Origin of the sequence: Candidatus Galacturonatibacter soehngenii (assembly GCF_008830185.1) — a bacterium.
Taxonomy (GTDB): Bacteria; Bacillota; Clostridia; order Lachnospirales; family Lachnospiraceae; genus Lachnotalea; species Lachnotalea soehngenii.
In genome coordinates this window covers 692056-749726 of record NZ_WAGX01000004.1, presented here as the reverse complement: position 1 = coordinate 749726, position 57671 = coordinate 692056, and the positions used below count along the sequence as shown (strand labels likewise).

Here is a 57671-nt window from a genome sequence, read left to right as displayed (position 1 = left end):
TTAGCAATGGAAAATGCAGGTCAACTGATTGAAGATGAGGAGTTAAGAGCCCAAATCAAAGGAAGTGGTATTGGAACAAGTGCAACGCGTGCAGAGATACTAAAGAAATTGGTTAATAATAAATACATGGCACTAAATAAAAAAACACAGATATTAACACCTACCCAGCTTGGTGAGATGATTTATGATGTTGTGAATTCATCCATACGTTCTTTGTTGAATCCAGAGTTAACAGCAAGTTGGGAAAAAGGATTAACTTATGTTGCAAATGGAGAAATTTCTTCGGAAGAATATATGGAGAAATTAGAGAAATTTATTGTAAGTAGAACAGCTGGGGTATTAGGTCTTAATAACCAATATCAGTTAAGAGCATGTTTTGATTACATAGCAAAAAATTATAAATAAGATAGGAACGGAGAGATTAGAATGGAAGGTTTAAAAATAAGACATTTGTATGATTTAAACGAAACAATTGCAAAAGATTTATTTGAAGGAATTACATATCCATGGGAAGCGCTTCCTAAAATTGGCGCATTTATCATGCAATTAGGAGAATCCTTAGATCCTAATGAGTATGAAAAAATAGATGATAGTGTATGGGTTGCAAAAACAGCAAAGATTGCAAAAAGTGCATGCATCAATGGACCGGCGATTATTGGGAAGGATGCAGAGGTAAGGCACTGTGCATTTATTAGAGGAAACGCGATTGTAGGGGAAGGAGCTGTGGTAGGCAATTCTACCGAGCTAAAGAATGTGGTGTTATTTAATAAGGTACAAGTACCTCATTATAACTATGTAGGAGATTCCATACTTGGATACAAAGCACATATGGGCGCTGGATCAATCACTTCCAATGTAAAGTCTGATAAAAAGCTAGTTACGATAAAGTCAGTAGGAAAAACAATTGAGACTGGCCTTAAGAAGTTTGGAGCGATGCTTGGTGACCGTGTTGAAATTGGCTGTAACAGTGTATTAAATCCAGGAACTGTTGTTGGAAGAGACAGCAATGTGTATCCGCTTTCTTCAGTGAGAGGATATGTCAGTGAGAATAGTATATTCAAAAAACAAGAGGATATTGTAAAAAAAGAAGATTAAATAACAGGTAGCAAACTGTAACCACAAGGAGCAGTTTGCTACCTGTTGTTTTATTTTTCGAGGTAGAGTACGAATTAAGTGTCTGCAAATATTATTATATTGATTGACAATTAACTTAAAATATATTATTGTATTAAGAGAGTAATACAATAATACAATTTATTATTACATATAGTTTTCTTTTAAATTTAATTAGTGAGGGATAAAAATGTTAGAGATAAAAAACTTAACTAAAAAATATGGAAAAATGTTAGCGGTAGAAGATGTAAGCTTTACAATTCCAGACGGGCAAGTGGGGATATTATTAGGGCCAAATGGAGCTGGTAAATCAACCATTATAAAAAGTATTGCAGGACTTTTGAAATTTCAAGGAACTGTATTAATCCAACAGATACCATCAAGAGAAATTGATGCAAAGAAAATATTTGCTTATGTTCCAGAGATGCCAGCTATGTTTGAAGCGTTAACGGTAAGAGAACACTTGGAATACATTTGTAAAGCATATGATGTTTCAGATTCAGAACATTATATGGAAGAATTACTGGAGCGTTTTGAATTAACAGATAAACAGGATAAACTAGGAAATGAATTATCAAAAGGGATGATGCAAAAGGTTAGTATATGTTGTGCCCTAATGATTAAACCCAAAGTTATCTTATTTGATGAACCCATGGTAGGGCTTGATCCAAAAGCCATTAAAGAACTAAAAGAGACCATACAGGAATTAAAAAATAATAACATTACTGTTTTGGTAAGTACTCATATGCTTGATATGGTAAAGGATTTATGGGATATTATGTTTATCATGAATAAGGGAAAAATTGTTGGCGAATATCTTAAAAAAGATACCAATGATAAAGACATTGATGATATTTTCTTTGAGATAACAGGTGGTGAAGCATAATGAGAGTACTTTTATATTTATTTGTAAAAACCACAAAAAATAGAATTAAAAAATCTTTAAAAAAACCAGCTACCTATTTATGGGCTGTTTTTGCAGTGGCTTATATTGCTATGATTGTTGGTTCGTTGGGAACTTTAATCGACACGATGAAGCTAGGGAATCCGCAAGGATATACCTTAATTGCATCCCTTGGAATTTTTTTCTTCTTGCCTGCCAATATTGTTACTTATGCAAAAAGAAAGGGTTTGATTTTTAAACAAAGTGAAGTACACTTTGTTTTTCCGTCACCAGTAAGTCCAAAATGGGTTTTATTGTATGCAAAGATTAAGCAGATTTTGTTGGCATTGTTATTAAATAGTATAATAGCAGTAGTTGGAGTGATTTATTTTAATCTTTCCATCCTTCAGATGCTTTTATATTTTGTTCTGGCATTTGTAGTAGAATCCATATTAGAATGTAGTTTAACAATCATATTATATGGAAATGAGACATTATCAAAGAAGCATTTGACGTTATTGTGCAGAAGTTTATATTTAATTATTGCTGCACTACTTGGTTTTGGGGCTTATTTATTTTTTAAGTATCAAGCTTCATGGGAGATTGTTCAGTTGTTTTTATCTCATCCAGTCGTTCAAAGTGTGCCAATCATTGGTTGGAACATAGCCTTTTTAAGATTAATTATACTAGGTCCTACCACCTTAAATGTAATTGGTACCATTTTATATGTCTTGACAACGCTCGTATTATTTGTTATGGCTTATAAAATGAAATGTGGTGGAGAATATTACGAGGATGCGATGCAATTTGCAGATGATTATGCTGTAAGGATAGCAAAGAATAAAAAAGGAGAAATGGGTCTTCCTTTTAAACAAAAACTAGGAAAAGCAACCATTGTTTATAAAGGAAAGTATGCAAAGGCAATATTTTACAGACAATTGCTGGAATATAAAAAGAATCGTTTCTTTATATTTGGAGTCGTTTCGCTTGTAAATTTAATTGCTGGTGTGGCAATTGCAGTGTTTGGATATTATAATTATGACGAGGTAAAAGAGATGTCTGCATTTATCATTCCTGGTGTAAGTGCTTATATTACTTTTATTTTTAGCGGCTACGCAACGAAATGGGGAAAGGAAATAAGTCATCCATATACCTTTTTGCTTCCTGATTCGCCAGCTAGAAAATTATGGTATGCGACATTAGTAGAGCACATTAGGGCTCTCGTTGATGGAGCATTAATTACAATACCAGCCTCCATTTTTCTTCGACTTAATTTAATTCAAATTATATTATCTATTTTGGTATATATGTGTCTTCAAGCAAACAAATTATATTTAAATGTTGTTACAGATGCTGTAATACAAAGATTCCTTGGAACGGTTGGAAAACAAATGTTTCGAGTGTTTGTACAAGGAATGATTATTGGAATATGTGCTCTTAGTGCAGTATTAGGAGGTGCTTTCTTTCGTATAGAAGTAGGGTATCTATTTATGATTATAATATCAGTGGCAATCACAGCACTTTTGGCTGTCATTGCTTCAAAATCCTTTGAAAATATGGAGAGTATAGAATAGGTGATAATTTATGAAGTGGATAGTTGATATAAAAAATATGACAGGAAAAGATAAGCTTACAAGACGATTTATTCGTCTTGAGCTATTTCTTTACTTATTATTTTTGGTGCTTGATTTATTACAAATAGCGAATACGCTATCGAATATATTGAAATACATTTCGATATGGCTCTGTCTTATTTTTTTTGCTTTAACCTATACAAAAATAAAGAACAATAAAAGAGCCCTCATGCTTGGTATTTTATTATTTACAGTAATAGCGGATACATTTTTACTATTTACGAATCGTTTTGAATATGGCATTTTATCCTTTATCATAGTTCAAATACTTTATTCTCGTAAGATTAAGGCAACTTGTATGGATGGATGCAAGTTATATATGATAGAGATACTTTCAGTTACTTTTATATGGAATATATTGATATTAGTTTTGAAAAATGAGATAAATTTAACTCCAGTTATCGCATTAGCTGGTTTGTATTTTTTGCTTTTTACGGGAAATTTAATTCGGATATGGATTCAAGTAAATAAAAATAGGAATATAGAGGAGAATATCATAACCAGACAAACTACAATGCTAGCAATCGGACTTACTTTATTTTATTTATGTGATATTAACGTAGGTTTAAAATTTATACTTAATGACAGAGATTCTGGTTTTGCTCTCCTTAATTTACTAACGAGTGCAGTACAAAACCTAATTTGGTTTTTTTATTTGCCATCACAGGTAGTTTTAACATTGCAAGCAACAATATTTGATTAAAAAATATAATTATTTTCGAAATATAGCTTGCAATGTTTTACATAATATGTTAATATATCTTTTGTTCGGTTAACAAATCACGAATGAAAAATTTTTAATAATTTGCGGATGTGTCGGAATGGCAGACGAATCAGACTCAAAATCTGACGGGGGCAACCCCGTGTGGGTTCAAGTCCCACTATCCGCAGTAAGTTGTCAGGCAGAAATGGATGTAAATTTGTATCTATTTTTGCCTGACTTTTTATGGCTGTGGGACAGTTACAGGTGGTTGAAATGCCAAAAGGACTAAAGCAGTATCTTGTAGATGAAAATATTGCATTTCAAGATAGTTATAGCTTTCAACTTGTATCTGATTCTATTTTTGAACAAAGTTATATCTTAGCTCTAAATAAAGAAATCTTTCATATTCCTGATAGTGGCTATGAAATTATTCTTACGATACCAGAATCCAAATATTCTGCTGAAGAATATAAAATTTTAGAAGTAAAATCTTATGCAGATGTAAATACAAAAGCTATTATGTCTACTCTATGTGAAGGGGAAGGTTATTTATTTCTTGATTACACACAATATGATAATGAGGAAGCACCTATTACTGTTACCATCCTTAACCGACCTGAATACTTAGAAACTATATTAACCGTAAGTACAAAATAACCATACTTAGTCTATAGTATTTGCACATAATATGAATTAATTTCAAAAGTACAAGATGCCGCCAGCAATGGTGGCATTTTTTAGAATTTATAATATTCATTATTTATAAATCCTGTTACTAAAACATTATCTTAACAACTTTCGTAAAAATTGTTTTAAATTTATTTATTTTAGTGTATAGTAATTATGTATAATTTGAAGTAGCAATAGGTGAAGTAGTGAGGCTTATCATGGAATGTAAAGAAGTACAAAAATTAATTACAAAATATATTGCAAAGGATATGAATGATAAAGAATTAGAACATTTTCTTAATCATATTGAAAATTGCAAAGAATGTTATGAGGAATTAGAAATCAATTATACGATTTACGCAGCTTTGATGCAATTGGATGATAATCCTGGGGCTTCTTATGACATGAGTGCCATGCTTTTAGAACAATTAAAAGCATCTAAAAAGTATATAATAAGAAAAAAAGCATTTGAACAATTCAAAAATGCGCTGTATACGGCAGCTATGGTAGCACTTATTATAGTAGTGATAATACAAATTAGGTTATGGATTTAAAATAAATTTAATGGAGAAAACAAAATGAAAGAAAAAATCGTCTTAATAGATGGGCATAGCATCTTAAATAGAGCATTCTATGGAGTTCCAGATTTAACAAATAGTAGCGGATTTCATACCAATGCAATCTATGGATTTTTAAATATCATGTTTAAGATTTTAGCAGAAGAAACACCAAAGTACCTTACGGTTGCATTCGATGTGCATGCCCCTACGTTTCGCCATGAAATGTATGCAGAATATAAAGGGACAAGAAAGCAAATGCCAGAGGAATTAAGAGAACAGGTTCCAGTTATGAAAAAGGTCTTAAGGGCAATGGGGATTAAGATTATAGAACAAGCTGGACTTGAAGCAGATGATTTACTTGGAACCATTGCAAAACGTTCGGCAAAGCAGGGCTTAGAAGTATCTGTTATATCTGGAGACAGAGATTTGCTGCAATTGGCGGAAGAGGACATTAAGATAAGAATCCCTAAAACCAAACGAGGAACAACTGAAATAGAGGATTATAATGCAAAAGATGTATTGGAAAAATATCAGGTAACGCCAAAACAATTCATAGAATTAAAGGCCTTGATGGGAGATGCATCCGATAATATACCAGGGGTACCAGGGATTGGAGAGAAAACAGCTACAAAGCTCATTGTTGAATATGGTGATATTGAGAATGCTTATGCGCATGTAGAGGATATTAAGCCAAATAAAGCAAAAGAAGCATTAAGAGATCATTTTGATAAAGCAAAATTAAGTAAGATTTTGGCAACAATTAACATTGATTGTGACATTGACTTTTCCTTGATGGAAGCAGAAATTGGCAATGTCTATACCGATGATGCTTATCATTTGTTTAAAGAATTAGAATTTAAGAATCTGTTGAATCGATTTGAAGCACCAGTAAGTCAAGATAATAACTTAGAAGAAGCGTTTTCACTTATTACTTCCTTAGAAGAAGCAGAGAGTATTTTTGCAAAATTAAAAATGCAAAATCGAATTGGTATGAAGTTGTTACAAGATAACGGCTTAGTTGGAGTTTCCTTTACAAATGAAGCAAAGGAGAGTTACTTTATCGCAGTGGAAGGCTTTATTACAAAGCAGTATTTGCTGGATAAAACAAATGAGGTTTTAAGAAATGTAAAGTATGTTGCAACGATTGGTTTAAAAGAACAACTTTCTTTGATTGAGGTAGACGATTCGAATAAATATTTTGATATAGAAATTGGTGCATATCTCATTAATCCTATGAATCCAGTATATCATTTTACAGATATTGGAAAGGAAATTCTAGGTCTTATGTTACCGGAAAAGGAAGAAATTCTAGGTAAATTGGCATTTCATAGTGCTTACGAACAGATGCCAAACGAATTGTGCAAGGTAGCCTGTTATATGAGTTATGTGGCATTTTCTGCGGCTCCTTTGATTGAAGATAAATTAAAGTCAATCGGTGAGTGGGATTTATTCAAAGAGATAGAAATGCCATTAATATTTACTTTGTATGATATGGAGAAGGAAGGAATTGCAGTTGAAAAGGAATCGCTTAAAGAGTATGGCGATCAATTAAGCATTCGTATTGCAGAGCTTGAGAAGCAGATTTATTCTATGGCAAATGTGGAATTTAATATTAATTCCCCAAAACAATTAGGGGAAGTATTGTTTGGACAATTAGGACTTCCTTACGGTAAAAAGACAAAAACAGGTTATTCTACAGCCGCTGATGTTTTAGAAAAGCTTGCTCCAGAATATGAAATTGTAGCATATATTCTAGAATATAGACAGTTAGCAAAGTTAAAATCCACCTATGCAGATGGACTGGCGAATTACATTGCAGAAGATGGGAGAATTCATAGTAATTTTAAACAAACGATTGCTGCCACGGGAAGAATTAGTAGTACAGAACCAAATCTGCAAAACATTCCGATTCGTATGGAGCTTGGTAGATTGATACGTAAGGTCTTTATACCAAGAGAAGATTTCGTGTTTGTTGATGCAGACTATTCACAGATTGAATTAAGAGTACTGGCACATTTTTCAGCAGATCAAAAATTAATACAAGCTTATCAAGAGGAACAAGACATTCATAAAATAACAGCTTCAGAAGTATTTCATACACCACTAGAAGAGGTAACAAGTCTTCAAAGAAGGAATGCAAAGGCGGTTAACTTTGGTATCGTATATGGAATTAGTTCGTTTGGTCTAAGTCAGGATTTAAGTATCTCTAGAAAAGAAGCATCAGAATATATAGAAAAGTATTTTGAGACTTATCCAGGAGTTAAGAAATTTTTGGACGAAGCAGTTGCAAATGCAAAAGAAACGGGAGTTTCTACTACAATGTTTGGAAGAATTCGTCCAATACCAGAATTAAAGTCAAGTAATTTTATGCAAAGATCGTTTGGAGAGCGTGTTGCAATGAATGCACCGATTCAAGGAACCGCCGCTGACATTATTAAGATAGCTATGATTCGTGTCAATGAGCGATTAAAAGAAGAGAGATTACAATCAAAATTAATTTTACAAGTACATGATGAGTTATTAGTTGAGACGCATAAAGATGAAATCATTAAAGTAAAAGAAATACTAAAAGAAGAGATGCAAGGAGCAGCAAAACTACTTGTACCATTAGAAATAGATATGAATACTGGCAATAACTGGTACGAGACAAAGTAAGGTGTTAAGATGAAGATAATTGGAATTACAGGCGGTATCGGAGCAGGTAAAAGTAGTGTATTAAATTATATACAAAAAAACTATAACGCCAGAGTGATAATGGCAGATCAGGTTGCTCATATGCTTGAGGAGCCTGGTCAGTCTTGCTACTATTCGATTGTCGAGGAGTTTGGAAGTAATATACTAAATGCAGATATGACAATCAATAGACAACGTCTGGCTCACATCGTTTTTGAAGATGAAAAGAAACGACTCAAGTTAAATGCCATTGTTCATCCAAAAGTGAAGGAATATATTGTAGGAGAAATCAAGAGAGAAAGAGAAAAAGGGAAACTTTCATTTTTCATTATAGAAGCGGCGTTGTTATTAGAAGATAGATATGATTTGATATGTGATGAAGTATGGTATATTTATGCGCATGCAGACATAAGAAGGCAACGTTTGAAAATGGCAAGAGGTTATAGTGATGACAAAATTGATTACATCATGAAAAGCCAGCTAACAGAAGAGGACTTTCGAAAGAAATGTACGGTTGTAATAGACAACAATAGTAAAGAATATGATACACAGATACAAATAGATGAGGCATTAAGGGAGGAGCATTAAATTGGCAGATATGGTTAAGTATCCACAACATTTAGTTTTTGGACTCGATATAGGGACAAGAAGTATTGTAGGAACCGTAGGGTATAAGGAGAGGGACAAATTTAATGTAGTAGCTCAATATGTAAAAGAACATGATACCCGTGCAATGATGGATGGTCAGATTCATGACATCAATAAAGTTGGCGAAACAATATCCATTGTAAAAAAACAGTTAGAAAAACAAATTGGCCGCCAGCTATCACAAGTTTGTATTGCTGCTGCGGGACGAGTACTTAGAACGGTTACAGTAACAACTGAGTATGAGTTTGGAGAAGAAACCTTAATCAATCAAGAGCATATTTACTCATTGGATTCGCTGGGAGTTGAGAAGGCACATGATGTAATTCGTGCAAACAACGATACAGGTATTAATTTTTATTGTGTAGGATATACAGTTGTAAAATATTACCTAAATAATTATATCATTGGTAACCTTGAGAACCACAAAGCAAATAAAATTGGGGCTGAAATAATCGCTACTTTTTTGCCAGAAGAGGTGGTATCTGGTTTAAATACAGCAGTTGGAATAGCGGATCTAGAAGTCGCGAACCTAACATTAGAGCCGATTGCCGCTATTAATATTGCAATTCCACAGGTATATCGTATGTTAAATATCGCGTTGGTGGATGTGGGAGCAGGAACCTCAGATATTTCTATTACTAAAGATGGAAGTATTATTGCATATGGAATGATTCCAAGAGCGGGAGACGAATTAACAGAAGTCATCGCAAGACATTGTCTGATTGATTTTAAGACAGCAGAAAAAATAAAGTTTGAGCTGGGAACAAGAAAAAAGACCATTACATACAAAGATATTATGGGCAATAAGATAAAGGTTGAGCAAAAAGAGTTACAAGATATGGTAAGGCCTATGGTAGAAGAGGTTACAAAGGAAATCGCAGATAAAATCATTGAACTAAACGGTGGAAAGACAGTAAGTGCAGTTTTTGTAGTTGGTGGTGGTGGTAAAATAAGTGGATTTATAGAAAGTCTTTCTGTTTTTTTAGGACTTCCAAAAGAAAGGGTTGCACTTCGTGGAGAAGAAGTATTAGGAGATGTTAATTTCTTTCAAGAGAATATTAAAAAAGATCCATTATTGGTAACACCAGTTGGAATTTGTTTGAACTTTTATGACCAGAAGAATAATTTTATTTTTGTTAACTTTAATGGCGAAAGAATAAAGTTATATAATAACAACCGTTTAACCATTGTTGATGTTGCCATTCAGACTGGTTTCCCTAACGAGGAGTTATTTCCAAGAAGAGGAAAGGAATTAAACTTTACGATAAATGGGAAAAAACGTATGATACGTGGTCAGCTAGGTGAAGCGGCTATTGTTACATTAAATGGTAATCCAGTTGGTATTAATACTAGAATAGAAGCAAATGATAAAATTCAAATCATTGGATCAACCGCTGGAAAAGATGCAGAACTTACAATCGAAAAAATACCTGAATATCATAATACCATTGATATTATTGTCGATGGCAAAAAGGTAAAATGCCCTCAATACGCACAAGTGAATGGACAAATTGTTTCAAACTATTATAACATACAAGAAAATGATGACATAGTTATGAGAAATTATTACACAGTAGCCCAGATTCTTGCATTTATGGACATTGAAATAGAGCAAGATGTAGAATTGTTCGTCAATAATAATCCTGCGGATTTGGATGAAAAAGTATATGAGAATTTTTCTATCTCTTTAAAAAAAATAAATGACGTTGATTTTATGGAAGAAGTAAGCTGTGTGAAAGAAGTTAGCCAAGATATGGAACAAAGTAAGATGGATAAAATAGAAAGCGATGTAATCGTTCAAGATTCTTCAAAAGCAAATCAGAGTGAACCAACGCAGATTTCTTTGGATGTTACGGTTAATAATAAATTGGTTACATTAAAGGGAAAGAGCAAATATGTGTTTGTAGATATTTTTGATTGGATCGATTTTGATTTGAGAAGTTCAAGAGGCAGAGAAATTGTAACATTGTTAAACGGAGAAAAGGCAAAATATACACAAGAGCTAAATTCTTTGGATGTAATTGAAATTTATTGGAAGGAATAGATCAAAGTGAATTCTGCAAAACTTTTTAAAATTCATGCACAGATTGCCAAGATTCGTATTTTGTTTATAACTGTTTTTATAGTTTTATATGTATTAGGTGTATTTGCTAATATATGGGAATATAATTTATCCCGTTTAATATTTTCAAGAGTTTTTATTATTGTATTGGTAGGTTGCGACTATATATTTGCATGTTTTCGTTATAAATTTAATTTTCGAATCCTTCTAGGAATTCGAATTCCAATGGCTATGTGGGCTTTAGCAAACGTAGTCTTAAGTCAAATACCATATATTGCGGCTTTATTTATGTTATATTTTGTGATTCTCTTGGTACAAGTATTGTACTTAACAAACGTCGTAAGATTGCGAGATAAATTGTTATTATTTTATATCACAACAATTCCAATGTTTATAACGGCATGCACTCGGATTATATTATTGAAAAGCGTAGATGCAATGATACAAGGTATAATTTTTTACCTCATCTTGGTCGCTTATATGACATTATTTATTATAATAACATCTCAAGTTTTTGCGGAAAATAATCTGGAATTAGAAAAATTAAAAACGGAATTAAAGAAAGTCAAGCAAAGTACTAGACAGGAGATGAATAGTCAAGGTTTCCCAAAAGATAATGTGTATGAAAAACTTAGTCACGAAAATACAGAGATGTTAATAGAGAATTTGATTCAACAGTATATTTCATCATCCTTGGAGATTTCAAATCTAATGAAATTAATATTGGAAAGTCTGTCAGAGGCATTGGTTGTTAATTTGTGCAGTATTATTGTAAAAGTCGAGCATGAAGATACCTATCAGTATAATTCGAGGGCAATATGTAATTGTATTGATTTGGATTATTTTAATTCATATATCGAAAATGGAAGCTTGGTGGAACGTTTTAAGAAGTTTCGAGAGCCATATGTAGACAATGCAGTAAAGACTGGAGAATATGATTTTTTATCTGGCGCAGAGATACAATCATTACTCATTTATCCTCTTATGAATGAGGGAGATTGGCTTGGTATGCTTGTAATAGGAAAGGATAAAAATAATTATTTTGTAGATAATATGTCTTTTTTCGAGAGAGTAAGTACACAATTTTCCATTGCACTTATGAATGCTAGAATTTATACTAAGATGGAAAATATGGCGATGAAGGACGGCTTGACTGGAATTTACAATCGAACGTATATGATTCAAAAAGTCAATGAATACATATCCAATGTAGTTTTAAATAAGAGCCCGTTAGCTGTCATATTATTTGATATTGATAAGTTTAAAAAAGTAAATGATACATATGGACATTTGTTTGGCGATGAAGTCATCCGAGTATGCGCTAATTTGGCAAAGGATATTGCAGAAAAACACAATGGATTTGCGGCTCGTTATGGAGGAGAAGAATTTGTAATGGTATGTAAGCCTCTCTCGATACAAGAACTAAGGGATTTAACAAATATGTTACATTCTAGGATTAAGCAAACGGAGGTGTCTTATCGAGGGAGTACACTTTTTTTCAATGTAAGCATTGGAGTTGCAGCTTATCCTGCTACTTGTGATAATCCAGCTGAACTTATAGATAGGGCAGATAAAGCAATGTACCATTCCAAGATAAGCGGAAGAGGACGAATTACTTTTGATGGTGAATATGTACCACAATAAAAGGAAGAATTGCAGAGAGCAATTGAACAGTTGGAGGATAAAATGAGATTATGTAGTATAACAAGTGGAAGTAGTGGAAACTGCATTTATGTTGGAGCAGATAACACTCACTTGATAATAGATACAGGAATAAGTGGAAAAAGAATAGAAAATGGTCTAAACCAAATTGGACTAAAAACAGCTGATATGAACGGAATTCTTATTACCCATGAACATTCAGACCATATCAGCGGACTAGGGGTTCTTGCAAGGCGATATGGAATTCCAATTTATGCAACCAAAGGTACGATATATGAGATTAAAAAAAGTAAATCAGTAGGAGCAATTCCAGATGATTTGTTTCAAGAAATACAAGAAGATACAGAATTTATGATAAATGAACTTACGGTTCATCCTTTTTCAGTTTCTCATGATGCGGCACAACCGGTAGCCTATCGAATTAGTCGAGAAGATAAATCAATAGCCATTGCGACCGATTTAGGAAAATATGATGATTATACTATAGACAACTTAAAGGATTTAGATGTATTATTATTAGAAGCCAATCACGATATCAATATGCTTCAGGTTGGTTCATATCCATATTATTTGAAGCAGAGGATATTGGGGGATAGGGGACATTTATCCAACGAACTTTCTGGAAGATTACTTTGCAAGCTAATAAGTGATAAGCTAAAGGCTGTGGTGTTAGGGCATTTAAGCCAAGAAAACAATTATGAAGAGCTTGCTTATGAAACTGTAAGATTAGAGATTTCCATGGGAGAAGCAGCCTATAACCCAGATGATTTTTATATTACCGTGGCAAAGAGAGATTGTATTTCTGAATTAATTACGATATAACATATTGTATAAATTCAAAAAATATTGCATAATGATACCTATCACAAGCATGTGATTGATATAAAGCTAGTAAGTGAATAAGAGGAGATTAACATGAAAAAAACAATTATAACAGTCGTTGGAAAAGATACCGTTGGTATTATCGCAAAAGTTTGTACTTATTTAGCAGAAAACAATATTAATATTTTGGATATTTCACAAACTATTGTACAAGATTACTTTAACATGATGATGATAGTAGATGCAAATAAATCAGCAAAGCCTTTTTCAGACATGGCGATGGAACTTGATAAAATTGGAGAAGACATTGGAGTAAAGATTACTTGTCAACTCGAAGATATTTTTAATAAAATGCACAGAATTTAATAACCGTTTGCCTAGTTAAAAGTTATCATTTGCGAAATAAGAATCAAATGGAAATGTTTATGAATGGAAAGGACTAAAAGCATGATTAATATATTTGAGGTCAATGAGACCAATAAAATGATAGAGCAGGAAAATCTAGACGTACGAACGATAACACTTGGAATCAGTTTGCTAGATTGTATTGATTCGGATTTGAATCAATTAAATGCAAAGATTTATGAAAAAATAACCACAACAGCAAAAGATTTAGTTAAAGTTGGTAATGAGATTGAAAAAGAGTTTGGAATCCCAGTTGTAAATAAAAGAATTTCTGTTACACCAATTGCATTAATTGGTGCTGCGGCTTGTAAAACGCCAGACGATTTTGTGACTATTGCAAAAACACTTGATAAAGCAGCAGTTGAAGTGGGAGTAAACTTGCTAGGTGGTTACTCTGCATTGGTATCAAAGGGAACAACGAAGGCTGATGAGTTACTGATTCGTTCCATTCCTAAGGCATTAGCAACAACACAGAGGGTATGTAGTTCTGTCAATCTAGGCTCTACAAAGACTGGTATTAATATGGATGCGGTTCGACTAATGGGTGAAATCATAATTGAGACAGCGCAGTTAACCAAGGATATTGATTCTGTTTCTTGTATGAAATTAGTGGTGTTTTGTAATGCACCAGATGATAATCCTTTTATGGCGGGAGCATTTCATGGTGTTACAGAATCCGATGCAATTATCAACGTAGGAGTAAGCGGTCCAGGTGTTGTAAAGACAGCGTTATCAAAGGTACGTGGTGAGAATTTTGAAGTACTATGTGAAACCATTAAAAAGACTGCATTTAAGGTAACAAGAGTAGGTCAATTAGTGGCACAGGAAGCTTCTAAACGCTTAAATATTCCATTTGGAATCGTTGACTTATCGTTAGCACCAACTCCTGCAATTGGTGACAGTGTTGCGGATATCCTTTGTGAAATCGGTTTGGAATACGCTGGAGCACCAGGAACCACGGCAGCACTTGCACTGTTAAATGATCAGGTAAAAAAAGGTGGCGTAATGGCATCCTCTTATGTTGGCGGTTTAAGTGGTGCATTTATTCCAGTCAGCGAAGACCAGGGAATGATAGATGCAGTTCAGGCAGGGGCTTTGACGTTAGAAAAATTAGAAGCTATGACTTGTGTATGCTCTGTTGGATTAGATATGATTGCAATTCCAGGAAATACAAAAGCGACGACGATTTCTGGAATCATAGCAGATGAAATGGCAATTGGAATGATAAATCAAAAAACAACAGCTGTAAGAATTATTCCAGTTGTTGGAAAAGATGTTGGAGAGACGGTTGAATTTGGCGGACTATTTGGATATGCTCCAATTATGCCAGTGAATCAATATTCCTGTGATGCGTTCGTTAATCGAAAAGGTAGAATTCCTGCACCAATTCATAGTTTTAAAAATTAAGAATCATAATATTAAAATTAAAAGAACGTCTAACTCACCACATTAGACGTTCTTTTGTTGTATGACGATTGAATTTAAAGTAGAATTAGTTTTTGTTTAAACTCATTCATAGGGGGACGATTAAATTTATGTGTTACAACACTTTGATAGACTTCGGTGGAAAAGATGTCTTGCTCAAGCATCAAGATGCCAAGTGGGTTTAATATCTTTTTATAGTTAGCTAATTTACTTATGATTGGAATTGTCGCGTTCTTTTTTATGGTTGATAATAATGCATGGGATGTTTTCTGAAAGCCAAGTATTCGAATGTATTGTGCATAGCCATTATCTGCATATTCTTTTGCTACATCAGTTTCTATATTTAACAGTATGTGAATCAAACTTCGGTTTATTCTTGTTAATGTATATTGCTTGTTTTTTAAAAGCTCCATAAAACTCTCTGCATTGATGAAATCACTTAAATGATTCCTAATAGCATTTGCTAAAGCCTCTGATACATCAAGATATTCGGAATAAGGCTTATCTTGTGCTAATAAAAGCTTGTATTTTAATAAAGAAGAAAAATCATTCATTTCAATTGGAAAAGTGATTTTATATTCTTTTGCTAAGATATGATAGACACTTGGAGGAATTTGATTTTTAAAACAATCCATGCCATTTAACTTTAAGGAAGAACGAATGGCAGAAGCAGAGCAAATTGTATCATGTAACTGCGTATCATGATATCCAGATACAATACGTTTGATTGTAACTGGTTTGATAGGACTGTTTAGTCTTTTAATTGCTTTGATATATTCAATCGCAAGAATGTTATTTGGTTCTGATAAAATGGTATCTAACTCAGTTTGAGAAGTAAAGTCTTTTTTCATGTACTGAAGCAAAGCCATCTTTCTAGCAACTGGAAAGACATATCCTTCTTTTAAAAAATGTTTTAAGGATTGTTTAAACTCCTTTGGTTCGTGTGTTAAAATCTCTGCAATATCTTCTAATTGTTTTATTTCCCCGCATTCACTTCCAAAGCATAAAGAGTTTATACAGCCCATCTGATGTAATAGGGATACGGCACCCAAAGCAAAGGACTCAGCGCTTGCTGTTGCAAAAACACTTGGTAACTCAATTACCAAATCTGCACCACATTTTAAAGCCATTTCAGTTCGCTTATATTTATCAATAATAGCAGGAGTTCCTCTTTGCAAGAAATTGCCACTCATAACTACTACGACATAGTCAGCGTTTGTTAATTTTTTAGCTAAGTTTATATGATGTAAATGTCCATTATGAAATGGATTATATTCCGTTATTAAACCGACAATGTTCATCGCATTATCTTTCCTTTCTTACTTTTTATAATAGGAAATACTTATAAATTACTATAACACAATAAAAAAATATATGTAAAGTATGTTGTTGTAATGAAATAAGTTGTATAATAGTATAAGATTAATTCACTAGATAAAGAAAGGAATTGTAAATGAACATATTATTTTTTTTGATACCAAAAAGCGACACTGCATACATATATAGTGATTTTTCTGTAAGACAAGCTTTGGAGAAGATGAAGCATTACAGGTATACAGCAATCCCAATGATTGATCGAGATGGTAAATACATAGGCACTGTGACGGAAGGTGATTTTTTGTGGGCACTTACCAATAAAATGGATAAGTTAAGCGATTTGGAGCATATTTCAGTTCTAGAGATAAAAAGAAGAGTGAATAACAGGCCTGTTAATATAGATGCAAACATTGAAGACTTGATTGACATGTCTTTATATCAGAACTTTATACCCGTTATTGATGATCAGGAAGTATTTATCGGGTTAGTTACTAGAAAAGATATCATACAATATTTGTGTAAAAAATGCTCTTTTGGAGTAAACTACAATAGTGTAATCGAACGAAAATAGTTTGTTAAAAATTTAATTAAATGTTCAAAATAAAATACTTCTTGTATACAATAAACATTAGTAGTATAATCAAGTTAAATGTGAACAAGTCATAATTCATGATAATAGATAGAAGGGGTTCTATTATTTGAGTGGGTTATGCTTTTTTACTGGATATCATAAATAACCTCATGAAAGAGGTAATAATAACAAGTTACACATGAAAGGAGTCATACCATAATGGGATTTATTGACACAATTAAAGCACGTGCAAAAGCAGATAAGAAGACTATTGTTTTGCCAGAAACTGAAGATCGTAGAACCTATGAGGCAGTTGCAACTATTTTAAAAGAAGGTATTGCAAATGTCATTTTAGTTGGTAGCGAAGCAGCAGTTACAGAAGGAAGCAAGGGATTAGATATTACAGGGGCAACGATTGTGGATCCTGCAACCAGCGAGAAGACAAAATCATATATTGATAAGTTAGTAGAATTAAGACAAAGTAAAGGAATGACACAAGAACAGGCCAAAGAAATTTTGCTTACTAACTACTTATATTATGGTGTAATGATGGTTAAAATGGGAGATGCAGATGGAATGGTTTCAGGTGCATGCCATTCAACCGCTGATACCTTAAGACCATGTTTACAGATTCTTAAAACAAAACCAGGTACAAAATTAGTTTCAGCATTTTTCTTAATGGTAGTTCCAAATTGCGAATTTGGTTCAAATGGAACCTTTATCTTTAGTGATGCTGGATTAGAGCAGAATCCAGATCCTGAGAAATTAGCAGCGATTGCAGCTTCCTCTGCGGAATCATTTAAATTATTAGTTCAGGAAGAACCAATTGTAGCTATGCTTTCTCATTCAACAAAAGGTAGTGCAAAACATGCAGACGTTGACAAAGTGGTAGAAGCAACTAGAATTGCAAAAGAACAATATCCAGATATTGAAATCGACGGCGAGTTACAGTTAGATGCAGCAATTGTTCCAAGTGTTGGTGAATCAAAAGCTCCAGATAGTAAAGTGGCAGGCCATGCAAATGTATTAGTATTTCCTGACTTAGATGCTGGAAATATCGGATACAAATTAGTACAAAGATTGGCAAAAGCAGAAGCATACGGACCAGTAACACAAGGTATTGCAAAACCAGTAAATGATTTATCAAGAGGATGTAATGCAGATGACATTGTTGGAGTAGTAGCGATTACAGCAGTACAGGCACAAGCGAATTAATTAGTTCTATTTTAGGAGGAAGTTTATAATGAATATATTAGTAATAAATTGTGGTAGTTCATCACTTAAGTTTCAGTTGATTCACTCAGAGACAGAGTCAGTTTTAGCAAAAGGTCTTTGCGAGAGAATCGGAATTGATGGAAGATTGGTTTATCAACCTGCGGATGGTGCAAAAGAGACCACAGATGCGGCTATGCCAACACATAAAGAAGCAATTCAGATGGTTTTAGATGCATTAATGAATGAAAAAACAGGTGTAATCAAGAGCCTTGATGAAGTTGGAGCAGTTGGTCACAGACTTGTTCATGGTGGAGAGAAATTCGCAAGCTCTGCTATTATCACGGATGATATGATGAAAGCAGTAGAAGAATGTAACGACTTAGCACCTCTTCATAACCCAGCAAATATTATAGGTGTAAATGCATGTAAAGCCTTAATGCCAAACACTCCTATGGTTGGAGTATTTGATACGGCATTTCATCAGACAATGCCAAAAGAAGCTTACATTTATGGACTTCCTTACAGATATTACGAAGAATTCAAAGTTAGAAAATATGGTTTCCACGGTACAAGCCATAGCTTTGTATCAAAAAAAGCAGCAGAAATTTTAGGAAAACCACTTGAATCATTAAAAACAATAGTGTGTCATTTAGGAAATGGTTCTAGTATCTGTGCCGTTAATGGTGGAAAATCAGTTGATACTTCTATGGGTCTTACACCTTTAGAAGGAGTAATGATGGGAACACGTTCTGGAAGCATTGATCCAGCTATTATGGAATTTATTGCAAAGAAAGAAAATCTTGATATCGATGGCATTATGAATATATTAAACAAAGAATCTGGTGTTTATGGACTTTCAGGAGTGTCTAGTGATTTTAGAGATCTTGAAAATGCAGCAGCAGAAGGTAACGATAAAGCAAAATTAGCAAGAGAAGCATTTTGCTATCAAGTTGCTAAAATAGTTGGTAGTTATGCAGCAGCTATGAATGGTGTAGATGTAATTGCGTTTACAGCAGGTGTAGGTGAAAATGATGGTTTGGTAAGAAAAGATATTTGTAAATACCTTGGCTATTTAGGATTAGAATACGATGAAGCTTCAACAAATGTAAGAGGAAAAGAAGCATATGTTTCAACACAAGATTCAAAAGTAAAAGCATTGCTTATCCCTACAAACGAAGAGCTTGCAATTGCAAGAGAGACTTTAGCTTTAGTAACAAAATAAGTTACAGATACCAGCTTGAAAGTGCTTCGCTGACACAACGCCATATACAGTAGATTAAAACGATTTTTGAATTAATAGAATTGATTTTAATTTTACTGTATATGGCTGAATTTAACAAAATATGTTGACAAAGCGGCATAAGGTAGGTATAATAATACAAGTGTGTATAGGAGACTATTATGCTAATTAAATTAACAGACGTTTTAGCCTATGATAATAAAGTCATGCAGATAAAGACTCCTTTGGAGATGGCAAGTTTTGATTCGAAATTAGGATCATTTCCCATTGTTAACAAGAGTGATGTTGAGTTACTGATTACTCATACGAGTAAGAAGAACATTACGATTGAAGCAAAGGCGTATATAACGATATCTATCCCATGCGATAGATGTTTAGAACCTGTAGAGACTAAGTTTGATATTGATATTACGAAAGATGTAGATCTGGCGTTGATAGATGAAGATAGGATAAATGAGCTGGATGAAACAAATTATATTATGGGATATGAGCTTGACGTAGATAAACTAATTTACGGAGAGATTCTACTTAATTGGCCTATGAAGAGTCTATGTAGTGATGATTGTAAAGGTATATGCAATCACTGCGGCAAGAATCTTAATCAAGGAGAATGTGATTGTGATAGAACAGTACTTGATCCTAGAATGGCAGCTATCCGTGATATATTTAATAATTTTAAGCAATAGTTCAAAATGATTGACATAGAAATAATCAGTAAACTATTTGTAACTTATTGATAATAAGGAGGTGTGACCATGTCTATCTGCCCAAAGAATAAATCTTCCAAATCCAGAAGAGATAAAAGAAGAGCTAATTGGAAAATGAGTGCTCCAAACTTAGTAAAATGCAGCAAATGCGGCGAATTAATGATGCCTCATAGAGTTTGCAAGGCTTGTGGTTCTTACAACAAAAAAGAAATCATTACAGTTGACTAATTTATAATGAGATAAAGATGATCTTGATAGTAATCGAGATCATTTTTTTATGCGGATGGTAAAGTGACTTTACCATCCGTTTTTTTGATTGAAATTAAACTATATTTTTTAAATCTTGTATAATAAGTCGTTTTTGCATAGTTTTGTAATGAGAAGGAGTAGAAAATTTTAGTAAAATGTATAATAATTTAATAATATAAAAACAATATTTATTAGAAATAACCAAAATAATTTCAAAAGATAAAGCGGATTTGTACGATTTCAATTTTAGATTTCAAAGATTGTAGTTATGACAGAAAGGAAGATGCTTATGCCAAGGAAAAAGAGGCCGGTTGTTGAATATCGACATTATAATCTGGCGCTGAGTTTTCCTGTTTTGCTGTTAACTGGTGAGAGGTGGAGAATTTCCGAAATCAAAAGCTCTAATCTGCATTTTCACAATTGTCTTGAAATAGGAATTTGTCTTCAAAAAAGCGGGACGATTGATGTTGAGGGGGTTTCGAAATCATTTCGGGAAGGTGACGTTACTTGTATTCCAAGATACATTCCCCACACTACGTATAGCTCACCAGGTGAAGAAAGCCTTTGGGAATACATTTTTGTGGATCCAGAGGAGCTTTTTAGAGATATGTTTAAGGAGTTTGTTGAAAGTTTTGAAGGCCCTTTATCATTTTGTGAAAATCACCGCTATATCATGAATCGGGAAGAATTTCCCCAAGTTTGGTTTTTGGCAAATAGTATAGTAAATGAATTAAAGAATCAAAGAATTGATTATCAGACCAGTGTAAAAGGTCTTATGCTTTCTCTTTATATTGAATTTATGAGAATTCATGATGCTAAAAGGCAACAAACAAAGAGGATCGCTATCAGAGATGAAAGAATTGTAATTATCGCCAATGCGATAGACTTCATTTACAAAAATTACATGCATCCAATCAATATTGAGGATTTGGCAGATAATTGCCATCTAAGTGTAAGTCATTTTAGAAGAACCTTTCATTCTATTATTGGGGTGGCTCCATTGGAGTTTTTAAATAGCACAAGGATAAACGAGGCCTGTAAGCTGTTACGAAGTACAGGAGATACCATAATAAGTATATCAGAGCAGGTAGGGTTTCGCTCAGTTTCAAGCTTTAACCGTTGCTTTATCAAATTCATTGGCGTATCACCAAGAGTTTGGAGGAATACATATCTTCAATCTGAAACAATATCTTCAAAGTCGGCAATAATGGAATTAAATGGATGGATGTAGAGTCGTAAAAATTAGAAATGATTAAGAAGCGCAGATATCAAAGGAGGATTCACATTATGGGCAGAAATAAAGTTGAATTAAAAAAACGATTGAAAAGAGACTGGCAATTATATCTAATGCTACTGTTTCCAGTATTAATGGTAATTATCTTTAATTATGCGGCTTATCCAGGGCTTAAGATGGTTTTTATGGATTATAAACCAGCAAGAGGGTATGAAGGTAGCGAATGGGTAGGTTTAAAAATTTTTCAAAAAATATTTTGTGATGGAGATTTTCTTCGAGCACTTCGTAATTCTCTTACGTTTAATATTCTTGATTTAATTGTGAGTTTTCCTGTTCCAATCCTATTAGCTTTGATGTTAAATGAGCTTCGTTTTAAGCGTTTTAAGAAAGTAACGCAAACAATATTATATCTGCCCCATTTTCTATCGTGGGTTATTATAGGAAGTGTTGCATACACCATGTTTCGGCCCAGTACCGGCTTGGTAAATATGGTTATGACCAACATAGGGCTTGTTACACAAGGGATTCCCTTTTTGACTGAAAAATGGCACTGGGCAGTGACCTATCTTTTTATAGGTGTATGGGCAGGTATGGGATGGGGGACCATTATTTATCTGGCTGCAATATCAAGTGTCAGCAAAGATTTGTATGAGGCGTCCATGATTGATGGTGCTGGAAGATGGAAAAGAATATGGCATATTACACTTCCAGGGATAAAAGGAACGGTAGTAACATTGCTGATTATGAATTTGGGACGTATCATGGGAAGTAACTTCGAACGACTTGATGTATTTGGCAACACGCAGGTAAGAGATTTTCAATATCAATTAGCAGTCTACATATATGAAAAAGGTCTTGGAGGGGGTAAATTCAGCCAGTCAACGGCGGTCGGACTATTTCAGGCGCTGGTAGGTCTTGGACTGGTATTGGCGGCAGACAGGGTGGCAAAGAAGTTAGGTGAAGAAGGATTGATTTAGGAGGAAAGTATAATGAGTGTAAAAAGTATTCGGGTAATTCAAGGGGACGAGGTAGTATCTGATGACAGCCGTGCAATTATAAGATTTAGAATTGGTGATGGGATCATGATGTTGGTTTTGGTTATACTATGTGCGACCTGCATTCTTCCCTTTTTACATCTAGCAGCAAAATCAATCTCATCCAATTCTTCTGTATTGGCAAAGCAAGTATATTTATTTCCTAAAGAGATAAATTTTGATGCATATCTTTCTATTTTTAAGGACGGTTCCATGATCTATTCCATGATTTATAGTGTGGTTGTAACTTTTCTTTTTACTATGCTGGGTATGATTTGCTGTATATGTGCTGCTTATCCATTATCAAAAAAAAGATTATGGGGCAGAAACCTTTTTACATTTCTACTAATGTTTCCTATGTATTTTAGTGCAGGATTGATTCCTTCTTATTTACTTTTAAAGAATCTGAAAATGCTTGATACCGTTTGGGTATTAATATTACCATTGATTTATTCGCCTTACAATATGCTTATCATGAAGACATATTTCCAGTCAAGCATACCTGATAGTCTGGAGGAATCTGCCTTTTTAGATGGAGCTAGCAATTTTGCGATATTGATTCGGGTCGTATTACCTTTGTCAAAGCCGATTCTTGCTACACTATCTTTATTTTATGCAGTAGGCCGATGGAATTCTTATGCGGATAATAAGTTTTACATAAAAACAGAAACATTGAAACTGATTCAATATAAGCTTTATCAAATGGTCGCATCTGCAACAGAAGCACAGACACAAACATTGTCAGAAGCGGCGGCTGTAACTAGTACACCAGAGGTATTACAGGCGGCGGCAATTATGTTCGTTACCATTCCAATTATTTGTGTTTATCCTTTCTTACAGAAATATTTTGTAAAAGGGGTTATGGTTGGTGCAATCAAAGGCTAAGAGGGAATGGACCAAATAACTAAGCGATATAAATTCTGTGTCCGCTATCTGGCTGTGATATGGGTTTATATAGAGAAGGTAAAGGAGGAATTGAATGTGAGAAAAAACAAAATAGCTACGCTTTGCTTGATTGCAAGTATGGTAGCCACTACTTTGGCAGGGTGTGGCAATACAAAGGATCCGACCAATGAACAGACGGGAAATACAGCGGTGGCAAATACTGACAATGTATCTGACATCACAGGTACAAAAGCAGATAAAACAGGGATGGATAGTTGGAAGGCGTTTGATGAAAATGTTACCATAAAAATCCCTGTATATGACAGAGGAGTGGAAGGAGTACCTACGGTTAATGATAACTATTGGACTAAATGGGTACAAGAAAATTTTGGAGACAAGTACAATATTACAGTTAAATATGTACCAATCACCCGAACGGATGTTATGACAGATTATGCATTGTTGGCCGCTTCTAGCGAGCTGCCTACTATTCTAATGGAGTATGATTATCCCAAAGTTGCTCAATGGGCAGATGAAGGTTATTTAACTACGTTTAATATGAATGATTTTGCAAAAGTCGCTCCCACCTATTATAACAAAATGGATGAGAATAAACAGCTTCCATATACCATTATGAATGGCGAGACTTATTTTGCATTGGCAGAGCGGCCATATTATAACAATGGATATACATTCCAGACTTTTGTACGTATGGATTGGCTAAAACAGGTTGGTTACGATCATGTTCCTCAAACACGAGCAGAATATATTGATGCTATGACCAAGATGCAAGAGGCAGGAATAGCAAAGAATCCAGCTGGAGGAGCTATGATAACAGGAGTGGGCTCGGATCAAAATTATGGATATAGAACATTTCCGCAAAATGAAGAAGAATGGGCACAGATTGGAGATGTAAACATTCCTGCTCTTGGTTCTAAGGCAAATTATAAATTATTAAAGAGAGCAAATGAAGATTATAACTTAGGATTTACCAATCCAGAATATTATATTACGGATGAAGAAACAAATAAGGCATCATTCATCAATGGAGATATTTATTCCTATGGAAATTATATCTCTGCCAATATGGATTGGTTAAATTCTTTTTATGAGCAAAACCCAAATGCAGAGCTTTCGGTAGTACCTGTTGGCATAGTTGATGAAGAAGGCGGGACTGTTCCTGCTTATCGATCCAATAATCCTTTTGGTATGATTATTGGTTTTTCCTCCAGTGCAACAGTAGACGAATTAAAGGCAGGCTGGATGTATATGGAATGGATGACACAAAAAGACACTCTTTTTACGATGCAATGGGGAGTGGAAGGAGAAAATTATACAATGGATGCTTCTAGCGGACTTCCTGTAAGTGTTGGTGATTATTCTGGTGAATACAAACAAGGCTACAACAATAATAAGGATTATTGGTGTATAACGATTGAAACAAGAAATGCAGGTACAGTTAAAGATATGATCAAAGCAACCTCACCAAAAGGACTTCCACAAGATTTTACACAAAATATTATTGATAATTTTTACAAAAATGAAGAATTAATCAAACAAGGTTATAGTTGTCTGGATATTATTTTTTCAGAACCAATCGAAGCAGAGACAGAATACAGCGGAGTATTACAGGAACTCTACAAAGAATACCGTGATAAGTTAACCATGTGTAAAATAGAAGAATTTGATGCTTTATACACCGAACTGACTCAAAAATATATGAATGCAGGGTATGAAAAAGTAATGAAGCAAAGGCTTGAGGCATATAAAAAAGGACATAGTACCAAATTACAGTAACATCTACAGAAATAAAAATGACAGGTTTGCAGTAACAATAGTATATGCAGACCTGTTTTTTCTACGTAAAACTAAATGGGAAAGAATCTAAAATAAATTAGTAAAATATATATTGATTTATAGAGTGATATCTAGTATATTGATTAATAGGTATTCAAGGAGGAAATTGACTCATATGCAAGAGATAGTAAAAGTGGCAGTAGATGCTATGGGCGGAGACAATGCCCCGGGAGAAATTATCAAAGGTGCAATTGATGCAATAAACAAGATGAGCAATATAAAAGTATTTCTTATAGGAAAAGAAGAAGAAATAAAGACAGAACTTAAGAAGTATGAATATAATAAAGAACAGCTTGAGATAATGCATACTACAGAAGTAATTGCAACTGAAGAACCACCGGTTATGGCAATAAGAAGGAAAAAAGATTCGTCTTTAGTAAAAGCAATGAATATGGTTAAGAATCAAGAGGCAGATGCTCTTGTGTCCGCAGGTAGCTCAGGTGCTATTCTTGTTGGAGGTCAAGTTATAGTTGGAAGAATAAAAGGTATTGAGAGACCGCCACTAGCTCCATTGATTCCTACCGCTAAGGGTGTTTCGTTATTAGTTGATTGTGGTGCCAATGTTGATGCAAGAGCATCTCATTTAGTACAGTTTGCGAAAATGGGTTCTATTTATATGGAAAATGCACTAGGCATTAAGAATCCAAAGGTAGCGATTGTTAACATAGGTGCAGAAGAAGAAAAAGGAAATATGCTTGTTAAGGAAACATTTCCGCTTTTAAAAGAATGCAATGATATAAACTTTATTGGAAGTATAGAAGCCAGGGACATTCCAAGTGGATATGCAGATGTCATAGTTTGTGAAGCATTTGTTGGAAATGTTATTCTTAAATTATATGAAGGTGTTGGTGCAACTTTAATTAGCAAAATTAAAGGTGGTATGATGTCAACACTAAGAAGTAAGATAGGAGCTTTACTTGTTAAGCCAGCTCTAAAAGAGACGCTTAAGTCCTTTGATGCCAGCGAATATGGCGGAGCACCACTTTTAGGACTTAACGGACTTGTTGTTAAAACACATGGAAGTTCGAAAGCCAAAGAAGTTACGAATTCGATTATTCAATGTGTAACTTTTAAAAATCAAAAGATTAATGAAAAAATCAAAGCAAATATTATTATGAAGGATGAGTAATAGAAAGGATTGAAAGAGATGGAATTTGAAAAATTACAAAAAATTATTGCTGAGGTGTTAAATGTTGATGCAGATGAAATTACAATGGAGACAACATTTGTTGATGATTTAGGTGCCGATTCTCTAGATATTTTTCAAATTATTATGGGAATAGAAGAAGAATTTGATATTGAAATTTCCAATGAAGATGCGGAAAATATTGTGTCTGTAGGAGATGTAATTGAGCAAATTAAAAATTTAAACAGCTAATTGATTTGATTGTTTTAAATTTTGTAAACAAAAGCCCTTGCTTATAGGGCTTTTGTGTTGTTAAAATAATAGTATTATTGTTTTAAAGTTGCAGTTAAGCTGCAACTTAAATTATAAGGAGGTGTCATAATGGGAAAAAAAGTATTATTAGAAGACTTAGAAAGTACAATTGGATATCAATTTAAAGATTCTAATTTATTACGTCAGGCAATGACTCATAGTTCTTTTTCGAATGAGCATCGTCTTAACAGATTGACAAGCAATGAACGTTTGGAGTTTTTAGGAGATGCAGTTTTAGAACTAGTTACAAGTGATTTTTTATATTCCCAATATCCAAAGTTGCCTGAAGGAGATTTGACAAAGATAAGAGCAAGCATTGTATGCGAGCAGACATTGGCATTTTGTACAAGAGAAATAGAACTTGGAAAATATTTACTACTTGGTAAAGGAGAAGATTTGACAGGAGGAAGAGATAGAAATTCTATTGTTTCGGATGCCATGGAAGCATTGATTGGTGCCATTTATTTAGATGGTGGTTTTGCTAATGCAAAAGAGTTTATCGATAAATTTATTTTATCGGATATTGAGCATAAACAGCTCTTTTATGATAGCAAGACTATCCTGCAAGAAATCGTACAAAGTGATTATAAAGAAGAATTGGTTTATCAATTGATTAAAGAAGAGGGACCAGATCATAATAAGAAATTTATTGTGGAGGCTAAGATTGGTGATGAAATAGTAGGTCACGGTGTTGGCAGAACAAAGAAAGCAGCCGAGCAAGAAGCTGCCTATAGTGCGATTGTAAAACTAAGAAAATCTTAGCGGGAGAGATATATGTATTTAAAAAGCATAGAAGTTCAGGGGTTTAAATCCTTTGCAAATAAAATTGTATTTGAATTTCATAATGGAATTACAGGTATCGTAGGACCCAATGGAAGTGGAAAAAGCAATGTCGGTGATGCGGTTCGTTGGGTTCTTGGAGAACAAAGTGCCAAGCAGCTTAGAGGCTCTAATATGCAAGATGTCATTTTCTCGGGGACTGAAAATAGGAAGCCACTTGGTTTTGCATATGTTGCAATTACATTGGACAATTCAGATCGTAAGCTAGCAATTGACTTTGAAGAAGTTACAGTTGCTAGACGTGTCTATCGTTCTGGTGAAAGTGAGTATCTAATTAATGGAACCAGTAGTAGATTAAAGGATGTTCAAGAGTTGTTTTATGATACTGGTATTGGAAAAGAAGGTTATTCGATCATTGGACAAGGTCAAATTGATAAAATACTAAGTGGAAAGCCAGAAGAAAGAAGAGAACTATTCGATGAAGCAGCTGGAATCGTAAAATATAAAAGACGAAAAGCGACTGCGCAAAAGAAATTAGAAGATGAAAAACAGAACTTGTTGCGTGTATCTGATATTCTCACAGAGCTTGAAAAACAACTTGGACCTTTACAAAAGCAATCTGAGACAGCGAGAACATATTTAAAGAAAAAAGAAGAACTAAAGGTTCTTGATGTAAATCTGTTTTTAATGGATGCTAAAAGAATAGAGGAACAATTAAAAGAACTGGATAGTAAACTTTCGATTGCAGAAAAAGATTTAGAATCTACAAAAGAAAACTTTGAAAATACGAAAATTGAATATGAAAAACTGGAAAATGAAATTGAAGAGTTAAATCAAAAAATTGATGAATATCGAAACAGACAAAACGAATCAGGTATTCTAAGCAGGGATATCGAAGGTAAAATGAATGTGTTGAAGGAACAGATTCACTCCCAAAAACAAAGTCAGGAGCATTTGCAAGAAAGAGTCAATGCAATACGTTTTGAGATTCAATCTAAGACCGAGCAAAAAAATGAATTTAGCCAAACGAAAGAAGAGATAAATAAGCAGCTTGATGAAATGGATGATTTGCAAACGAATGCGGCAAATGTAATGTTAGAGATTCAGAGTAAAATAGCAAGCTTAAATCAAAAGATAGATGAAAGTAAGAATGAAATTTTTGAGATTTTAAACGAAAGAGCTTCGACAAAAGGAAAAATGCAACGTTTTGATACGATGTTAGAACAAATTACGTTGCAAAAAGCGGAGCTTAGTCAAAAATTATTAAAGATAAAAAGTGAAGAATCTGAGCAAGATGAGCTGTTGATTTTGTACAACAAAGAACTTGATAAGATTTCAACTTCCATTCTAAAAAAGCAGGAGGAAGGAAAAAAGAATCAAGATATGGTAAAGACCATTCAAGAGGAATTGACTGCTTTGAATGAGAAAAAGACAGAGATTTCATCTGCCTACCATAGACAAACATCAAGACTTGATTCTCTCATCAATATTACAGAGAAATACGATGGATATGGAAACAGCATACGTCGTATTATGGAAAGAAAAGATACAGTAAAAGGAATTATTGGAGTTGTAGCTGATATCATTAAAGTTGAAAAAGAGTATGAGATTGCAATTGAAACAGCACTTGGAGGAAGTATTCAAAATGTTGTTACAGAAGATGAAGATACTGCAAAACAATTGATTGAATATCTAAAGAGCAATAAATTCGGTAGAGCAACATTTCTCCCACTTACTAGTATCGGTAATAAAAATACCTTTACCCAAGAACATGTGCTAAAAGAAAAAGGTGTAATCCAACTTGCTTGTAATTTGGTTTCAACAAAAGAAAAGTATCAAGGTTTGTCCAAATATTTACTTGGAAGAACCATTGTAGTTAACACCATCGAAAATGCTATTCTCCTTGCAAGAAAGTTTCAATATTCACTTAGAATTGTAACTTTAGAAGGAGAACAACTTAGTCCAGGTGGTTCTATGTCTGGAGGGGCATTCAAAAATACAAGTAATCTTTTGGGAAGAAGACGTGAAATTGATGAATTAAAGGAAGATATCGAAGGTCTTCGAAAAGAAATTGAACTGGTACAACATCAAATTGATGAAAAGAAGACAAAGCGCATTTTTTACTACGAGGAGATTGAACGTTTATCCAAAGAATTGCAAGAACAATATTTACTTCAAAATACTGCTAAGATGAATGTAAATCAAGCAAACGAAAAGAAAAGCAATAGCATCTTACTATTTGAAGAGATAAAGAAGGAAAGCCTTGAAATTGAGCAACAGCTTAAAAGTATATCGGAAGGAAAAGAAAAGATTCAAATTGAGCTAAATGAATCAGAGATAAAAGAGAAAGAGTTTGAAGAGTTAATTGCTCATTCCAGCAAGTTATTAGAAGAAGAAAGAGCAAAAGAAATTCAGTTTTCTAAAAAGTCCTCCGAAATTAATTTAGAGTTTGCTAATTTAACTCAAAAAAATGAATTTATCTTAGATAATATAAGACGTATCAATCAAGAATTAAATAAATTAAATTCAGAATTGACGCAATTAGATCAAACGATCATCTCTTCCAAAGATGAAATTTTACAAAAAGAAAAAGAAATAGAGTTACTACAAAATAAAGCAAATGAAACAGAGCAAGAGTATCAGGAATGTCAAGAAAAACTAAAGCTTTTCATGGCAAAGAAAGAAGAACTTACGTTAAATCACAAAGGATTTTTTGCAAAAAGAGAAGAATTATCAGAACGTATTAATCTGCTTGATAAAGAAGTATTTCGTTTAACAAATCAAAAAGAAAAATTAGACGAAACAAGCGAAAACCAAATCAATTATATGTGGAATGAATATGAGATTACATATAGTATGGCTTTACAAATGAAAAATGAAGCATTCGACAATCAAACAGATTTAAAGAAGATGATTCATAGTTTGAAAGAAGAAATTCGAAAGCTTGGTGATGTCAATGTAAATGCCATAGAAGATTATAAGAACCTTTTTGAGCGTCATCAGTTTTTAAAGGAACAAAGAGATGATTTGGTTGAGTCAGAAGAGACTTTGCTTAAAATTATTGAAGAATTAGATAGTGGTATGAGAAAACAATTCAAAGAAAAATTTGAATTAATACGTGTTGAATTTGACAAAGCGTTCAAAGAGCTTTTTGGAGGCGGTAAAGGAACGATTGAGTTGATTGAGGAAGAAGATATTCTGGAAGCAGGGGTTCGTATTATATCACAGCCACCAGGTAAGAAGTTACAAAATATGATGCAATTATCAGGTGGGGAAAAAGCACTCACAGCAATCGCGCTTCTTTTTGCCATTCAGAATTTAAAGCCATCACCATTTTGTCTATTAGATGAAATAGAAGCCGCGCTTGATGACTCGAATGTATCGCGATTTGCAAGATATTTACATAAGTTGACAAAAAATACCCAATTTATTATCATAACACATAGGCGTGGAACGATGGCGTCAGCCGACCGATTGTATGGAATTACCATGCAGGAAAAAGGTGTGTCAACTTTAGTATCTGTTAACTTAATAGAAGATGATTTAGATAGGTAGATGGAGGTAAATATGGGCGAAAAAAAAGGCTTTTTTGGAAGGCTAGTTGCTGGTCTAACCAAAACAAGAGATAATATTGTTTCTGGAATTGATTCTATCTTTAGTGGATTTTCCAGTATTGATGAGGACTTCTATGAGGAAATAGAAGAAATACTTATTATGGGAGATTTGGGAATCAATGCTACCACTTCCATTATTGAAGATTTAAAAGAAAAAGTAAAAGAAAATAAAATAAAAGAACCTTCTGCATGCAAAGAGTTACTGATTGAGAGTATCAAAGAGCAAATGGATGTAGGCGAAATGGCATATGAGTTTGAAAATCAAAAATCAGTCGTGTTAGTCATTGGCGTAAATGGAGTTGGAAAAACCACAAGCGTTGGTAAACTTGCAGGCAAGTTAAAAGATCAAGGCAAGAAAGTTGTATTAGCAGCAGCAGATACCTTTCGTGCCGCGGCTGGAGAACAACTTACTACTTGGGCCAATCGAGCAGGTGTAGATATTATTGGGGGTCAAGAAGGCGCAGATCCAGCAGCGGTTGTATATGATGCAGTAGCTGCCGCAAAAGCTCGAAATGCAGACGTGTTATTATGTGACACGGCTGGAAGACTTCATAATAAAAAGAATCTTATGGAAGAATTAAAAAAGATAAATCGAGTATTAGAAAGAGAATACCCAGATGCATATCGAGAAACGTTGGTCGTTTTGGATGGAACAACAGGACAAAATGCTTTAGCGCAGGCAAAGCAGTTTAAAGAGGTTGCTGACATTACTGGAATTATTTTGACCAAATTAGACGGAACAGCAAAAGGGGGAATTGCAATTGCAATTCATTCTGAACTTGGAATTCCGGTAAAATATATTGGTGTAGGTGAAACAATAGACGATTTACAGAAATTTAATGCAAATGACTTCGTAAATGCTTTATTTGATGTGAAACAAGATGAGAAAGAAGATGAAGAGTAATGTTAACGTTAGAAAAATTTGAAGAAGCTACCGAAAGAGTAAATCAGGTCATACTAGAAACAAAATTAGTTTATAGTGAGTATCTGAGTGAACAAACAGGCAATAAAGTATATCTAAAACCAGAGAACATGCAGTTTACAGGTGCTTATAAAGTACGCGGAGCATATTATAAAATCAGTACTTTATCAGAAGAGGAAAGAGCAAAAGGACTGATTACGGCATCCGCAGGCAATCATGCACAAGGGGTTGCTTATGCTGCAAAATTATTTGGGGTAAAGGCGACGATTGTAATGCCTACTACAACACCACTCATGAAAGTAAATCGCACAAAGAGTTATGGTGCTGAGACAGTGCTATATGGAAATGTTTATGATGAGGCTTGTAACCATGCCTATCAATTAGCAGAAGAATATGGCTATACTTTTATCCATCCATTTGATGATTTGGATGTGGCAGCAGGACAAGGCACGATTGCAATGGAAATTGTAAAAGAATTACCTACTGTAGATTATATACTTGTGCCAATTGGTGGCGGAGGACTTGCGACTGGAGTATCTACACTTGCCAAATTATTGAATCCTAAAATAAAAGTAATTGGAGTAGAGCCAGCAAATGCAAATTGCATGCAAGTTTCAATAAAGAATAAAAAAGTAACAACTCTTCCAAATGTAAGCACAATAGCAGATGGTACAGCAGTAAAGACCCCTGGTAGTAAGATCTTTTCTTATGTCCAAAAAAATATTGATGAAATCATTACGATTGAAGATGAAGAGCTAATTGTAGCTTTCCTTGATATGGTTGAAAATCATAAAATGATAGTAGAAAATTCAGGACTTCTAACCGTTGCAGCACTAAAGCATTTGGACGTAAAAGGGAAAAAGATTGTATCGATTTTAAGTGGCGGAAATATGGACGTAATAACCATGTCATCTATTGTACAGCACGGCTTGATCCAACGAGATAGAATTTTTACAGTATCTGTGTTATTGCCTGATAAGCCAGGTGAATTGGTAAGAGTAGCCGATATTATAGCAAAGCAACAAGGAAATGTAATCAAATTAGAGCACAATCAGTTTGTTAGTATCAATCGAAGCGCAGCGGTTGAACTTTGCATTACATTAGAAGCTTTTGGTCACGAGCACAAAGAACAAATCGTAGAAGCGCTAAGAAAAAACGGATATGATCCTAAGTTTGTTAGGCCAAATCCATGATGTAAATTTTGATAATCTAATAAAGTATTATAAAAAGGGAATCATACTCTTAGAAGTTTGGTTCCCTTTTTGCGATATTAAGATAAAGAGTACGAAGTAAAAATTAGTTAGATGACTATCTAAAAAGAACAAAATCATATAAAAGCATACGACTTATTCTAGTATAATGCATAAAATTTGTGAAGAAATTGTTAAAACAGTTGCAAGACAATCAAAATAAGCATATAATATCGGTTAGTCGACTAATTAATATGGAGGTGGAAAGATTGAATCAGATGGGATACGAAAGTAAATCAACAAAAGAGTTATTTTTGGAACTTGCAAAAGTCTATTTTGTAAAAAAATATAAAGTCGTGGCTGATAATGGTATATATCCAGGACAAGAAGCATTGCTTGAACTGGTAAGTAATGAGTCAGGACTTAGTCAAAAGGACTTAGCAAAAAAATTAAAAATAAAACCTCCAACAGTAGCCGTATCAATAAAGCGTATGGAAAAAACAGGTTGGCTAACAAGAGAAGTTGACGAAAGTGATAAGAGAATATCTCGCGTGTTTATCACCGAAGAAGGCAAAAAGGTATTGGAGGAAGTTAAGGTTAAATCAAAAGAATTAGATGAAATCGTATTTGCTGGGATACCTGAAGTTGAAAAGTGCCTATTACATCGTATATTAATTCAACTGATAGAAAATATTAGAAACACCATGGATCAAAATGAATTGGATGAGGTTATGGAAGAATTTCATAAGCATCATCACGAACATAAGCAAGCAGCACATCAGAAGAAGCGATAAGCTTACTTCACACATTTTGGCACTTAGAAAGGAAAATGAAATGCTAAAACTAATAAAGTATTTAAAAAAATCATATTTATCAATCATTGCGATTGTAGTTTTGCTTTTTATTCAGGCATACTGTGATTTGTCCTTGCCAGGCTTGACCTCCAACATAGTTAATGTTGGTATTCAGCAAGGCGGTATTAAGGACGCTACATTAGACAAAATCAGAGCAACAGAAATGAATAAGCTTTATCTATTTATGAGTGAAGAGGATAAAAGCTTTGTTGAGTCAAATTATGAACTAGATGGTGAGTTATACGAATTAAAAAAAATAGATGAAAATACAAGAGAAACATTAAATGATGTATTTGGGAAACCGATGTTGATTGTACTTACTCTTTCGGGTGAAGGAGAGGAAAGTATTGCAATTAAAAATCAAATGGGTATACCAGAAAATGTAGATTTATTTGAAGCACTTAGTATGCTTCCAAAAGAACAATTGGATGCAATTACGTCCGTAATGTTAGAGAAGATAGATGAAATGCCAGAATCGATAGTTTCACAATCCTCGATTGCTTTTGTAAAAGCAGAATATCAAGGTCAAGATGTAAATATACAAAAAATTCAGCAGTCTTATATTCTGATAGCAGGACTTAAAATGCTTGGATTTGCACTTCTAGGTATGTTTGTTGCAATTGTAGTTACTTACTTATCTTGTAAAGTTGCGGCATCCTTTAGTAGTGATTTAAGAGAGAATGTTTATAAGAAAGTCATTTCATATTCAAGTATTGAAATGGATAAATTCTCAACAGCATCTTTAATCACAAGAAACACGAATGATATCCAACAAGTGCAACTACTCATGACTATGGTATTTCGTATTGTGTTATATGCCCCAATTCTTGGAATTGGTGGTGTGTTAAAAGTTTTAAAAACAAACACCTCCATGTCTTGGATAATCGCATTGGCAGTTGGTATTATTTTACTTGTCGTGATTATCTTGATGCAAATAGCGATGCCAAAATTTAAACAACTTCAAGTATTAATTGATAAATTAAATTTGGTCACGCGAGAAATCCTTACTGGTATTCCTGTAATACGAGCTTTTAGTACACAAAAACACGAAGAAGAACGTTTTGAAGAAGCAAATAAAAAATTAACAAAAACACAGCTATTTGTTAATCGAACCATGACCTTTATGTTACCTCTTATGATGCTGATTATGAATGCAGTTACCATACTTATCGTATATATGGGGGCATATGGAATCGATGAAGGTGCGATGCAAGTTGGTGACTTAATGGCATTCATACAGTATACCATGCAGATCATTATGTCATTTTTAATGCTTACAATGGTATCTATTATGATTCCACGAGCGAGTGTATCAGCAGTGCGTATTAATGAAGTACTAGAGACAGATGTTTCGATTAAGGACCCTAAGAATCCCCAAAAAGATAGTAAAGATGTTGAGAGCAAATTAGAATTTAAAAATGTATCCTTTGCATATCCTGATGCTAAGGAAAATGTACTTTCGAATATAAGCTTCGTGACTCAAAAAGGAGAAACAACGGCTATCATTGGAAGTACAGGAAGTGGAAAATCAACTTTAGTAAATCTAATACCAAGATTTTTTGATGTAACAAAAGGTGAGATTTTAGTTAATGGAATCAATGTAAAAGATTATACTCAGCATGATTTACATGATAAAATCGGCTATGTGCCTCAAAAAGGAGTTTTATTTTCAGGAACAATTGACTCCAATATTCGCTATGGCTGCGAGGAAATGTCAAAAGACAAGGTAGAGAAAGCAGCAACAATTGCACAGGCAATTGATTTTATTAGTGAAAAGCCAGAAAAATTTGATTCTGAAATTGCACAAGGTGGTTCGAATGTTTCGGGAGGACAAAAACAACGTCTTTCAATTGCAAGAGCAATCGCAAAACAACCAGAAATTTTTATTTTTGATGATAGTTTTTCTGCATTAGATTATAAAACAGATGTAACTCTTAGAAAAGCATTAAAATCTGAGACCAAGGACGCTATTACAATTATCGTGGCACAAAGAATAAGCACAATTCTTCATGCAGACAAAATCATAGTGTTAGATGAAGGTAAAGTAGTAGGAATGGGAACGCACAAAGAACTTCTAAAGACTTGTGAAGTTTATATGCAAATTGCAATGTCTCAGCTTTCAAAGGAGGAATTAGATCATGAGTAATGAAAAGCCAAAAAGCGGTGGACATATGGGAATGGGTCATAATATGTCAGGAGAAAAAGCAAAAGATTTTAATGCTTCCATGAAAAAACTAGTAAAGTATATGAGTGCACCCAAATATCTATATAAGCTTTTTTTCATGCTAATTTGTGCAATAGCAGGAACTACGTTTAACATCATTGGACCAACGGTCCTTGGAAATGCAACAACAGAAATTTTTGAAGGTTTGGTAAAAAAAATTAATAGAACAGGTGGAATTGATTTTGATAAAATTACAAGTATACTTGTTTTGTTAATAGGACTCTATGTGTTAAGTGCCTGTTTCTCCTTTATACAAGGGTTTATAATGACGAGTATATCAAACGATGTTACTTATACATTTAGAAAAGATATTTCAGAAAAAATAAATCGAATGCCTTTGAAATATTTTGAAAGCCGTACTCATGGTGAAGTATTATCTCGCGTTACCAATGACGTTGATACATTAGGACAAAGCTTAAATCAAAGTGTGACTCAGTTGATTACATCAGCCACCACAATAATCGGTGTTTTAATCATGATGATTCGGATTAATGTTTGGATGACTTTGGCTTCTTTATGTATCTTGCCTATTTCAATGCTATTAATTGGAACAATTATGAAGCACTCTCAAAAGCATTTCCAAAGCCAGCAAAAGTATCTGGGAGAAATCAATGGTCAAGTGGAAGAAGTGTTTTCTGGACATAATATTGTAAAAGTATTTAATAAAGAAGAATCAGTCATACAGATATTTGAAGATACCAATAAGAAGTTGTATGATTCAGCATGGAAATCACAGTTTTTCTCTGGCATGATGATGCCGATTATGATGTTTATTGGAAATCTAGGATACGTAATGGTAGCACTTTTAGGAGGTTACTTAACGATTAAAGGTAGTATTCAAGTTGGGCAGATACAGTCGTTCTTCCAATATATCAAAAGCTTTACACAGCCAATACAGCAAATTGCGCAAGTGGGAAATATGTTCCAGCAATCAGCAGCGGCTGGTGAACGAGTATTTGAATTTTTAGAAGAAGAGGAGGAAGATCAGTTCTCCGAAAAAGCAGTTGATATCCAACATTTAAATGGAAATGTAGAATTCGAAAATGTTTCATTTGGATACAACGAAGATCAAATTATTATTAATAATTTCTCTGCAAAAGTGAGAAAAGGACAAAAAATTGCAATTGTTGGACCAACTGGTGCTGGAAAGACAACGATGATTAAGCTTTTGATGCGTTTTTATGATGTGAACTCAGGTTCTATCAAAGTAGACGGTCATGATTTAAGAGACTTCAACCGAAGTGAGTTAAGAAAAATGTTTGGTATGGTATTGCAAGATACCTGGTTGTTTAATGGAACAATTATGGAAAACATCCGATATGGACGTTTGGATGCTACAGATGAAGAAGTAATAGAAGCAGCTAAAGCAGCACATGCACATCACTTTATCATGACACAACCAGATGGATATCAAATGATTCTAAATGAAGAGACCAGCAATATTTCACAAGGTCAAAAACAGCTTTTAACAATAGCAAGAGCCATTTTAGCAGATCCAAGTATTTTAATTTTAGATGAAGCTACCAGTTCCGTTGATACAAGAACTGAAATAAGAATTCAAAAAGCAATGGATCATTTGATGACTGGAAGAACGAGCTTTGTAATAGCACATCGTTTGTCCACAATTAAAGATGCAGATTTAATACTGGTTATGAAGGATGGAGATATAATAGAGCAAGGAAAACATGAAGAGTTGTTACAAGCAAATGGTTTCTATTCCAATCTTTATAATTCACAATTTGAGAGAGCGCAAGCAGTATAAACGCGTTTATACCTATTATTGACATCAAAAAACTCCCTACCTCGTTGATGAGGATAAGGGAGCTTTTTGATTATGATATAAAAAAACGTTTAAGCTTATCCATATTAGAAGTCATGCTTACAAACATCATGTCAAGAATCGTGATTGCAACCATTGATTCAACCACAACAACAGCTCGAGGAACAATAACTGGATCGTGTCTACCCTTTATATTAACATCAATATTTTCACCAGCTTTATTAATGGTTGACTGTGTGGCAAATATAGATGGGGTTGGCTTAATGGAAGCGCGAATTAGAATATCACTTCCATCACTAATTCCACCAAGTATTCCACCAGAATGATTTGTAAGTTTCTTAATAGAACCTAAGTTATCATAGGAATACTGATCGTTATTCGTTAGCCCAGTTGCCATCGATACACTCGTTCCATCCCCTACTTCGAAGGCCTTGACAGCACCAATGGAAGTAACTGCTTTTGCAAGATTGGCATCTAGCTTTTCAAAAGCTGGCTCACCGATTCCAACTGGAAGGTTTGTGACAATACATTCGATTTTTCCACCAGCAGAATTGTGATTTAACATACATTCTTCAAGATAGGAAGATGCTTTTGCAGCAGTTGTCGCATCTGGCATATAAAGAGCATTATTCATGATTTCTTCCTTATCAAAGGAAGTGATTTCATATTCACCAATTGATTTTGTATAAGCATATACACTAACACCTAGTTGGGATAAGACTTTTGAAGCAATCGCCCCTGCGGCAACTCGCGCAATGGTTTCTCTGCCAGAAGAACGTCCTCCGCCTCTGTAGTCTCGAAAACCATATTTAACGTCATAGGTTAAGTCCGCATGTCCAGGACGATAATAATTTGCGATTTCACTATAATCACTCGAACGCTGTGTTTTATTAAATACAATCAATGAAATAGGAGTACCAGTTGTTTTACCTTCAAACACACCAGAAAGTATTTCCACTTCATCCTCCTCTTTACGTGGAGTAGAGTATTTGGATTGACCAGGTTTTCTTCTATTTAAAAAGGACTGAATATCTTCTTCACACAAATCAAGCCCTGCAGGGCATCCATCTACAACAACACCGATTCCTTTCCCATGAGATTCGCCCCAGGTAGAAATTCTAAATAAATTACCATATACTGAACCTGACATATTTTCCTCCGTCTGCCACTTTTTTGTAGCTTGTGTTTATTATTATCTGTTTCTAGTATAGTGATAGGATAAAATTTTTGCAACTGAAAATGTAGAAAAATCTTAAGAATCCTTAAAATTTGATAAATATCATGATTAATTCTTATAATGTTCACAATTTTATGATATGATACCAAGGTCAAAAGATTAAGTAATTCGCGCTTAAAAACATAACGATGAAACCCGTAAATATGAATTTATTATATATTAGTACAATTTAAAATTTCGAATTGAGTCATTGGGTAGAGGAGATAATTTTATGGAAGAATTAGAAGAAAATACAATAGGTACTGAACTTAGTGTGGTAAATACCGATGAATTAATTAAAAACTCTGAGATACTTATTAATCATACCCTTCAATTTCAAGAACTTATGATGATGTATGATTGTGCAATTAAAGAAGTAAAAACGAAATTAGAGGTTCTCAATGCAGAGTTATCTGTTCGATATAAAAGAAATCCGATTGAGTTTATTAGCTCACGTATCAAAAAACCTGCAAGTATAGCAAAAAAGCTCCAAACAAAAGGAAAAAGTATTCGTATTAGTGAAATTGAAGATACTTTATCTGATGTAGCAGGAGTGAGAGTGATTTGCTCTTTTATTGATGATATATATGAAATAGCTTCCATGCTAGTTAGGCAAGATGACATTACATTAGTTAAGCAAAAAGATTATATCAATGAGCCAAAGCCAAATGGATATCGAAGCTTACACTTGATAATTGAAATACCAGTATTTTTTTCTGATCAGAAAAAAATGATGAAGGTAGAAGTTCAAATTCGAACAATTGCCATGGATTTTTGGGCAAGCTTAGAGCATCAATTAAGATATAAGCATGTGATAAATGATGAAGAAATAATAAGCAAAGAATTAAAAGAATGTGCAGATGATATTGCTGCAACCGATATTCGCATGCTTAATATTAGAAATAAGATTCAAGAAAGTACAAATGATGAAAGTATATTAGATAAAATGAATAAGGTAGATTTATCAAGTTTTTATTCATTTTAAATGCAATGGATGAAAGGATAAAAAAGCAGTAGCCCTTTGCTATTTAATAAAATTTATTAAATGAATTGATTGCAATATAATTGTGTGATAAAATGTAAATAACATTTAATAACAAGGAGATAAATTATGAAGGAAGATATGCTAAGACTGGAGAATCAATTATGCTTTCCGCTATATGCTTGTGCAAAGGAAGTGGTAAAGCAGTATAAACCGTATTTAGATGAAATTGATCTTACGTATACACAATATATTACTATGATGGTTCTGTGGGATAAAAAATCCTTAAATGTAAAAACGCTTGGAAAATGTCTATATTTGGATTCGGGTACCCTTACTCCATTGTTAAAAAAACTTGAAAAACAAGGATATATTAAGCGAGAAAGATCAGTAGAAGATGAACGTAACCTAATCGTAACGATTACAAAAAAGGGTGAAGAGTTAAAGGAAAAGGCAAGTGATATACCGAACAAAATTGGGGCGTGTATGAAGTTACCAAAAGAAGATGCGAAGGTATTATATGATACGCTATATCGAATCTTAAACCAAATTGCAGATTAAAGCATGAGATAAGAATGAGATATGGATGGATATTTTTACATTATAATAAGGATAGATTGATTTCATTTCATTCTATCCTTATTACGGGTAATACATATATGATGCAATATCTTAGTCGAAGTTAATAAAGTAAGTTTTCCCCTCTAACGTTCTTATTGATAAAGAACCAAGGTTAAAATTATCGTCGTATATCGTTAGCGTATATTCAAAAATGTCATTATTATCATGCTTTGACATAAAGATATAACTTCCATTTTCTTTACCATCCACTTCATCACAGATTTCATTATAAATATCAAAACCACTAACCTCCAAAGGATAGCCGGATGCACGTATTAATTCTTCTATCATATTGTATATTTCGTCCATAAGAACCTCCTAATTTTGCTTTAACCATTCATAATTGTATCATAGATTTAATACAATGGAAACAATAATTATTTTCAAAAATAAATGTAAAGAAATATAAAATGGATTCGTATCTAGAATCAATTCATATCTAAAAATAGATAAGGAGGAGTAAGTATGAAGGTCTTATTAATTAACGGGAGTGCTAGAAAAGCAGGGTGTACTTATACTGCACTGGAAGAGGTTGCCTGTCAACTAAATAAAAATAACATCGATACAGAGATTTTTCAAATAGGAAACAAGCCAATCAGAGGTTGTATTGCATGTGGAAAGTGCTCCTCTAATCACAGCCGTTGCATATTTGAAGATGACAAAGTAAATGAAGCAATTTCTAAAATGGAGGAAGCAGATGGATTGGTAATTGGCTCACCAGTCTATTATGCATCTGCAAATGGCGCATTAATTGCATTGTTAGATCGTATGTTTTATGCAGGTAGAACATGCTTTGCATTTAAGCCAGGTGCTGCAGTGGTATCAGCAAGACGCGCAGGTACAACCGCAAGCCTTGATGAATTAAATAAATACTTTACAATCTCAAAAATGCCTGTAGTTTCGTCTCATTACTGGAATATGGTACATGGGAATACCCCAGACGAAGTGAGGAGGGATTTAGAAGGCCTACAGACAATGAGGGCGTTAGGTGACAATATGGCATGGCTTCTAAAATCAATTGAAGCTGGAAAAAAAGCAGGAATCACACTACCAGAAGCAGAGGTAAGACAAAGGACTAATTTTATTCGTTAAAAAATCAGTTCTTGTTGAATAAATTGTTTTGTCCATGTATAATAAACATATATGTCAAATTTTAATTTAAGATTGAGGGATAACTGAGGTAAACAGATGAAAAAACTTATAAGTACAGTAATTATGATGTGTTGTGTAGCAATACTATTTACAGATACAGTCAATGCGACTTCTTCTTCAGAAATAAAAAAACAGAAGGAACAAACCGAAAAAAAATTAAATTCTATTAAGAATAATATCGATAGCTTAGAAAAGAAGAAAGAGAATATGTCCGCACAGATTTCTGAAAAGAATAATCAGTTAGTGGACATTTTAGTTGTAATTCAAGTGCTTGAAGATGATATGGCAAACAAAGAAATTGAAATTGCCCAGGCTCAGGAAGACTATGATGAAGCAAAAGCAAAAGAAGAAGAGCAATACGAAGCTATGAAAAAACGTATCAAGTATATGTATGAAAATGGTAATACCATGTATATTGAAGCATTATTGGATGCGAATAGTTTATCTGACTTATTAAATAAGGCAGAATATGTAAACGAGATTTATAAGTATGACAGACAATTGCTAACAGATTTTCAAGAGACAAAGCAACAAGTAGCAGACTTGCAGGTAGAATTAGAACATCAAAAAGAGGAAATGGTTGCACTTGAGGCAGATTATAAGGAACAGCAGGCAAATCTGGAGGCAACGATTTCTAGTATGAAAGCGCAGGTGGCAGACTTTGAATCAGAGTTAACAAAAGCAAAGTCTCAGGCAAAATCTTATCAGGAAACAATTAATAAACAAGCAGAACAAATCAAGAAGCTTGCTGCCGAAGAAAAGAAAGCAGCAGAAGAAGCAGCTAAAAAGGCTGCAGAGGAACGAAACAAAAAGAATAGTACAAAATCTGCAAATGCAAGTTCGAAAGATACGCAGACAAATAGCGGATCGAATGAGCCTGCAACACCGCCTTCTTCATCAGGAAGTGGAACGGGGGCATCAATTGCCGCTTATGCATGTAAATTTGTGGGCAATCCTTATGTGTTAGGTGGAACATCACTAACAGAAGGAGCCGATTGTTCTGGTTTTACACAGTCTGTTTATGCCAATTTTGGTATTTCAATACCAAGAACATCTGGGGAACAAGCGTCTGGTGGAAGCTCTGTATCGTTTTCTGATATTCAGGCGGGCGATATTGTTTGCTATGCTGGACATGTTGCGATATACATTGGAAATGGACAAATTGTGCACGCAAGTACACCTGCAACTGGTATCAAATATGGTAATGTTACATATCGAACAATATTAAGCATCAGAAGATACTACTAAGAATCAGGTTTTAATAAGAATAGTTTAATTACATACAATAAGAATTAGCAGGATTACCAATTATAAAGTGCCAGCAAAGCTGGCACTTTATAATTGTAGGTATTGGAATGGATAGTAGAATTATCATGAATCGAATGTTTTATAAAGAAAGGTGATTAAAATGGCAAGATGTATTATTATAAATCAAGAAATTACAGAGGAGGAATGTAAAAGTATAAGCGAACAAGCTTACGAAGATAAACCTAAAATTCAAAAAAAAATAAAACGAATCATTAGTTGGAAGCTTATTTGTAAAGAATGTCCAAATCACAAGAAGCCAAGTTAGACTTAGACATTGACGTGTAAAATAACATGTTTTATACTAATGCATGAAATATATCAATTTAGTTAGAAAAGGAAAATAATATGTTGAATCAATTTTCAAGAACAGAACTTTTATTTGGAAAAGAAGCAATGGAGAAGCTTCAAAATGCCAGAGTAGCCGTATTTGGTATCGGTGGCGTTGGTGGTTATACAGTAGAGGCCTTGGCAAGAAGTGGAGTAGGAACTATAGATATAATAGATGATGATAAGGTTTGTTTGACCAATATTAACAGGCAATTAATCGCAACCAGAAAAACGGTTGGAAAATATAAAGTTGATGTGATGGAAGAAAGAATCCTTGAAATAAATCCAAAAGCAGTAGTTCACAAACATCAATGCTTTTTTTTGCCTGAAAATGTTGAACAATTTGCATTTGATCAATATGACTATATTGTAGATGCGGTAGATACCGTGACAGCAAAACTAGAATTAGTAATGCAAGCAAAAAAATATAACGTACCAATTATCAGTGCCATGGGAGCAGGTAATAAGATGGACCCGACCAGATTTGAAGTGACAGACATCTTTAAGACATCCGTGTGTCCATTGGCCAAGGTAATGCGTCGTGAACTTAAAAAGAGAAATGTAAAGAAGCTTAAGGTGGTATATTCGAAAGAAGAACCATTAAAACCTTTAGATGATATGGCATTAAGCTGTAAAAGCAATTGCATTTGTCCACCAGGTGCAGAGAGAAAGTGTACGGACAGAAGAGCAATCCCAGGAAGTAATGCTTTTGTTCCATCTGTTGTAGGATTAATTTGTGCAGGTGAAGTAATAAAGGACATAACATCTTGGCATGTGTAATTTTAAGATAGAAATAAAAGAAATAAAAAGCTAACTTGACAAATAAAAAGAAAACGAATATAATCCTTTATTAAGCGAGGTTAGTATGAAATACTAACAACAAGATAAGAAAAGCTGTGATAAGAAGAAGTAGTAGTAAAGATGCCATACAGAAAGTTACCGGTTGATGAGAGGTGCATAGCAGATTACTATGAATACATCTTTGAGCTTCACACCGAAAGACGTAAGTTTAGTAGGCTGTTGACGGATTCCCGCACACGTTATAGTGCTAGAGTATAACCCATAGTTAATAATGGAGTACTTGAAAAGGTAAGCAGTGTGAGCTGTTTATGAACTTAAGGTGGTAACACGAGATTAGACTCTCGTCCTTTGGATAAGGACGGGAGTTTTTTTATTTATAGAATCTATAAATAAAAAATTCCTGCTTTTTCTAAATCTTAACGCTTATGAAAAATAAGGAGAGATGAAAATGAAATCAGTAGAAGAACAATTAAAAATCATTACAAAAGGAGTAGAAACTCTCGTAAATGAAGAGGAATTAAGAAAGAAGCTTTGTTTGTCAAGAGAACAAAACAGACCACTTATCATTAAACTAGGTTTGGACCCAAGTGCACCAGATATTCATTTGGGCCATACAGTTGTATTAAGAAAAATCAGGCAAATGCAGGACTTAGGTCATCAAGCTGTAATTATCATCGGAGATTTTACCGGTAGAATAGGTGATCCGACTGGTAAGACAAAAGGAAGAACAGCATTAACCAAACAGCAAGTAAATGAAAATGCAATCACATATTGTGAACAAATATTTAAAGTTCTTCTCAAAGAAAGAACGAAAGTTACATTTAACAGTGAATGGTTAGCCAAATTAAATTTCGAAGAAATCATTGAGATAGCTTCCACAGTCACAGTAGCAAGAATCATGGAACGAGATGATTTTAATACAAGGTATAAGCAAAATATTCCAATTGGTCTACATGAATTTTTCTACCCACTGATGCAAGCATATGACTCAATTGCTGTAAAAGCAGACATAGAACTTGGGGGTACAGACCAAACCTTTAATATATTGATGGGACGCACATTGCAAAAGATAAAAGGAAAATCTCCTCAAATTGCCATGTTCATGCCAATATTAGAAGGAATAGATGGTAAAGAAAAAATGAGTAAAAGTCTGGGTAATTATATTGGAATTAATGAACCAGCAAATGTAATGTTTAAAAAAGTAATGGAAATACCAGACGCCTTGATTGTAAAGTATTACGAATTAGTGACAGATGAACATCCATCGTATATAGAAAAAATAAAGAAACAACTAGACGAAGGAATCAATCCAATGGACCTTAAAATTCAATTAGCCTTGATTATAACTGGTTTATACCATAATGAAGCGCAGACACAAAAAGCTTATGAATACTTTCAACAAGCATTTGTAAAAAAATCAACGCCTGATAACATACCAAAGCTTGTCATAGATTTAGAGAAAGATTTGCTGTCTGATATCATAGGTCTTTTGGTAAGAGATAATTTGGTATCAAGTAACAGTGAATTTAAGCGGTTAGTCAAACAAGGTGGTATCAGTATAAATAATGAAAAAATTACAGATTTAGATGTTGTACTTGTGTGCGGCGATGTCATACGGATAGGAAAGAAAAAGTTTGTGGAAATAGTGAAATAAAACAAAGAAAGTGGTAATAAAAGTACAATATTCATAAAAGATAATCGAGTTGTCATAAATAATCAGATTATAACAGAAAAAGATACTATGTTTTATACAAAAAAACTTGTTCTTGTTTGTATAATTTGGTATGATTAAATTAAGGTAAAAGGAAGCGGAAGGGCACCTAACGTGTCAAGCCTTGACATACATATAGAAAACGTTGTTGTTTTATATGGAAAAGGGGGCATGATACATGAATAAAATATATGAATTAATTATAGGTGCACTGATATCAAAACTAATTTGTTTTCTATGGGATAAAGTGGATAAACAAATTGAAAAAAAGATTAACGACCGTCTCTCTCGCAAAGTCAACGGTCGCTAATGAAATGGATAGAAGCCAATGAAACCTTCTATCGCTTAAAAAGTAACAGGCGCTAGGTGTAATGACTACCGCAACCTTTTACCTATTTAAATTATACCATGAGGCACATAATTTTACAATGAAAAAACACTACCCTATATTATATGCAATAAGGCTTAACATAGTACATAATTTTTCTTACAATCTTGCTATCGCATTTATTTTTCGTTATAATCATATTGAAACTCAAGGAATTATAACGGAGGAAAAACGTGATTAATGATATTTTAAAATATAATAAAGAGTTTGTAAATCAAAAAAAATATACAGAATTTAAAACAGGAAGTAAATATCCCAATAAAAAACTAGCCATTGTATCGTGTATGGATACGAGACTGACACAACTTCTTCCAGCTGCACTTGGAATGAAAAACGGAGATTGTAAGATTATTAAAAATGCAGGTGGAGTCATATCTCATCCATATGGAAGTGTGGTTCGAAGTTTATTGATTGCAATCCTTGAATTGGGTGTAGAAGAGATTATGGTGATAGGCCATACAGATTGTGGAGTTGGCTACATTGATGTTGATTGCTTGTTATCCAAGATGAAAAAAAGAAATATATCTCAAGAAAATATTGATATGATTCAGTTTGGAGGAATTGATTTTAAGCGATGGCTTGGAGGATTTGAGTCTGTCTACCAATCAGTTGAAGAGTCCATAAACTTGTTAAAAAAGCATCCACTCATTCCTAAAGATGTTACAATTAGGGGATTTGTAATAGATATTGAAACAGGTATGTTAGAAGAAGTCTAAGAAAATTAATACTTGAAGTAAAGGTAAGAGTGTGTTACTGTTAGAAGGTAACAAATTTGGAAAATTTTGAAAGGAGGAAATTATAATGAAATCATTGAATAAACAAAGTCTTAACAAAAAAGAATATAAGAATGGTAGATCTTTACACAATCATAAATGTAGCTGTTATTTTATTCAGGATAATAATTTCTATCCTTATTTTTTAGTAGAATAAAAGATAGGTACAATTATATATATGGTTGCAGTTAAGATTATCAACTGTCAGCATATATAAAACATATAGAGAAGAGCTGATAGAAGCTTACGAATAATTCGTATGTCTGTCAGCTCTTTTTATTGTATCGGAAAGGTCAAAGCACTTCGTTACAAAGGATGTACCATGCAAAGAGGAGGGTTAAATATGGCAAAAGATAGAGAAACGGTTTGCCTTTATTATGTTTCATTAGGAGTATGTAAAAAGCATAGAGAAGCAAGTCACAAAGGATATTGCCAAAAGTGTGATAAATATATTCCTAGAGTGAAAGAAAAACATATCAATCAAAAGAAACGAAAATTAGAAAAGATTAGAAAAGAGGAAATATATTAAATGTTAGTAATAGAAGGAAAAATGAATGTTGCAAAGGTATTTGCTTCAACGATAGAAGATGCGGCTAAGGAACAAATAAAACTTTTATGCGACCAAGAATTTACAAAAGATTTGCAGATAAGAATTATGCCAGATGTTCATGCTGGAGCTGGTTGCACCATAGGAACTACAATGACGTTGAAAGATAAAATTGTTCCAAATTTAGTTGGCGTTGATATAGGATGCGGAATGCATACAATTCAAATTAAAAATAAACATTTAGAACTAGAAAAAGTAGATAAGGTGATACATGAAAAAATTCCCGCAGGGTTTCGAATTCGAGAAGAAGAGCATAGATATAGTGAAGAGATTGACCTTACCAAACTTCGATGCTTAAAGGAGGGAAAAATTAATGTGTTACGGGCGGCTAAAAGCATTGGAACGTTAGGAGGAGGAAATCATTTCATAGAAGTAGCCAAAGATGCTGAAAATAAGCATTATGTTGTAGTACATTCTGGTAGTCGACACCTGGGACTTGAAGTCGCTGGTTTTTATCAGGAGGAAGCATATAGACAATTGGATGATAGTGAGAGACAAAGGATACCAAAAGCGTTAGCCTATGCAAAAGGTAAGCTCATGGAGGACTATGTCCATGATATGAAAATAGTACAAGAATTTGCAACCCTAAATCGAAGGGCAATGATGGATGAAATAATTAAAGGCTTAAAGCTTAAAGTAGAAGAAGAGTTTACTACCATTCATAATTATATTGACACGAAACAAAACATCTTACGAAAAGGTGCGGTATCAGCCAGGGAAGGTGAAAAACTTTTAATTCCGATTAACATGCGAGATGGTTCTTTAATATGTATTGGCAAAGGAAATATTGATTGGAACCAATCTGCCCCGCATGGCGCGGGTCGCTTAATGTCTCGTAAAGAAGCTAGGAATTCGTTTACCGTATCTGAATTTAAAAAGCAAATGAAAGATATTTATACTACATCTGTAAATGCAGAAACCTTAGATGAATGCCCTATGGCCTACAAAGATATAAAAGACATAGTTGAAAACATAAAAGATACTGCAAAAATAATTAAGATTATAAAACCAATTTATAATTTCAAAGCTGCAGAATAATAGAAAAAATATACTGCCCCTAAGCATAATCCCCTAACGGCAATGCATATACTATATCAGCACATTACGTTAGATTATTGCAAGGGGGTATTTTGATACATGGAACTAAATAAAGAGTTCAATCTATACAAAGATATACAAATGCGGACAGGAGGAGAAATATACATAGGAGTGGTAGGACCTGTTAGAACAGGAAAATCAACATTTATAAAAAGGTTTATGGATTTGATGGTTCTTCCAAGTATTGAAAATGAACATAGCAGACAACGGACACAGGATGAATTACCACAATCTGCAGCTGGAAAAACAATTATGACAACAGAACCAAAGTTCATTCCAAAAGAAGCGGCACATGTTCAGCTAGCAGAGGATGTTGGAGTGGATGTAAGGTTAATTGATTGTGTAGGTTATATGGTAGATGGAGCCACTGGTCATATTGAAGATAACGAAGAACGCATGGTAAAAACCCCTTGGTTTGATTATGAGATTCCATTTACACAAGCAGCAGAATTGGGTACAAAAAAGGTTATTAATGACCACTCCACAATTGGTATTGTTATAACCTGTGATGGATCTTTTAGTGAGATTCCAAGAGAAAACTATACGAAACCAGAAGAAAAAACGATAATGGAACTAAAAAAATTAGGAAAACCATTTTTGGTATTAGTAAATAGCCAGAGACCATATAGTGAAGAAGCACTTAGTTTGGCAAGAAGCATTAGTGAAAAATACAAGGTAACAGCTATTCCAGTGAATTGTGAGCAACTAAGAAAAGAAGATATAAATAAAATATTGGAAAACATTCTCTATGAATTTCCAATATCAGAGATTGAATTCTACATCCCTAAGTGGGTTGAAATGCTTCCAATGGATCATAAAATAAAATCAGACTTAGTCACAAAAATAAAAGAAATGATTCAATCCATTAAGATGATTAAAGACGCAAATAGTGAAAGTTTGCATATGGATAGTGAGTACATAAAAAGGTTAAAAATAGATGCAATTTCTATGGCTACAGGCGTTATTAAAGTAATGATTGAAATATTTGATAAATTTTACTATGAAATCATTAGTGAAATGACAGGTACTCAAATAGAGGGCGAATATCAAATGATTGCCATGCTAAAAGAGCTGGCTAAAATGAAGAAGGAATACGTAAAAGTATTAGGCGCAATTGAATCCGTTCGTCAAAAAGGATATGGTGTGGTAACACCAGAGCAAAGAGAAATTATATTGGAAGAGCCAGTATTGATTAAGCATGGAAATAAATATGGAGTAAAGATCAAAGCAGAAAGTCCTTCCATACATATGATTCGTGCAAACATAGAGACAGAAATCGCACCGATTGTTGGAAGCGAAGAGCAAGCCGATGATTTGATTAAGTTTCTTAAGAGCTCAAGTAACAGTGGCGAAGGAATCTGGAAGGCAAATATTTTTGGTAAATCAGTAGAGCAGTTAGTTGAGGATGGTATTCATTCTAAAATTGCTCAAATGTCTGACGACAGCCAAATTAAATTACAAGAAACGATGCAAAAAATTGTGAATGACAGTAATGGAGGACTTGTTTGTATTATCATATGATGGAACAATAAAAGGATAAGGAGTATCAAAGAATACATAAAACCAGAAATACCGTACATATTATGTGATAAATAATATCGAAAAAGGAAAAATTAGTTTTGCGTAATAGAAAAGTAAAATCCTATGTGCTATAATAAGATTGTCACTTTGTGGCAATCTTATTTTATGGAGGTATATGATGAACGAGCAATTTATAAAGTTACAAAAATGTTTTGAAAGTATAAAAGAAAAAATTGATTTTAAACCAAAGGTAGCCCTTATCCTTGGATCAGGATTAGGTGATTATGCAGAAACAATTAAAGTGGAGGCAACACTTGATTATCATGAAATAGAGGGCTTTCCTGTATCGACAGTTCCAGGACATAAGGGTAGGTTTATTTTTGGATATGTAGGAGAGGTTCCAGTTGTAATTATGCAAGGAAGAGTGCATTATTATGAAGGATATCCAATATCAGATGTTGTTCTTCCAGTAAGACTTATGAAATTAATGGGAGCAGAGGTGTTATTTTTAACAAACGCAGCAGGTGGCGTAAATTATGACTTCCATGCTGGAGATTTTATGCTTATTTCGGATCATATTTCCAATTTTGTTCCTTCCCCATTAATAGGTGAAAATATGGACGAGCTTGGAACTCGTTTTCCAGATATGAGTGATGTATATGATAAAGAACTAAGAGCGATTATTAAAGAAACAGCAAAAGAGCTAGATATCAAATTACAAGAGGGCGTTTACGTTCAACTTACTGGTCCTGCTTATGAATCACCAGCAGAGGTAAGAATGTGTAGAATTCTTGGAGGAGACGCAGTTGGAATGAGCACAGCTTGTGAGGCAGTTGCAGCAAATCATATGAGAATGAAGATTTGTGGAATTTCTTGTATTTCCAATTTAGCATGTGGAATGACAGATAATCCTCTCAATCACAAAGAGGTACAAGAAGTAGCGGATAAGGTAGCACCTTTATTTAAAAAGCTAGTAACTGAGTCAATTATTAACATTAGTAAGAGACTATAAGGAGATTTGAATGAATCCAAAAGAACTGATTAAGGAAGCGTTTTTGGCAAGAGAAAAATCGTATTCCCCTTACTCTAACTTTAGTGTAGGAGCTGCTTTGCTTGCATCAAATGGACAAATTTATCAAGGCTGTAATATTGAAAGTGCCTCCTATACGCCAACGAATTGTGCAGAAAGAACCGCTTTTTTTAAAGCGGTAAGCGAGGGAATTACCTCTTTTGAAGCAATTGCAATCGTGGGTGGAAAAAAAGAAGAGCCTGTTGATTTTTGCTCACCATGTGGTGTTTGCAGACAAGTTATGATGGAATTTTGTGACCCTAAGTCATTTAAAGTCATTCTGGCAAAATCAGAAGAAGAATACAAAGAATTTACTTTGGAAGAAATACTACCTCTTGGATTTGGTCCTAAAAATATGCAAGACAATAGTGCCATTGATTAAAGCAAGAAAGTGATTGTATGGAAAATATTTATACCTTTAAAAATAATAAAAAGTTAAGATATGGTTATACGACTGGTTCTTGTGCAGCAGCTGCTTCAAAAGCAGCTGCTATCATGCTTTTTCGAAAATGTGAAATTACAACAATATCTATTATGACTCCCAAAGGAATAAGACTTGACTTAGATGTACATGACATTCAAATAAAAGATAATTATGTAAGTTGTGCAATTCAAAAAGATAGTGGTGATGATCCCGATGTGACCAATGGTATCTTGGTATATGCAAAAGTATGTAAAATTGATACGCCTCAAATTATAATTGATGGGGGAATTGGAGTGGGAAGAGTTACAAAGCCTGGTTTAGAACAGCCAATTAACCACGCGGCAATTAATTCTGTTCCAAGACAAATGATTCACGACGAAGTGTATGAGGTATGCAATGAATTTGAGTATGTAAAAGGAATAAGAGTTGAGATTAGCATTCCAAAAGGAATAGAAATAGCAAAGCGTACTTTTAACCCAAGGCTTGGAATTGAAGGTGGGATTTCCATACTTGGTACGAGTGGTATTGTAGAGCCAATGAGCGAAGTAGCGTTAATCGAAAGCATCAAAATTGAGATGAGAATGAGAAAAGCGAATGGGCATCGTCATATGCTAGTGACCTTAGGTAACTATGGTGAGAACTTTACGAGTAAGGAATTTCGCATTGATATTAGCAAGGGAGTCAAATGTAGTAATTTTATCGGGGAAACCATTGACTATGCAGTAGAGATAGGTTTAGAGAGTCTTTTATTTATTGGTCACATAGGTAAACTAATCAAGGTCGCTGGTGGAATTATGAATACACATTCCAAGAATGCAGATGCAAGAATGGAGATTATGGCGGCAGCAGCAATCAAGTCAGGTGCATCGATAGATGCAGCAAAGCGTATATTGGATTGCATTACCACAGATGAAGCCATACAAGTATTAGTAGAGGAAGACATAAAGCATGCATCCATGCAAGAGATTGCAAATAAAACAAAATATTATATGACGAAACGCTCGTATGAGAATCTGGAGATAGGAGTTGTTCTATTCTCGAATGAATTTGGATTGTTGGCACAGACAGACAATGCAAACAAATTATTGTCTTACATGGATGTTTTAGAGTGAAAGGAAGAAACATGGCAGGAATTTTATATGGAGTTGGAGTAGGACCAGGTGATCCAGAGCTTTTGACTTTAAAAGCAGTAAATGTAATAAAAAACAGCGATATCATACTGGTACCAGGAGATGTGGTAGAAAACAGTGTTGCTTACAAAATAGCAACTGGTGCACTAGATTTGCAGGATAAAAAGCTTGTAGCCATATCAATGCCAATGACAAAGGATAAAACTGTTTTAGAAAAAGCGCACGATGAAGCTGCAAAATGTATTATGGAGTATTTAAATGACAATATGCAAGTGGCATTTTTAACGTTGGGGGATCCTTGCATATATTCAACATACATTTATGTACATAAGAGAATTCTTGCAAAAGGTTATACTGCTAAAATAATTAGTGGTATTCCCTCTTTTTGTGCGGCGGCAGCCCTGGTAAATGATAGTCTTGTAGAAAAATCAGAGCCGCTTCATATATTACCAGCCTCTTATGATATAGAAGAGGCACTTAAACTTTCAGGCACAAAAGTTTTAATGAAATCAGGTAAGAAAATGGCAAATGTAAAGAAAGAATTAAAAGAGCATGATTATAACGTTGTAATGATAGAAAATTGCGGCATGGAACAAGAAAAGGTATATTATGGAGCCGAAAATATAGATGAAAATGCAGGATATTATTCATTAATCATAGCAAAAGACAGATAGGACGAAAAGTGATTGTAAGCTTTTTATCCTTTTCTATAAAAGAAGCAGGAGGTGAAGTATGGTACATTTTGTTGGAGCAGGAAGCGGTGCAGTTGATTTAATAACGGTTCGTGGTTTGAATTTACTTAAAAATGCAGATGTCATCATTTATGCAGGATCATTGGTAAATAAGGAGTTATTAAACTATAAAAAGGATGACTGTGTAACATATGATAGTGCAACGATGACCTTAGAACAGGTGATTGACGTAATAAAGGAAACAGAAAAAAAGAATCAAACAACAGTCAGACTTCATACAGGTGATCCCTCCATATATGGTGCGATTCGTGAACAGATGGATGAACTGGATAGACTATTCATCTCATATCAGTATTGCCCAGGTGTAAGCTCTTTTTGTGGAGCGGCATCTGCTTTGAATTTGGAATATACATTACCAGATGTATCGCAAACTGTAATTTTAACTAGAATGGCAGGAAGAACGCCTGTGCCAGAGAAGGAAAGCATCGAAAAGTTAGCAGCTCATCAGGCGACTATGGTTATTTTCCTTAGTACTGGTATGTTAAAAGAGTTAACCAATCGTTTACTTTTGGGAGGCTATAAAGAGGATACACCAGCCGCTATTGTTTACAAAGCGACCTGGCCAGATGAAAAAAAATTTGTATGTACAGTAAAAACGCTAGAGCAAACAGCAAGAGAAAATGACATCAAACAAACAGCGCTCATTATTGTGGGAGATGTACTAAACTGTGACTATAGAAGGTCTGATTTGTATCATCCAGATTTTGAAACCCAGTTTCGTAAAGCAAGAGGAAACGTGTAAGTATGAAATTAGCGATTATTTCTTTTACCAGTGCAGGTAGTCTTCTAAATTGTAAAATAAAAAAGTTGCTTGCTAATATCCATCATTGCACCTGTTATTATAAAGGTAAGACAATGCAAAAAGAAGAGCTTACCGTAGTAACACAAAGTCTACAGGAATGGTGTGAAACTATGTTTTCAAGCGTAGATGGAATTCTTTTTATTGGAGCCACGGGCATTGCAGTAAGAACAATTGCACCATTTGTAAAAGATAAGACGAAAGATCCTTTGGTTTTAGTAATTGATGAAAAAGCGAATTTTGTAATTTCATTACTATCAGGACATGTTGGTGGTGGAAATGAACTTGCTTTGACATTAAGTGAATTACTGTGCGCAACTCCTGTTATCACTACTGCTACAGATATCAATGAGAAATTTGCAGTTGATGTGTTTGCTAAAAAACAGAATTTACATATAACAGACTGGAAAAGGGCAAAGGAGATTTCAGCCTCTATTTTAGAAGGAAAAAAGATTGGACTTTTGTCAAATCTTCCAATAGAAGGAAAAATACCAGACGAATTAGTTTTGGTGCAAGAGAAAAAAGAGGATGTAATAGAAGAGGGAATTTGCATTTCACTAAATGAAAATGAGAAACCATTTCGCAGTACTTTAAATCTTGTACCCAAAACGGTTATCATTGGGATTGGTTGTAAAAAAGATACTTCACCTAAGAGGTTGGAGTCTTTTTTGTTACGTACTTTAGAAAAGCAAAGCATTTGCCTTTCTGCTATAAAGTGTGTTGCAAGTATAGATTTAAAGGCAAAAGAAGACTGTATTTTGGCATTTGTGAATAAATATAAGATACCATTTGTCACTTATTCTGCAAAGGAACTATTAGAGGTGGAAGGAGAGTTTCAGGAATCGGCATTTGTGAAACAAATTACAGGTGTTGGGAATGTATGCGAACGAGCAGCGATCAAAAGCTGCAAAAGTGGTATTTTGTTGTTAGATAAACAAGCGCATGAGGGAATGACCCTCGCATTTGCAAGAGAAAAAGAAATGGGGGGAATTCGATTTGAGTAAACTATATGTAGTAGGAATTGGACCAGGCGAATATGAACAGATGACAATGGAGGCTTACAACGTATTAAAGAATTGTGATGTTATCATTGGCTATACGGTATATGTAGATCTTGTAAGAGATCATTTTCCAGAAAAGGAGTTTCTAACAACGCCTATGACTAAAGAAGTAGAGCGATGCGAACTTGCATTTGAAAAAGCGTTACAGGGTAATACAACGGCTATGATATGCAGTGGAGATGCTGGAGTATATGGTATGTCTGGCTTGATATTAGAAATTGGACAAAAGTATCAGCAAGTGGAGGTCGTGGTGGTAAGTGGAGTAACCGCGGCTATTTCAGGAGCGAGTGTACTGGGTGCACCTTTGATTCATGATTTTGCTGTCATTAGCCTAAGTGATTTACTAACTCCAATGGAAAAGATAGAAAAAAGGCTTGAATGTGCGGCTATGGCAGACTTTGTAATATGTTTGTATAACCCATCAAGTAAGAAAAGGCATGATTATCTAAAAAAGGCGTGTGACATTATATTACGCTATGCGTCTAAAGATACGGTGTGTGGTTATGTTAAAAATATTGGTAGAGCCGGGGAAGAATCTACCATTCTAACCTTGGAAGAATTAAAAGAGTGTGAGGTTGACATGTTTACTACCATTTTTATCGGCAATTCACAGACAAAAGAAATGAATGGTAAAATGGTAACACCAAGAGGATATAAAAATGTGTAAGGTAATTATTTTTGCAGGGACAACAGAAGGAAGAGAACTTGCTAAATACTTGGGAAGAAAAAAAATAGCCACTTTAGTTTGCACAGCCACTGAATACGGTGAAAGTTTGATTGAAAGGTCGCAGTACGTAGAGGTATCTGCGAAACGATTGACAAAAGAAGAAATGAACCTGCTTTTTTTTGATAAGAATCCAGAATTTGTTGTTGATGCAACACATCCCTATGCAACGGTCGTATCTAGCTATGTAAAGGAAGTGTGTGAAGCACTTAATCTTTCCTATCTTCGCTTAGTAAGAGAGGAATCAGTTGGTTATGAGCAAAAGCCAGATATGGTATATGTAAATTCAGTGAAAGAAGCTTGTAACTATTTGGAAACAACGACAGGTAATATTTTTGTAACGACAGGCAGCAAGGAACTAGAGGAATACACCAAGCTTACAAATTATAAAGAAAGAGTTTACGCCCGTGTGCTATCAAGCAAAGAAGCAATGAATCAAGTTATGGAGCTTGGCTTTGAGGGAAAAAATTTAGTTTGCATGCAAGGGCCTTTTAGTGAAGAATTAAATTTCTTAATGTTTCAGGAAAGCAATGCCAAGTATTTGGTTACAAAGGAAGCAGGAAAAAATGGAGGCTTCTTAGAAAAAATTAATGCCGCACTTAGGCTTTCTATGACACCAATCGTGATAGGAAGGCCAAAAGAAGAAAGTGGGTATTCTTATATAGAAGTAATAAATCTTTTAAATAAGAAATTTCAGATAGAAAAGGATAAAAGAAAGATTCATGTAGTTGGAATTGGTATAGGAACCAAGAAACACATGACCTTAGAAGCGATAGAAGCCATTGAACAAGCAGATATTATTTTTGGTGCAAAGAGGATGCTAGGAGCAGTAAATCA

General features: G+C 34.0%; 55 protein-coding genes, 1 tRNA gene and 1 other annotated feature (2 of these 57 only partly in view). Of the genes, 53 read left to right on the top strand and 3 right to left on the bottom strand.

The window, feature by feature from the left end; all coding sequences use genetic code 11:
* The 15 genes from F7O84_RS06070 to F7O84_RS06000 all read left to right on the top strand — a co-directional run.
* Nucleotides 1-405, top strand: the 3' portion of a protein-coding gene (locus tag F7O84_RS06070; protein WP_151143022.1) for a DNA topoisomerase. 1581 nt of this gene lie to the left of the window's left edge; 405 of the gene's 1986 nt are visible here — the last part of the coding sequence; its start codon lies beyond the left edge, outside the window; its stop codon occupies nt 403-405.
* 21 nt (nt 406-426) lie between these two features.
* Nucleotides 427-1095, top strand: coding sequence for an acyltransferase (locus tag F7O84_RS06065; protein ID WP_151143020.1), 669 nt, complete (start codon nt 427-429; stop codon nt 1093-1095).
* A 208-nt stretch (nt 1096-1303) separates the two neighbouring features.
* Nucleotides 1304-1999 (top strand): ABC transporter ATP-binding protein, encoded by a 696-nt coding sequence (locus F7O84_RS06060; protein WP_151143018.1) that lies wholly within the window; start codon nt 1304-1306, stop codon nt 1997-1999.
* Nucleotides 1999-3570, top strand: coding sequence for a putative ABC exporter domain-containing protein (locus tag F7O84_RS06055; RefSeq protein ID WP_151143016.1), 1572 nt, complete (start codon nt 1999-2001; stop codon nt 3568-3570). Before F7O84_RS06060 ends, F7O84_RS06055 begins: the two co-directional genes overlap by 1 nt.
* A 10-nt stretch (nt 3571-3580) precedes the next feature.
* On the top strand, nt 3581-4333 hold the full coding sequence (locus F7O84_RS06050; protein WP_151143014.1) for a lysoplasmalogenase family protein: 753 nt from the start codon (nt 3581-3583) through the stop codon (nt 4331-4333).
* Between the two features lie 104 nt (nt 4334-4437).
* Nucleotides 4438-4520: transfer RNA gene (locus F7O84_RS06045), tRNA-Leu, on the top strand.
* A 56-nt stretch (nt 4521-4576) separates the two neighbouring features.
* Nucleotides 4577-4990: a hypothetical protein gene (locus F7O84_RS06040; RefSeq protein ID WP_151143012.1), complete on the top strand. Its 414-nt coding sequence runs from the start codon at nt 4577-4579 to the stop codon at nt 4988-4990.
* 230 nt (nt 4991-5220) lie between these two features.
* Nucleotides 5221-5556 (top strand): zf-HC2 domain-containing protein, encoded by a 336-nt coding sequence (locus F7O84_RS06035; protein ID WP_151143009.1) that lies wholly within the window; start codon nt 5221-5223, stop codon nt 5554-5556.
* Between the two features lie 24 nt (nt 5557-5580).
* On the top strand, nt 5581-8217 hold the full coding sequence (gene polA / locus F7O84_RS06030; protein WP_151143006.1) for a DNA polymerase I: 2637 nt from the start codon (nt 5581-5583) through the stop codon (nt 8215-8217).
* 9 nt (nt 8218-8226) lie between these two features.
* Nucleotides 8227-8823 carry a dephospho-CoA kinase gene (gene coaE / locus F7O84_RS06025; RefSeq protein WP_151143004.1) on the top strand — a complete coding sequence of 199 codons (597 nt, stop codon included), beginning with the start codon at nt 8227-8229 and terminating at the stop codon, nt 8821-8823.
* A 10-nt stretch (nt 8824-8833) separates the two neighbouring features.
* The gene (locus tag F7O84_RS06020; RefSeq protein WP_151143736.1) at nt 8834-10927 is read left to right on the top strand and encodes a cell division FtsA domain-containing protein; all 2094 of its coding nucleotides are present in this window, start codon (nt 8834-8836) and stop codon (nt 10925-10927) included.
* 6 nt (nt 10928-10933) lie between these two features.
* Nucleotides 10934-12589: a sensor domain-containing diguanylate cyclase gene (locus F7O84_RS06015; RefSeq protein ID WP_151143001.1), complete on the top strand. Its 1656-nt coding sequence runs from the start codon at nt 10934-10936 to the stop codon at nt 12587-12589.
* A gap of 42 nt (nt 12590-12631) precedes the next feature.
* Nucleotides 12632-13429, top strand: a complete 798-nt coding sequence (locus F7O84_RS06010) for an MBL fold metallo-hydrolase (protein WP_151142998.1) — start codon at nt 12632-12634, stop codon at nt 13427-13429.
* 93 nt (nt 13430-13522) lie between these two features.
* Nucleotides 13523-13795 (top strand): ACT domain-containing protein, encoded by a 273-nt coding sequence (locus F7O84_RS06005; RefSeq protein WP_151142995.1) that lies wholly within the window; start codon nt 13523-13525, stop codon nt 13793-13795.
* 81 nt (nt 13796-13876) lie between these two features.
* Nucleotides 13877-15241 (top strand): PFL family protein, encoded by a 1365-nt coding sequence (locus tag F7O84_RS06000; protein WP_151143734.1) that lies wholly within the window; start codon nt 13877-13879, stop codon nt 15239-15241.
* 74 nt (nt 15242-15315) lie between these two features.
* Here F7O84_RS06000 and F7O84_RS05995 read toward each other — a convergent pair whose 3' ends face one another.
* Nucleotides 15316-16560 (bottom strand): nucleotidyltransferase, encoded by a 1245-nt coding sequence (locus F7O84_RS05995; protein ID WP_151142993.1) that lies wholly within the window; start codon nt 16558-16560, stop codon nt 15316-15318.
* 152 nt (nt 16561-16712) lie between these two features.
* On the opposite strand from F7O84_RS05995, the gene F7O84_RS05990 reads away from it, so the two are divergent.
* The 18 genes from F7O84_RS05990 to F7O84_RS05905 all read left to right on the top strand — a co-directional run bounded on the left by F7O84_RS05990 (nt 16713) and on the right by F7O84_RS05905 (nt 38352).
* A complete protein-coding gene (locus F7O84_RS05990) occupies nt 16713-17147 on the top strand; it encodes a CBS domain-containing protein (protein WP_151142990.1) in 435 nt (144 codons plus the stop codon).
* 219 nt (nt 17148-17366) lie between these two features.
* Nucleotides 17367-18362 (top strand): phosphate acetyltransferase, encoded by a 996-nt coding sequence (gene pta, locus F7O84_RS05985; protein ID WP_151142988.1) that lies wholly within the window; start codon nt 17367-17369, stop codon nt 18360-18362.
* A gap of 28 nt (nt 18363-18390) precedes the next feature.
* A complete protein-coding gene (locus tag F7O84_RS05980) occupies nt 18391-19584 on the top strand; it encodes an acetate kinase (protein WP_151142985.1) in 1194 nt (397 codons plus the stop codon).
* A 179-nt stretch (nt 19585-19763) separates the two neighbouring features.
* Nucleotides 19764-20288, top strand: coding sequence for a YceD family protein (locus F7O84_RS05975; protein WP_151142982.1), 525 nt, complete (start codon nt 19764-19766; stop codon nt 20286-20288).
* A 69-nt stretch (nt 20289-20357) separates the two neighbouring features.
* Entirely contained in the window at nt 20358-20537 is a 180-nt protein-coding gene (gene rpmF / locus F7O84_RS05970; protein WP_151142980.1) for a 50S ribosomal protein L32, read from the top strand.
* A 310-nt stretch (nt 20538-20847) separates the two neighbouring features.
* On the top strand, nt 20848-21789 hold the full coding sequence (locus F7O84_RS05965) for an AraC family transcriptional regulator (RefSeq protein WP_151142977.1): 942 nt from the start codon (nt 20848-20850) through the stop codon (nt 21787-21789).
* 56 nt (nt 21790-21845) lie between these two features.
* The gene (locus F7O84_RS05960) at nt 21846-22769 is read left to right on the top strand and encodes an ABC transporter permease (RefSeq protein WP_151142975.1); all 924 of its coding nucleotides are present in this window, start codon (nt 21846-21848) and stop codon (nt 22767-22769) included.
* A 12-nt stretch (nt 22770-22781) separates the two neighbouring features.
* Nucleotides 22782-23711 (top strand): carbohydrate ABC transporter permease, encoded by a 930-nt coding sequence (locus F7O84_RS05955; protein WP_151142972.1) that lies wholly within the window; start codon nt 22782-22784, stop codon nt 23709-23711.
* A gap of 96 nt (nt 23712-23807) precedes the next feature.
* Complete coding sequence (locus F7O84_RS05950; RefSeq protein ID WP_151142970.1) at nt 23808-25508, top strand: extracellular solute-binding protein; 1701 nt, start codon at nt 23808-23810, stop codon at nt 25506-25508.
* A 175-nt stretch (nt 25509-25683) separates the two neighbouring features.
* A complete protein-coding gene (plsX, locus tag F7O84_RS05945) occupies nt 25684-26697 on the top strand; it encodes a phosphate acyltransferase PlsX (protein ID WP_192451672.1) in 1014 nt (337 codons plus the stop codon).
* Nucleotides 26698-26715: 18 nt separating this feature from the next.
* Nucleotides 26716-26946, top strand: coding sequence for an acyl carrier protein (gene acpP / locus F7O84_RS05940; protein WP_151142967.1), 231 nt, complete (start codon nt 26716-26718; stop codon nt 26944-26946).
* A gap of 129 nt (nt 26947-27075) precedes the next feature.
* Nucleotides 27076-27768 (top strand): ribonuclease III, encoded by a 693-nt coding sequence (gene rnc / locus F7O84_RS05935; protein WP_151142965.1) that lies wholly within the window; start codon nt 27076-27078, stop codon nt 27766-27768.
* Between the two features lie 12 nt (nt 27769-27780).
* A complete protein-coding gene (smc, locus tag F7O84_RS05930) occupies nt 27781-31341 on the top strand; it encodes a chromosome segregation protein SMC (RefSeq protein WP_151142962.1) in 3561 nt (1186 codons plus the stop codon).
* 12 nt (nt 31342-31353) lie between these two features.
* A complete protein-coding gene (gene ftsY / locus F7O84_RS05925; RefSeq protein WP_151142960.1) occupies nt 31354-32304 on the top strand; it encodes a signal recognition particle-docking protein FtsY in 951 nt (316 codons plus the stop codon).
* The gene (ilvA, locus tag F7O84_RS05920) at nt 32304-33515 is read left to right on the top strand and encodes a threonine ammonia-lyase (RefSeq protein ID WP_151142957.1); all 1212 of its coding nucleotides are present in this window, start codon (nt 32304-32306) and stop codon (nt 33513-33515) included. The genes ftsY and ilvA overlap by 1 nt, the downstream gene beginning before the upstream one ends.
* Before the next feature lie 179 nt (nt 33516-33694).
* Entirely contained in the window at nt 33695-34306 is a 612-nt protein-coding gene (locus F7O84_RS05915; RefSeq protein WP_151142955.1) for a MarR family winged helix-turn-helix transcriptional regulator, read from the top strand.
* Nucleotides 34307-34346: 40 nt separating this feature from the next.
* Complete coding sequence (locus F7O84_RS05910; RefSeq protein WP_151142953.1) at nt 34347-36512, top strand: ABC transporter ATP-binding protein; 2166 nt, start codon at nt 34347-34349, stop codon at nt 36510-36512.
* On the top strand, nt 36505-38352 hold the full coding sequence (locus F7O84_RS05905) for an ABC transporter ATP-binding protein (protein ID WP_151142950.1): 1848 nt from the start codon (nt 36505-36507) through the stop codon (nt 38350-38352). The genes F7O84_RS05910 and F7O84_RS05905 overlap by 8 nt, the downstream gene beginning before the upstream one ends.
* A gap of 70 nt (nt 38353-38422) precedes the next feature.
* On the opposite strand, the gene aroC is transcribed toward F7O84_RS05905, so the two are convergent.
* A complete protein-coding gene (gene aroC, locus F7O84_RS05900; RefSeq protein ID WP_151142948.1) occupies nt 38423-39520 on the bottom strand; it encodes a chorismate synthase in 1098 nt (365 codons plus the stop codon).
* A 298-nt stretch (nt 39521-39818) separates the two neighbouring features.
* Between aroC and F7O84_RS05895 the strand changes: the two genes are divergently transcribed.
* Complete coding sequence (locus F7O84_RS05895; RefSeq protein ID WP_151142946.1) at nt 39819-40571, top strand: GTP pyrophosphokinase; 753 nt, start codon at nt 39819-39821, stop codon at nt 40569-40571.
* A 126-nt stretch (nt 40572-40697) separates the two neighbouring features.
* Nucleotides 40698-41129, top strand: a complete 432-nt coding sequence (locus F7O84_RS05890) for a MarR family winged helix-turn-helix transcriptional regulator (RefSeq protein ID WP_151142944.1) — start codon at nt 40698-40700, stop codon at nt 41127-41129.
* A 111-nt stretch (nt 41130-41240) separates the two neighbouring features.
* Here F7O84_RS05890 and F7O84_RS05885 read toward each other — a convergent pair whose 3' ends face one another.
* Entirely contained in the window at nt 41241-41498 is a 258-nt protein-coding gene (locus tag F7O84_RS05885; protein WP_151142941.1) for a hypothetical protein, read from the bottom strand.
* 156 nt (nt 41499-41654) lie between these two features.
* Between F7O84_RS05885 and F7O84_RS05880 the strand changes: the two genes are divergently transcribed.
* The 18 genes from F7O84_RS05880 to cobK form a co-directional block, all read left to right on the top strand.
* Nucleotides 41655-42281 carry a flavodoxin family protein gene (locus F7O84_RS05880; RefSeq protein ID WP_151142939.1) on the top strand — a complete coding sequence of 209 codons (627 nt, stop codon included), beginning with the start codon at nt 41655-41657 and terminating at the stop codon, nt 42279-42281.
* Between the two features lie 96 nt (nt 42282-42377).
* The gene (locus tag F7O84_RS05875) at nt 42378-43589 is read left to right on the top strand and encodes a C40 family peptidase (RefSeq protein WP_151142937.1); all 1212 of its coding nucleotides are present in this window, start codon (nt 42378-42380) and stop codon (nt 43587-43589) included.
* 160 nt (nt 43590-43749) lie between these two features.
* Nucleotides 43750-43914 carry a hypothetical protein gene (locus F7O84_RS18940; protein WP_192451671.1) on the top strand — a complete coding sequence of 55 codons (165 nt, stop codon included), beginning with the start codon at nt 43750-43752 and terminating at the stop codon, nt 43912-43914.
* A gap of 80 nt (nt 43915-43994) precedes the next feature.
* The gene (locus tag F7O84_RS05870; protein ID WP_151142934.1) at nt 43995-44756 is read left to right on the top strand and encodes a tRNA threonylcarbamoyladenosine dehydratase; all 762 of its coding nucleotides are present in this window, start codon (nt 43995-43997) and stop codon (nt 44754-44756) included.
* Between the two features lie 107 nt (nt 44757-44863).
* Nucleotides 44864-45129, top strand: a binding site (T-box leader).
* Between the two features lie 96 nt (nt 45130-45225).
* Nucleotides 45226-46431 (top strand): tyrosine--tRNA ligase, encoded by a 1206-nt coding sequence (tyrS, locus tag F7O84_RS05865; RefSeq protein WP_151142932.1) that lies wholly within the window; start codon nt 45226-45228, stop codon nt 46429-46431.
* Between the two features lie 235 nt (nt 46432-46666).
* Complete coding sequence (locus tag F7O84_RS19330) at nt 46667-46798, top strand: hypothetical protein (protein WP_279237982.1); 132 nt, start codon at nt 46667-46669, stop codon at nt 46796-46798.
* A 251-nt stretch (nt 46799-47049) separates the two neighbouring features.
* Entirely contained in the window at nt 47050-47592 is a 543-nt protein-coding gene (locus tag F7O84_RS05860; RefSeq protein WP_151142930.1) for a beta-class carbonic anhydrase, read from the top strand.
* A gap of 400 nt (nt 47593-47992) precedes the next feature.
* Nucleotides 47993-48178, top strand: a complete 186-nt coding sequence (locus F7O84_RS05855; protein ID WP_151142928.1) for a hypothetical protein — start codon at nt 47993-47995, stop codon at nt 48176-48178.
* Entirely contained in the window at nt 48179-49294 is a 1116-nt protein-coding gene (locus tag F7O84_RS05850; RefSeq protein ID WP_151142925.1) for an RtcB family protein, read from the top strand.
* A 99-nt stretch (nt 49295-49393) separates the two neighbouring features.
* Entirely contained in the window at nt 49394-50875 is a 1482-nt protein-coding gene (gene spoIVA, locus F7O84_RS05845) for a stage IV sporulation protein A (protein ID WP_151142923.1), read from the top strand.
* A 178-nt stretch (nt 50876-51053) separates the two neighbouring features.
* The gene (locus tag F7O84_RS05840) at nt 51054-51887 is read left to right on the top strand and encodes a purine-nucleoside phosphorylase (RefSeq protein WP_151142921.1); all 834 of its coding nucleotides are present in this window, start codon (nt 51054-51056) and stop codon (nt 51885-51887) included.
* 10 nt (nt 51888-51897) lie between these two features.
* Nucleotides 51898-52326 carry a cytidine deaminase gene (gene cdd, locus F7O84_RS05835; RefSeq protein ID WP_151142919.1) on the top strand — a complete coding sequence of 143 codons (429 nt, stop codon included), beginning with the start codon at nt 51898-51900 and terminating at the stop codon, nt 52324-52326.
* A 17-nt stretch (nt 52327-52343) separates the two neighbouring features.
* Complete coding sequence (cbiD, locus tag F7O84_RS05830) at nt 52344-53480, top strand: cobalt-precorrin-5B (C(1))-methyltransferase CbiD (protein WP_151142917.1); 1137 nt, start codon at nt 52344-52346, stop codon at nt 53478-53480.
* A gap of 11 nt (nt 53481-53491) precedes the next feature.
* A complete protein-coding gene (gene cobI, locus F7O84_RS05825) occupies nt 53492-54172 on the top strand; it encodes a precorrin-2 C(20)-methyltransferase (RefSeq protein ID WP_151142915.1) in 681 nt (226 codons plus the stop codon).
* Between the two features lie 58 nt (nt 54173-54230).
* Nucleotides 54231-54992, top strand: a complete 762-nt coding sequence (cobM, locus tag F7O84_RS05820) for a precorrin-4 C(11)-methyltransferase (RefSeq protein ID WP_151142912.1) — start codon at nt 54231-54233, stop codon at nt 54990-54992.
* Nucleotides 54993-54994: 2 nt separating this feature from the next.
* Entirely contained in the window at nt 54995-56053 is a 1059-nt protein-coding gene (locus F7O84_RS05815; RefSeq protein WP_151142910.1) for a cobalt-precorrin 5A hydrolase, read from the top strand.
* On the top strand, nt 56046-56777 hold the full coding sequence (gene cobJ, locus F7O84_RS05810; RefSeq protein ID WP_151142907.1) for a precorrin-3B C(17)-methyltransferase: 732 nt from the start codon (nt 56046-56048) through the stop codon (nt 56775-56777). The genes F7O84_RS05815 and cobJ overlap by 8 nt, the downstream gene beginning before the upstream one ends.
* On the top strand, nt 56770-57671 hold the 5' portion of the coding sequence (gene cobK, locus F7O84_RS05805; protein ID WP_151142905.1) for a precorrin-6A reductase. The gene runs 1063 nt beyond the window's last position; only the first 902 of its 1965 coding nucleotides appear in the window; the start codon lies at nt 56770-56772; its stop codon lies beyond the right edge, outside the window. The genes cobJ and cobK overlap by 8 nt, the downstream gene beginning before the upstream one ends.

Excerpts from the sequence above, each read along its gene's own strand:
- F7O84_RS06065 (WP_151143020.1), top strand. The coding sequence starts at position 427 with ATGGAAGGTTTAAAAATAAGACATTTGTATGATTTAAACGAAACAATT.
- F7O84_RS06060 (WP_151143018.1), top strand. The coding sequence starts at position 1,304 with ATGTTAGAGATAAAAAACTTAACTAAAAAATATGGAAAAATGTTAGCG.
- F7O84_RS06055 (WP_151143016.1), top strand. The coding sequence starts at position 1,999 with ATGAGAGTACTTTTATATTTATTTGTAAAAACCACAAAAAATAGAATT.
- F7O84_RS06050 (WP_151143014.1), top strand. The coding sequence starts at position 3,581 with ATGAAGTGGATAGTTGATATAAAAAATATGACAGGAAAAGATAAGCTT.
- F7O84_RS06040 (WP_151143012.1), top strand. The coding sequence starts at position 4,577 with ATGGCTGTGGGACAGTTACAGGTGGTTGAAATGCCAAAAGGACTAAAG.
- F7O84_RS06035 (WP_151143009.1), top strand. The coding sequence starts at position 5,221 with ATGGAATGTAAAGAAGTACAAAAATTAATTACAAAATATATTGCAAAG.
- polA (WP_151143006.1), top strand. The coding sequence starts at position 5,581 with ATGAAAGAAAAAATCGTCTTAATAGATGGGCATAGCATCTTAAATAGA.
- coaE (WP_151143004.1), top strand. The coding sequence starts at position 8,227 with ATGAAGATAATTGGAATTACAGGCGGTATCGGAGCAGGTAAAAGTAGT.
- F7O84_RS06020 (WP_151143736.1), top strand. The coding sequence starts at position 8,834 with ATGGTTAAGTATCCACAACATTTAGTTTTTGGACTCGATATAGGGACA.
- F7O84_RS06010 (WP_151142998.1), top strand. The coding sequence starts at position 12,632 with ATGAGATTATGTAGTATAACAAGTGGAAGTAGTGGAAACTGCATTTAT.
- F7O84_RS06005 (WP_151142995.1), top strand. The coding sequence starts at position 13,523 with ATGAAAAAAACAATTATAACAGTCGTTGGAAAAGATACCGTTGGTATT.
- F7O84_RS06000 (WP_151143734.1), top strand. The coding sequence starts at position 13,877 with ATGATTAATATATTTGAGGTCAATGAGACCAATAAAATGATAGAGCAG.
- F7O84_RS05995 (WP_151142993.1), bottom strand. The coding sequence starts at position 16,560 with ATGAACATTGTCGGTTTAATAACGGAATATAATCCATTTCATAATGGA.
- F7O84_RS05990 (WP_151142990.1), top strand. The coding sequence starts at position 16,713 with ATGAACATATTATTTTTTTTGATACCAAAAAGCGACACTGCATACATA.
- pta (WP_151142988.1), top strand. The coding sequence starts at position 17,367 with ATGGGATTTATTGACACAATTAAAGCACGTGCAAAAGCAGATAAGAAG.
- F7O84_RS05980 (WP_151142985.1), top strand. The coding sequence starts at position 18,391 with ATGAATATATTAGTAATAAATTGTGGTAGTTCATCACTTAAGTTTCAG.
- F7O84_RS05975 (WP_151142982.1), top strand. The coding sequence starts at position 19,764 with ATGCTAATTAAATTAACAGACGTTTTAGCCTATGATAATAAAGTCATG.
- rpmF (WP_151142980.1), top strand. The coding sequence starts at position 20,358 with ATGTCTATCTGCCCAAAGAATAAATCTTCCAAATCCAGAAGAGATAAA.
- F7O84_RS05965 (WP_151142977.1), top strand. The coding sequence starts at position 20,848 with ATGCCAAGGAAAAAGAGGCCGGTTGTTGAATATCGACATTATAATCTG.
- F7O84_RS05960 (WP_151142975.1), top strand. The coding sequence starts at position 21,846 with ATGGGCAGAAATAAAGTTGAATTAAAAAAACGATTGAAAAGAGACTGG.
- F7O84_RS05955 (WP_151142972.1), top strand. The coding sequence starts at position 22,782 with ATGAGTGTAAAAAGTATTCGGGTAATTCAAGGGGACGAGGTAGTATCT.
- plsX (WP_192451672.1), top strand. The coding sequence starts at position 25,684 with ATGCAAGAGATAGTAAAAGTGGCAGTAGATGCTATGGGCGGAGACAAT.
- acpP (WP_151142967.1), top strand. The coding sequence starts at position 26,716 with ATGGAATTTGAAAAATTACAAAAAATTATTGCTGAGGTGTTAAATGTT.
- rnc (WP_151142965.1), top strand. The coding sequence starts at position 27,076 with ATGGGAAAAAAAGTATTATTAGAAGACTTAGAAAGTACAATTGGATAT.
- smc (WP_151142962.1), top strand. The coding sequence starts at position 27,781 with ATGTATTTAAAAAGCATAGAAGTTCAGGGGTTTAAATCCTTTGCAAAT.
- ftsY (WP_151142960.1), top strand. The coding sequence starts at position 31,354 with ATGGGCGAAAAAAAAGGCTTTTTTGGAAGGCTAGTTGCTGGTCTAACC.
- ilvA (WP_151142957.1), top strand. The coding sequence starts at position 32,304 with ATGTTAACGTTAGAAAAATTTGAAGAAGCTACCGAAAGAGTAAATCAG.
- F7O84_RS05910 (WP_151142953.1), top strand. The coding sequence starts at position 34,347 with ATGCTAAAACTAATAAAGTATTTAAAAAAATCATATTTATCAATCATT.
- F7O84_RS05905 (WP_151142950.1), top strand. The coding sequence starts at position 36,505 with ATGAGTAATGAAAAGCCAAAAAGCGGTGGACATATGGGAATGGGTCAT.
- aroC (WP_151142948.1), bottom strand. The coding sequence starts at position 39,520 with ATGTCAGGTTCAGTATATGGTAATTTATTTAGAATTTCTACCTGGGGC.
- F7O84_RS05895 (WP_151142946.1), top strand. The coding sequence starts at position 39,819 with ATGGAAGAATTAGAAGAAAATACAATAGGTACTGAACTTAGTGTGGTA.
- F7O84_RS05890 (WP_151142944.1), top strand. The coding sequence starts at position 40,698 with ATGAAGGAAGATATGCTAAGACTGGAGAATCAATTATGCTTTCCGCTA.
- F7O84_RS05885 (WP_151142941.1), bottom strand. The coding sequence starts at position 41,498 with ATGGACGAAATATACAATATGATAGAAGAATTAATACGTGCATCCGGC.
- F7O84_RS05880 (WP_151142939.1), top strand. The coding sequence starts at position 41,655 with ATGAAGGTCTTATTAATTAACGGGAGTGCTAGAAAAGCAGGGTGTACT.
- F7O84_RS05875 (WP_151142937.1), top strand. The coding sequence starts at position 42,378 with ATGAAAAAACTTATAAGTACAGTAATTATGATGTGTTGTGTAGCAATA.
- F7O84_RS18940 (WP_192451671.1), top strand. The coding sequence starts at position 43,750 with ATGGCAAGATGTATTATTATAAATCAAGAAATTACAGAGGAGGAATGT.
- F7O84_RS05870 (WP_151142934.1), top strand. The coding sequence starts at position 43,995 with ATGTTGAATCAATTTTCAAGAACAGAACTTTTATTTGGAAAAGAAGCA.
- tyrS (WP_151142932.1), top strand. The coding sequence starts at position 45,226 with ATGAAATCAGTAGAAGAACAATTAAAAATCATTACAAAAGGAGTAGAA.
- F7O84_RS19330 (WP_279237982.1), top strand. The coding sequence starts at position 46,667 with ATGAATAAAATATATGAATTAATTATAGGTGCACTGATATCAAAACTA.
- F7O84_RS05855 (WP_151142928.1), top strand. The coding sequence starts at position 47,993 with ATGGCAAAAGATAGAGAAACGGTTTGCCTTTATTATGTTTCATTAGGA.
- F7O84_RS05850 (WP_151142925.1), top strand. The coding sequence starts at position 48,179 with ATGTTAGTAATAGAAGGAAAAATGAATGTTGCAAAGGTATTTGCTTCA.
- spoIVA (WP_151142923.1), top strand. The coding sequence starts at position 49,394 with ATGGAACTAAATAAAGAGTTCAATCTATACAAAGATATACAAATGCGG.
- F7O84_RS05840 (WP_151142921.1), top strand. The coding sequence starts at position 51,054 with ATGAACGAGCAATTTATAAAGTTACAAAAATGTTTTGAAAGTATAAAA.
- cdd (WP_151142919.1), top strand. The coding sequence starts at position 51,898 with ATGAATCCAAAAGAACTGATTAAGGAAGCGTTTTTGGCAAGAGAAAAA.
- cbiD (WP_151142917.1), top strand. The coding sequence starts at position 52,344 with ATGGAAAATATTTATACCTTTAAAAATAATAAAAAGTTAAGATATGGT.
- cobI (WP_151142915.1), top strand. The coding sequence starts at position 53,492 with ATGGCAGGAATTTTATATGGAGTTGGAGTAGGACCAGGTGATCCAGAG.
- cobM (WP_151142912.1), top strand. The coding sequence starts at position 54,231 with ATGGTACATTTTGTTGGAGCAGGAAGCGGTGCAGTTGATTTAATAACG.
- F7O84_RS05815 (WP_151142910.1), top strand. The coding sequence starts at position 54,995 with ATGAAATTAGCGATTATTTCTTTTACCAGTGCAGGTAGTCTTCTAAAT.